The following is a 54,242-nucleotide window of genomic DNA, read 5'->3' on the forward strand; positions in this document are numbered from 1 at the left end:
CCCCGCCACGCCCGCGCATCCCCGCCGCCGGGCCCCGGGCACTCCCGCGCACCCCGCCGGACCCCGGGCACTCCCGCCGCGCACCCCGCCTCCGGACCTCGGGCACTCCCGCCGCGCGCCCCGGTTTGTCACGCCAGAGTGGCTCTCGCGCCCGAGCGTCACTCCAGCGTGACAGTCCGGGGCGGCCCGCCTTCCCGCTGTCACGCCAGAGTGGCCGTCGAAGCCGACAGCCACTCTGGGGTGACAAAGCCCGAAAATGTAGAGCCCGAGAAAGTGGAGCCGGAGAAGTCGAGACGGCGCACTCAGCCCGTCAACATCGCGTCGATCAGGCGGCGTAACACCTGCCTGACCTCGCGGCGGGCCTTCTTCGGATCCTCGGCGGTCGCGATGGCCATGGCCGCCTCGTCGAGCGCACCGATCAGCACGTGCGCCAGCGCCCGCACCGGCTGCTTGGCGAGCTGACCGGCCTTGATCGCCTCGGCCAGCAGCTGCTCGGTCATCCCCAGGCTGTAACGCTGGGCCACGTCGCGGAAGCCTGCCCAGCCCAGCACACTCGGCGCGTCGAGCAAGATCAACTGCCGCACCTCGGGATCACCGGACACCTCCAGCCACGCGTCGACCGCAGCCCGGATCGCATCGGCAGGCGTGGTCGCGCTCGATGCGGCCACCGCCTCGGCCAACCGCGCCATCACGTCCTGCTCCACCGCCTCGGCAACGGCCAGGAAAAGCGCTGCCTTGTCGGCGAATTGGTGATACATCGCGCCGCGGGTCACCCCGGCGGCAGTCGCGATCTCGGGGGTGCCGACGTCGGCGTAGCCGCGTTCGCCCCACAGCTGCCGGGCAGCCGAGATCAGCGCCTCACGGGTGGCCGCGGAGCGCTCCTCTTGAGTACGTCTCTTGTTTTCCATACACCCTGTTGGTAAGTTACCGGCAGACTGTTCGTAAATGTGTATCGAGCCGGGAGTCATCCATGTCGATCATTGAGATTAGCGCCGGAACCATCCATTACGAGGAATTCGGCCCAACCGACGGCAGGCCGGTGGTCTTCGTCCACGGCTACATGATGGGCGGTCAGTTGTGGCGGCAGGTCAGCTCCCGGCTCGCCGAGCGCGGCCTGCGGTGCATCGTTCCGACCTGGCCCCTGGGCGCGCATCCCGAACCGCTGCGCCCCGGTGCAGACCGCAGCATCCGCGGGATGGCCGGGATCGTCGCCGACACCCTGGCCGCACTCGATTTACAGGACGTCGTGCTCGTCGGCAACGACACCGGAGGGGTGGTCACCCAGCTCGTGGCGGTCCATCATCCGGACCGGATCGGCGCCCTGGTGCTGACGAGTTGTGATGCGTTCGAACACTTTCCGCCGCCGATCCTCAAGCCGGTGATCGTGGGCGCTCGGTCCAAGACCCTGTTCCGCGTCGGCGCCCAGGCCATGCGGATCCCCGTGGTGCGCCGGCGGGCGTTCGACGGGCTGGCGCACGCGAACATCGACGCGTTCACCCGCGAGTGGGTGCGCACCGCGCTGTCAAACCCGGCGATCGTCGAGGATCTCCGGCAGTTCTCCCTGTCCCTGCGCACCGAGGTCACCACCGCAGTGGCCGCACGGTTGCCGGAATTCGACAAGCCGACGCTCGTCGCATGGTCGGCCGACGACCTGCTCTTCGAACTCGGTGACGGCAAGCGGCTCGCCGACATCATTCCGAACGCGCGGTTCGAGGTCATCGACGGTGCGCGCACCTACTCGATGGTCGACCGGCCGGACCGCCTGGCTGATCTGCTCTCGTCGATCGCCGTGCGCGCCTAGCGTCAGCTGCCTCACCGCCGGCCACCGCATCGTCCGTTCCCGGCGACTGCATTGTCACGCTGGAGCGGCCCTCGGCATCGACAGCTGCTCTGGCGTGACAGTGCGTAGCCGGCCCACCACACTTCGTCACGCCAGAGTGGCGCTCGGGCGCGAGAGCCACTCCAGCGTGACAAACCCGCGAAGAGCCACCCCACGCGAAACTAGAGCGTGATCACCTCATAGGCACCGTCGGCGTGGCGGGCCCGGATGGTCTTTTTGTCGTACTTGCCCACACTGGTCCGCGGCACCTGCTCGATGAAGGCCCACCGCTCGGGCAGCCACCAGCGAACCACCTTGTCCGCCAAGAACTCACGAAGCTCTTCCGGGCTGGCCGAGGCATCCTCGTTGAGCACCACCACCGCCAGCGGGCGTTCCTGCCAACGCTCGTCGGGAACCCCGACGACGGCCGCCTCCAACACTGCCGGATGGGCGATCAGGTGGTTCTCCAGCTCGACCGAGGAGATCCACTCGCCGCCGGATTTGATCACGTCCTTGGCCCGGTCGGTCAGCGTCACGTAGCCCTGTTGATCGATCGAGCCGACGTCACCGGTGCGCAGCCAGCCGGAGTCGAACTTCTCGGCGTCGCGGTCCAGGTAGTACGAGCCGGTGATCCACGGCCCGCGCACCTCGACCTCGCCGACCGCCTTGCCGTCGTTGGGCAGGGGTTCACCCGCATCGTCGACGAGGCGCACCTCCACCCCGCACATCGGCCGGCCCTGGCTGACCCGCATCTCCCACTGCCGTTCCTCCGACGCCCCGGGCATCGGCTTGGCCACCGTGGCCAGCGGCGAGGTCTCGGTCATGCCCCAGGCCTGCTGGATGTACACGCCGTATCGCTCCTGGAAGGCCTGCATCAGCGAGCGCGGCACCGCCGAACCACCGCACGCCACCAACCGCAGCGACGAAACGTCGTGTCCCGGATTCTTTTCCAGGCAGTGCATGACGTCGTTCCAGATGGTCGGCACCGCACCGGCCAGGGTCGGGCGCTGGGATTCGATGAGGTCGATCAGCGAGGCACCGTCCATGAACCGGTCCGGCATCACCAGGTTGGCGCCGGCCATCAGCGCGGCATACGGCAGACCCCAGGCGTTGGCATGGAACATCGGCACGATCGGCAACACCGTGTCACTGCAGCTGACGTCGAGTGCGTTGCCCGTGCAGGTGTTCAGTGCATGCAGGTAACTCGACCGGTGGCTGTACACCACCCCCTTGGGGTTGCCGGTGGTACCACTCGTGTAACACATTGCCGCCGCAGAGTTTTCGTCGATCTCGGGCCAGTCGAACACTGTGGGTTGGGTGGCCAGCAGCTCGCCCCAGCGCAGCACGGTCTTTCCCGTCAGCGCGCCGGTATCGCCGTCGCCCACCACGATCACGGTGTCCACGGTCTCCAGCCGCGGCAGCACCGGGGCCAGCAGCGGCACCAGGGACGCATCGGCGATGACGACGCGATCAGCGGCCTCGTTGGCGATGTAGGCGATCTGTTCGGGCGCCAGCCGGATGTTGAGCGTATGCAGCACCGCGCCCATCGCCGGGGCGGCGAGGTAGGCGGCCAGATGTTCGGTGTTGTTCCACATGAAGGTGCCGACCCGATCACCACTGCCGACCCCGAGCCCGCGCAGGGCATGGGCGAGCTGAGCCACCCGCTCACCGAGCTCCCGGTAGCTGATCGTGCGGTAGCGGCCCTGGCCACTGGCGGTGGTCACGGTCCGGTCGCCGTTTACTCCGCAGGCGTGCCTCAGGATCGCGGTGATCGTCAACGGCCAGTTCTGCATGGTGCTGTTCACGGGCGCGATGCTATGCGCTCACCGGTCGGCGCCGGCGGGAACGAAACGAATTCCTCAAACGATGTATGTGGAGGAAGATGGTTCGTAACGACGAAAGGGTGCGGCCGATGCGCATGAAGTGGTCCCTGGCAGCAGTCGCGATGGCTGTATTCGGGATGATCGGTGCGTCGTCCGCAGTGGCCTCGGCCGAGGAAACCGCCCAGCAGGTGATCAGCCGGCTGGAGTCGGAGGGGTACACGGTGAAGATCGACCGGATCGGCACCGCACCGCTGGACCAGTGCACCGTCACCAGCGTGCGCAATCCGCAGAAAGTCACCCAGTGGGTGCCGTATGTCGGCCCCGGCCTCGGCGGTGACCGGATCCTGATCCCCTCGGTCACCAGCCAGACGGTGTCGGTGTCCCTGAACTGCCAGCGCTGAGGCTTACCGCGTACAGTCCAGCGACACCGTGATGGTGCGTCGCACCACGACCGGAACCAGATCGAAATCCCGCTTACCGTTCTTGCCGAACCGCTCGACCCGGATGAGCTTGGTCTGGGTCTGAGGGTTGCGGACGCTGGTGACGATGCACTGATCGAGCGGCGCATTGCCCACCCGGTCGATGTTGACCTGGAACCCTTCTGCTTCCAGCTGCCCGATGGTCACAATCGGTGACTCCGCGGCTGCCGGTGCTGCCGGCGCCAGAATGGTGCCTACTGCCGCCCCCGACGCGGCCAGCATGACGATTGTTGCTCGCATGACCGTGTCTTCTTTCTTGTCGCACTCACCTTTTCGGTGATCTCTTCACCGTTGTTACGGGCGAGGGCGGCCACGGGTTCAATGCACAGAAGGGCCCGGCCGGATACACCGACCGGGCCGCTCTCGAACGACTACACGCGTGCGGGTTCGGCGGTGACCGACGGGTGGTCGTCGACCATCGTCAGTTCGTCGAACGGATCCTCGCCGCGCAACACCGAGTTCACCTTGGCGCGGTCGACGGTGTGGGTCCACGAGCCGACGAGCAGGGTGGCCACCGCATTGCCCGAGAAGTTGGTGACCGCCCGTGCCTCGGACATGAACCGGTCGATCCCGACGATCAGGCCGACGCCGTCGAGCAGGTCGGGACGGTGGCTCTGCAGGCCGCCGGCCAGCGTGGCCAGCCCGGCCCCGGTCACCCCGGCGGCGCCCTTGGAGGCGACGATCATGAACACCAGCAGGCCGACTTGCTGCCCGACCGACATCGGGGCGCCCAGGGCGTCGGCGATGAACAGCGACGCCATGGTCAGGTAGATCGCGGTGCCGTCGAGGTTGAACGAATACCCCGTCGGCACAACGACTCCCACCGTGCTGCGGTCGACACCGAGATGCTCCATCTTGGCGATGAGACGCGGCAGCGCGGATTCCGACGACGAGGTCGAGAAGATCAACAGGTACTCGCGGGCCAGGTAGCGCACCAGCTTGAAGATCGAGACGCCGGCCACCACCCGCAGCAGCACCCCGAGCACACCGAACACGAACAGCACGCAGGTGACATAGAAGCCGAGCATCAGGGTCAGCAGCTGAGTCACGGCGGTCCAGCCGGTCTGGCCGACGACGTTGGCGATCGCGCCGAACGCACCGATCGGGGCCAACCACAGGATCATGATCAGCACCTTGAACACCAGCTTCTGCAGATGCTCGATGCCACGCAGGATCGGCTCGCCCGCGCTGCCCATCGCCTGCAGGGCGAAGCCCACCAGGAGTGCGACGAACAGCGCCTGCAGCACGCTTCCCGCCGTCAGCGACGAGAACAGCGTCTCGGGGATGATGCCCTGGACGAAGTCCATCAGCCCGCCCGCTTCGTGGGCCTTCTCCGCGAGCTCGGCGCCCTTGCCCGCCGTGGACTCGGACAGGTGCATGCCACTGCCGGGGTGGATCAGGTTGCCGACCACCAGACCGATCGCCAGCGCGAAGGTGGACATCACCAGGAAATAGACGAAGGCCAGGCCGCCGACCTTGCCGACGGTAGCCGCCTTGCGGACCGAGCCGATGCCCAGCACGATCGTGCAGAAGATCACCGGCGCGATCATCATCTTGATCAGGCTGACGAACATCGTGCCGAGCACGCCGACGCTCTTGCCGACCTCAGGCGCCACCAGGCCGACCGCCACCCCGGCGAACACCGCGACGATGACGGCGATGTAGAGCCAATGGGTACGGTCGCGGCGCTGTGGCGGCGCGGGTTGGGGTTGCCGGTCCATGGTGGTGGTCATGGCGTGTCCTCCGTATGACGAAATCGGGTCTGCAACGATGTTCGGGGTCGAGGGTGAGCCAGGTCACGTTTAAGTTCATTACGTTCAGCGACGACAACGAAACGACCGGTGGTGAGTGCGATGAACGGGTGGCGGCCGGCCAGGTGGTCCCTGGCCGGGCAGGCGATCGCGCTGCAGGTCATCGTGGTGGCGGTAGTGGTCCTGGCCGCTTCGGGGTTGGCCCTGTTCGACGCCCGCCGGGACGGCGAAGCCGCCGCCCGTCAGCAGGTGATCGGGATTGCCACCGCGCTGGCCGATTCCCCGTCGACCGCGGCGGCCATCCGGTCCGGACGCGCGACGGAGACGCTGCAGCCGGTCACCGAGGCGGTGCGCAAGGACACCGACATCGCGTTCATCACGATCATGGCGCCCGACCGGACCCGCTTCACCCACACCGATCCGGGCCAGATCGGTGGACGGTACCTCGGGACGGTCGAGCCGGCGCTGCGCGGTGAGACGTTCAGCGAGGTCTACACCGGGACGCTGGGACCGTCGGTGCGCGCGGTCGCCCCGGTCCGGGATCGCGACGGGACGATCGTGGGGCTGGTGTCGGCGGGGATCACCCAGCAGACCCTGGCCCAGCGCTGGTCGGCGCAGATTCCGACGATCGCCGCGGTAACCGCTGCGGCCCTTGCGGTTTCACTCATCGGGGTGTGGGCGATCCGGCGCAGGTTACTCCGCCAGACCCATGGCCTGCGGCCGGACGAGCTCCGCGTGATGTACGACCACCACGACGCGATCCTGCATTCGGTGTCGGAGGGCCTGATCGTGCTGGACCGCGACGGCGTGGCGCTGGCCAATGACGAAGCACGACGCCTGCTGTCCCTGCCGTCGGGGCCGGTGCGCCAGAGTGAGCTTCCGGAGTTCCTGCGCAGCCACGATCCGGGCGTCCGCGACGAGGTCCATGTCACCGACAACCGGGTGCTGGTGGTGAACCGGGCCCGAGTTGCCGGCTCCGGGGCAGAAGTCGTCACGATTCGCGACCGGACCGAATTGCAGGGCGCACTGGGCGAACTCAGCTCGCTGCAGGTGCTGGCCGACTCGCTGCGGGCGCAGGCGCACGAATCGGCGAACAAACTGCACACGGTGATCACCATGGTGGAGATGGGCCGGCCCGAGGACGCGGTGCGGTTCGCCACCAGCGAGCTCGAGCTGTCGCAGCGGCTGGTGGACCGGCTGTCGCAGGCCGTCGGCGAACCGGCGCTGGTGGCCTTGCTGCTCGGCAAGACGGCTCAGGCCGACGAACGCGGGATAACGCTGACCGTCACCGAGGACACCCAGTTGTCCACGGACGCCGTGCTGTCCGGGCAGGAGATGGTGACGGTGCTGGGCAATCTCATCGACAATGCGATGGATGCCTGTGACCGGGACGATCCATGGATCGAGGTCACGGTGAACCAGGACGAACATGAGTTGTTGATCCGGGTGGCAGACAGTGGCCCAGGTATGGATCCCGCCACGTTCGACAAAGCCATGCAGCGGGGGTATTCGACCAAGTCGGATGCTCCCGGCCACGGCCTGGGGCTGGCCCTGGTCGCCCAGACGGTGCGGCGGCACGGCGGAACGCTGCGTGCCGACGTCACGTACGGTTCGGTGGTGACCGCGACGGTGCCCACATGACCGGACCTGCCATCCGAGTGCTGATCGTTGAGGACGATCCGCTGATCGCCGAGGCTCACCAGACCTATCTTGGCCGCCTGGAAGGGTTTTCGCTGGCGGCGGTGGCACATACCGCACGTGATGCGATGCGGGCGGCAGCCGCGGCCGCGGCGTCGGAGCACCCCATCGATCTGGTGCTCCTGGATATCGGCTTGCCGGACGCCAGTGGGATCTCGTTGGCATCCGGTCTCTCCGGGCTGAGCCCCGCGCCCGACATCATCGCCATCACGTCCGAGCGGGATCTGGAGATGGTGCGCGCGGCGGTGGCCCACGGCGCCCTCGCCTATCTGCTGAAACCGTTTGCATTCGCGGCTTTTCGCGATCGGCTGGAGCGCTACCGCCGTTATCGCTCGGCGCTGCCGTCGGGAACCGACGCCGCGAGCCAGGCCGAGGTGGACCGGGCCCTGGCCGAGCTACGGGTGACGACCGACAAATCCACCGCACCGAAAGGGGCGGCACCGCAGACCACCGAGGGCATCGCGGCCGCGGTGCGGGACGAGCCCGACGGACTGACCGCCGACGAGGCGGCCAAACGCGTGGGAGTGTCGCGGGTGACGGCGTGGCGCTATCTCGAGCGCCTGGCCGATGACGGCACCGTCAACCGTACGACGGAGTACGGCAAGGCTGGGCGGCCGCGCACTCGCTACCGATGGCGCTGAATCAGGCGCCGGCCGGCTCCAGGGCGGGCATCACGTGCATCTCGACGGCGTCCACGGCGGCCAGCTGCGAGTACAGCGACTCGGCGACGTCGAAGACGTTGACCTGGCCGGCATAGTCGGCGATGTACAGCCGGGTGCCGTCGTGGCGCACGGCGACCGCCGACGGTTGCGCGTGCACGTCCATGCTGCCCTGGATCTGGCTGGTCAGCGCGCACCAGACGGTGACGCGGTCGTAGTCCACCAGGTACGCGCGGGTGGCGTCGGGGCTCAGCACCAGCTGGGTGGGCGCCCCGCCGACCTCGACCGCATCCACGACGGTGGCCCCGGACAGGTCGACGGTGTGCACCGCGCCGCGGTGCTCCAGGTCGGAGGTCAGCACGTAGGCGGCGCCGTCGCCGATCGCGATGTCGCGGATGGGGGCACCGATCCACACCGTGGCCTGCACCTGGGCGGTCTCGGTGTTGACGATGACCAGCCGGCTGCCGCGGACATCGGAGGTGGCGACGTACAACCGCTTGCCCGTCGCGTCGATCCGCAGGGCATCGAGGTTCATGCCGGAACCGGTGGCGATGTCGATCGTGCCGACCCGCTCGGCGGTGGTGTCGATGACGGCGATGTCGATGCGCTCGTGGCCGGCGCGACCGGCGAACACCCGCTTGCCGTCCGGGCTGATGGCCAGGGCGGTGACGGCGAAGGCCAGGGGGTATTCGGTCAACGTGGCGCCGGTGATGGTGTCGACGGTGACGATCGAGTCGTGCGCGGCGGTGGAGACGCTCACATAAGCGCGGTCGTCGGCGACCACGACGGCGAACGGGTCTCCGGGCAGACGGACCGACCCGACCACACCCATGGTGTGCGGGTTGATGACCGTCAGGCTCCGGGTGGCGGCGTTGGTGACCACCACGGTGTCGCGGTCGGGATCGACGGCGATGTCGCCGATGGGCCCGAGACCGATCTCGGCCAGACCGGCCACGTCGATGTCGTCGAGCGCACCGTCGAACGCGACGCTGCGGGCTGACATGTCGTCGATGGCGCGGTCATTGCGGCCAGGGCGCACCGCATCGGTCAGCGCGCGCAGGAAGTTCTTTGCCATCGTTATCGGCACCTCCGCCGGCAAGGCTTTCACCGGCTCTAGATTCCAGGTCTATCTGCGCCGGGAGTGGCGCGGTTGCATTGAGTCTAGCGACGAAACCGACAGCTTCCGGACCACTTCGCAGCGAATACGCGACAGCTGTCAACAGTCTCTCAGAATGCGCTTAAGAAATTCTTCGTTATCGACCCGTTACCTTTTGGCCGCGTCCGATTAAATGCTTGCTACCAGGGACTTCGCAGCGGGGGATAAGCGCCACACATTCCGCGGCGGACTGGTCCGTCAATAACAATTCTTACCCACTCCGGCAAAAGTGAGCGGTAAATCACACTACGACACGCCAGCAAACTTTCTTTGACGTCAACGCCCTGCGACCGGCGACGATGTGAGCCGGGTGTTACCCCTGTGAAAGATGTGCCGTGCCGACCGGGCAGTTCGCTGCACGTGGCAACCCACCAGAGACGGCGTCAGAGCCGCAACGCGGCGGCAGTGGCCGGCCCGACGATGCCGTCGACCCTCAAGCCGGGAGTGCGGCGCTGGAACTCCCTGACCGCGGCCTCGGTTTTCGGGCCGAAGACGCCGTCGACCACAAGATCACCCGCATAGGCCGCGTAGGCGGTCTTGAGCCGGCGCTGCAAGACCGCGACCAGCGGGTCCTCCATCGGCCGGAACAGCAGGATGTCGGCGTACTCCCCCACCGGAACGGGCGGTCGCGGCGTCGGCGCCGGCTTCCCGATATCGCCGATCCGCTCTTGAACGTCGGCGCGCAGGACGTTCATGTCGATGGCACCCGGATCCCACTTGCCTTGCGCTCGGCCCGCGTACTCCTTGTGTCCGATGGTGCGCGCTGAGCTCTGCGCCAACCGGCGATTGATCGCCGCACAGCATCGCACCATCGCGGAATACTGTGCGTCAGGCCAGTTCTGGCGATGCTGCGCAGTCGGACTGGTGCCGCTGTTGGCGCATTCGATGCCGATCAGATGCCAGTTGCCCATGTTCGCCGGCAGCCACGGGTACATGCCGACGCCGGCATGCCAGGCCACCCCCAGTGCCACCACCGTCACAGTGCCGTCGCGCGCGATGTGCAGCTGCGACAACGGACCCGGCAAGTCCGGGCGTCCGTCGGCGATCGACGCCGCACTGGCACGGTCAGATCCGGTGTGGTGCACCATCACCCCGCGGATATCCTTGAAATCGCCTTGCCCTCGCGTGCGCCAGCCCGGATGCTCGACGAGGTCGACGCCTTCGTCCCGGAGTACGTCGGCCAGCCAGACCGGATCACCGGTCCATCGTCCTGTCTGTGGCACTGAGATCCCTTCTCCACGTAGCAAACACTCTGGCACCACAAGGCTACGCGCGGGCCCCGACATCGGCCCGGGCTTACCGGTTCCGCCAGACTGGTTATCACCCAAGATCTTTGCTCACCGGCGACACACCAGCACGGGCCGCGGCGCGAGTATTCGCGGGGAACCACACCAGCTAACGCGATCGTCAACCGATACCGCACTTCCCGTACACAGGTCGGGGCGATGTGCGAGCATCTGCGCATGGACCCGAAGGATGACCCCGAGGCCCGCATCCGGGAGCTGGAACGCCCACTCGCCGAGGTGGCCCGCGCCTCCGAGCTCGGAACCGGTGAGCCGGCGAGTCCTGCGGATCCGCCGCCGACCCAGCCGTGGCCCCACGGAAACCCGTTCCCGCCGCCGCCTCCGGGCCCGCCGGCTCCCTGGCCGGGATACGAGCCGTACCCCGGGGCGACCCCACCGCGGCCGAGTTCGGGCGGCGCGCCGCTGATGATCCTCATCGGCGCGGTGACCATGATGCTGGTGGCCGGCGGCGTCGCGGCCTATCTGATGTTCGGCGATTCAGGTGGGGCCGGTACCGACACCCAGTCCGACAGCGAGTCGACGACCATCCGGCAAACGGCGGTCAGCCGCTTCCCGGAACCCGAAGCGGTTGCGCCGACGCAGGTCTCGCCGGGCGAGACAGTCATCGTCTCGGGCATCGGCGAGAACCGGGCCATTGATTGCCGGGACAACACCGTGATCGTCAGCGGTATCGAGAATCAGCTGGAGATCACCGGCCACTGCGTCGCCGTCACCGTCTCCGGTGTCGACAATGTCATCACCGTCGAGTCCGCGGACACCATCGGGGTCTCGGGGTTCGAGAACCGGGTCACCTTCCATACCGGGCAACCCGACGTGTCGAAATCCGGTCAGTCCAACGTGGTCGAACAGGGCTGATCGGCGTTCTCCAGCCGCCCCAGGAACTCGCTCAGCAGACCCACCAGCGGCTCCGGATTGTCTTCGGGCACCCAGGCATACGAGTCCTCGATGAACTCCAGCACGCCCTGCGGCAGCGTCCGCGCCAGCCGCGGTGCGCCCTCGGCCGGAAAGTAACGCTCATCGCGCGGCCAGACCACGAGTGCGGGCCGGTCGTAATCGGCCAGCCGTGGTGAGTACCTCGCCAGGTATGCCGGCGACAGGCCGTCGAGGAACCGTCGGAAATCCTTGCGCACCAGAGGGTCACTGCGCAGCGGCCGTAGGTAATCGGCCATGACGTCGGCCGGGATCGGGCGCTTGGTCGCACCACCATAGGTGACCGGGAGCCGCTGGAACGGTTTCAGTCCGATCGCCAGCGATTGCAGCAGCGCGGCGCCGGGAAGCGCGGTGAGCCGTGACAGAACTTTGACGGGCCACGGGTCGGAGTCGAACGCGTTCGTGGCCACGAGCACCAGGCCCTCGACCCGCTTTGGGTACTCGGCGGCGACCACCTGGGCGATGTCACCGCCGTAACCGTTACCGACCAGCACGGCCTGTTCGATGCCGAGCGCGTCGAACAGGTCGACGACCGTGCGGGCCAGGCCGGGCAGGGTGAGGTCGGCCGCCGGCAGCGCGGGTGTATGCGATCCCAACGCCAGATCAGGTGCGATGCAACGGATCTGCTCTCCGAGGCCATGCACGACATGGCGCCAGACGAGGCCGTTGGCCACCAGACCGTGCAGCAGCACCACGGGCCTGCCGCTGCCGTGTTCGCGCACCCCGACGGGGCCGCAGGGCAGCGGCACCAGCCGTCGGGAGGTGAGTGTGTTCATCATCGTGTCCTCTCGCCAGAGCATTCGGACAAATCAATACAGGCTGTATGCAAACACATGAACGCCCGAACATCAATACATACGGCTTGTTAAAATTCCCCGATGAGCGAAGACCCGCGCGACGGCCGCGAACAGCGCAGCGAAGCCACCCGAGCCGCCCTCGTCGCCGCGGCCCGCTCGCTGTTCGTCGAACGTGGCTATGCGGCGGTCTCCACCGGAGATATCGCCCGCGTCGCCGCCGTCACCCGCAACGCGCTGTACTACCACTTCCCCACCAAGGAGGCGGTGTTCCGCGCGGTCTACGAGGATGTCGAAGGCCAACTGGCCCAGCGGGTGCTCCCGGCAGCGGCGGCCCACGACACCATCCGCGGCCAGCTCGAGGCCGGCATCGAGGAATTCCTCGACGGCTGCCTGGACCCCACGGTGGCCCGGATCAGCGTGCTGCAGGCGCCGGCCGCACTGGGGTTCGCCCAGATGCGCGAGATCGACAATCGCAACTACCTGGGCACCCTGCGGGACGGCATCCGCACCGCCATCGACACGGGCGAACTCGCCGGCCTTCCGGTCGACACTCTCGCGTCCATGCTCATCGGGGCGCTGGACGAGGCCGCCCTGCTGATCGCGACCGCCGACGATCCCGCCGGGGCGCGACGCGATGCCGGAGCCGTGGCCCAGGCCCTGGTCGCCGGACTGTTCGCGAAGTAGACCACTACAGCACCTTCGACAGAAACTCCTGCAGCCGAGGGTGTTTGGGGCTGTCGAATACCGCGGCCGGAGTGTCGTCCTCGACGATGTTGCCGTCGGCCATGAAGATCACCCGGGAGGCCACCTCACGGGCAAACCCCATCTCGTGGGTGACCACCACCATCGTCATGCCGCCTTCGGCCAGATCGCGCAGCACCTGCAGCACGTCGCCCACCATCTCCGGATCGAGCGCGCTGGTGGCCTCGTCGAACAGCATGATCGACGGGTTCATCGCCAGGGCCCGGGCGATCGCGACGCGCTGCTTCTGACCACCGGACAACGTGGCCGGCTTGACGTGGGCCTTCTCCGCCAGGCCCACCTGGGTCAGCAACTCCATCGCGCGCTTCTCCGCGGCGGCCTTGTCCATCTTCTTGGTCAACAACGGCGCCAGCGTCACGTTGTCGATCACGGTCATGTGCGGGAACAGGTTGAAGTGCTGGAACACCATCCCGATGTGCTGACGAACCTTGTCCAGGTTCACCTTTCGGTCAGTGAGGTCGAAACCGTCGACGGTGACCTTGCCCGCGGTGATGTCCTCGAGCTTGTTGAGGCAGCGCAGGAAGGTGGACTTGCCCGACCCCGACGGGCCGATGACGCAGACCACCTCACCCTTGCTGATCGTGGTGTCGATGCCGTCGAGCACCACCAGATCTCCGAATGATTTCTTCAGGCCCTCGATGCGGATCTTGACGGTGCCCTCGGGTTCGGCCGCCGCGGCTTCCGGTACCAGCTGGGTCATTTCACGAGCCTCTTCTCTAGCCGGTCGGAGAGTTTGGTCAGCGCCATGATGACGATGAAGTAGATGATGCCGATGATCAGCCACATGGTGAACGACTGGTAGTTGCGAGCGATGATCAGCCGTCCGGTCTGGGTCAGCTCGGCGATGCCGATGACCGACAGGATCGAGGTGTCCTTGAGGGTGATCACGAACTGGTTCACGTAGGACGGGATCATCGTGCGGACCGCCTGCGGCAGAATCACTTTCCGCATCGTCGGCAGGTATCCGATGCCCAGGCTGCGGGACGCCTCCATCTGCCCTTTGTCCACCGACTGGATTCCGCCGCGGACGATCTCGGTCATGTACGCCCCCGCGTTGAGCGAAAGCGTGATGATGCCCGCGGTCAGCGCGGTCATCTGGAAACCCAGCGCGGTCGGGATGCCGAAGTAGATGAAGAACGCCTGCACCAGCAGGGGCGTTCCTCGGAAGATGTCGACGTAGGTGGTGCCGATCCCGCGCAGCACGATCGATCGCGAAACCCGGAAGAGGCCGAAGACGATGCCTAGCACCAGCGCGATGGCGATCGACACCACCGTGAGGATCAGCGTCATCTTCAGGCCGGCCATCAGGAACGGGAACGTGCTCTTGAGCAGGCCGATGAAGGAGTTGTCGGCCTCATTGGCGCCCTCGCCGAGGTAGTTCTCGAGGATCTCGTCGTACCGTCCGGAGTCCTTGAGCTCCTTCAGACCGGCGTTGAACTTGCTCAACAATTCGGCGTTGCGGCCCTTGTTGACCGCGAATCCGTAGCTGGAACCCTTCTCCTTCGGGGTGACGGTCTTGAACCCGTTGCCCTGCTGGATGCCGTAGTTCAGCACCGGATAGTCCTCGAAAATCGCCTGGGAGTTACCCGTCTTGACTTCCTCGAACATCGACGCCGAATCCGCGAACGAGACGATCTGGAAGCCGTACTTGTCCTTGATCGACTCGGCGAACTCCGCACCTTCGGTGCCGTTCTTGACCGCGACGCGCTTGCCCTTCAGGTCCGCGTAGGACTTGATGTCCTCGTTGGTCGCCAGCACCGCCATCTGCACGCCCGACTCGAAGTACGGGTCGGAGAAGTCGAAGACCTTCTTGCGCTCGTCGGTGATCGACATGCCGGCGATCACGCCGTCGGCCTGATTGGCCTGGACCGCCTGCAGCGCGGCATCGAAGCCCAGCGGTTTGATGGTGACGTTGAACTTCTGATTCGCCGCGATCTCGTTGATGAGGTCGATGTCGATTCCGACGAACTTCCCTGCGGCATCCTGGAATTCGAACGGCGCGAAGGTGATGTCGGTGGCGACGACGTAGGTCTCCCCCTCGGCCGCGGCGCGCGCCGGGGCCAGCATGGCCGCGCCGAACAGCCCGACCAGGGTTGCCAGTAGCGCGGCCAGCAGCCGGTGCGGGGACCGGGTCACTCCGGCGATGCCCTCGCCCGACGCGGATTCGGCTCTCATCGTCCAGTCTCCTATCCAGGTGTGAAACGACGAGTCCCCACGCTATCGCCGCGACACCGATTAGGGCGGGATTTCGGGCCACGGCGGACATCACCGGCTCGGCATCGGTGATATGACCGAGTCTCTGAGAATGCCCTGGGAACTGTTCGGGTACACCAGACGGATCAAGTCTCAACCGATGACGCCACAGAGGTTTTCGGCCCAACGCTCGATCCGAACGACGACAAACCGCGAGGCATCGCACTGATGAGGGGCCGGTGTGCGTCAGCTAGTCGTGTCCCCGTCGCGAAGCCCGGAATGTGTCTTCGTAAATGTGGAGGTCGAGCCGCGATCCGTCGATGACAACGCGGAAGCCGGGGTGAGTCGGGACGATGAAGGCCCCATCGCCAACGTGAATGAGTTCCAGGCGTTCATCTTCATCGGACCAACTCAGCATTCCGTCACGAAAAGCGATTTCGCATCCGGGAATTCCGAGATCGCTGTCGGATGAAAACTCGTAGCGTCCGCAGAATTCGTCTGTATCCGGGGCTTCCAAACGGTGGGGTACCGCGGGGACCGGCAGAATCTCATTCCACCCCGCCATGTGGGCCAAGCCGTGAAGAATCTCCCGGTTGAGCAGCGTACCGCCGTCACCATTGCTCATGACGACGAAGGCCTGATGTCCGCACAGCCACATCTGCACCCGAAAGCCCGCATTCGCCCCGCCATGCTCGATCCATCCGTCAGGACCGTTGAAAAACCCGAAATTCATGATGTCGAGGCCATCCTGGGGCTGGATGAACAAGCTCGCGAGCTCCCCTGAGAGAATTCCTGCTCCAGCAATTGACGCGCGGACACCCCCGCAGAACTTCACCAGATCACCAGGTGTCGTCCACAGACCCGCCGCTGCTCGCTGCGGGTAAATCAGGTGTCCGCCCGGCACTCGCTTCCCGTCCGCGTCGAAGCCGGCAGCAATGTCGTGCGGTGGCACCGGCCGGAAACCTGAGGCTTCCATCGACAACGGCCCGAAGACGTAGTCCGCGACCAGCGATTCGAATGATCGGCCAGAGACATCTTCGACAAGCAACTCGAGGACGGTATATCCGCCGCCTGAATAGCTGAATCGCGACCCAGGGCTTCCGATTTGTTCGATTGCCGCGTTCTTGGCGGGCGCTTCGCCGCCAAGGATTTGCGCCAATGTCGGCAGTACTTCTCCATGCGCATAGCCGTCAAATCCGTGAACATTGAAGCCGGCCGTGTGGCTGGCCAGCTGGCGCAGCGTGAATGCATCAGAGTTTTCCGGCCTCCATCGCTTGAGGAGCGGACGAACATCGGAATCGAGCGGCAGTAGGCCTTCCTCCACCATCATCAGCGACAGAAAAGCAGCTATCGCCTTGCCGGCCGAAGCCGCCTGCAACCTTGTTGTTTCCGCCATCGGGCGCTGATGATCGGAACTTCCGAGTGCGAACGTCGCCATACCCGAGCTATCTCCGAGCGCAAGCGAAACACCGGGCACACGATGGTGTTCCATACGCTCGTGAATGTTCATCGGCTGCATACGGCCCTCGATCGGGACCGCAGGCAGAAGCCCGTTGACGAGATCGACGAGGAGATCGTCCCTGTTCACTCCTGGGCTCACCTTCTTCGCCGACGCGCGGCCGCCGGGGCCCGGGACAGTTCGCAGGTGTCACGAGGGCGCATTGGTGATTTCCAGCTGGTAGATCTTCTCGCTTCCGATGAACTGCCCGGTAGGCCGGAACCCGGACGATTCGTAGAGGGAGATCGCGGCGCCATTCTTCGGCGCGACCCCGAGGCGCAAAATCTGCGCTCCGAACTCATGCGAGACTGCCCTGACCACTTCTCGAAGCGCCAAACGCCCAAATCCTCGGCGCTGAAAGCGGTGGTCGATCATCAGCCGATAGAGCCAGATATGCCCGTCATCGGGATCCGGACCGTACATGGCGAAACCAACGGTGTCCGTCTCAGAGATCACGGCCTTGGTCAGAAAGCCCGGAAGGAAGCGACTCTCCGCGATCGAGTAGAGGTTCGAGGCCACTGTGCCCTGCTGTTCCTCCGCAACGCTGAGCTCCGCCACCTCCTCCCAGTTGTCGACAGTCAGATGTTCAAGTCGCACCGTGGCAGTCACAGCGTGTGTTCTACCGAGGGCTTCTACGCGGTGCAAGCGAATTTCGCCACCGCAAGCGAGGGCGCCGGTGCGCACCACAACCCAGTCCGCTTGCGCCATAGTGTTTCTGACGGTGTGTGTGCGCGTCGCCGAGGTGCCGGTTCATCCAATTGCGCTGTGCGGGAGAGGATTAGTTGCACAGGAAAGCTCCGAGCCGCGGCGCCACCAGCCAATGGCAAACTGCGTGCCGGGCACCGAACCTCGGGAAAAGAGGTAGTGCACTACGCGTGAGGAGGAGCGGCCGCGGATCGTACGTTTTCTGCATCAGAGCGCTGGAGAGTTCGGCGCTTGGGGCAGAGGAAGTGCGACATGAGCGTTTTCCATCCGGTTTCCGTCGTCAGGCGCGAAGCCGCACAACCAACCACAGCACACCCGCGTTCTTCGGAGCCGGTGCTGATCACCGAACAACAGGTGCTGTTCGGCACCGCCGCGGCGGTGCGGTCTCCCGCCCGGCGCAACGTCGTCGCGATGATGTCGCACGCGGTGGCCTCAGTGGCCGAACGCTGGCATGCGCGCGCCGAGCGGCGGCACGCGCACTACTACCCGCCGCCGTGCAGCTATCTCGAGCACAGCATGATGGCGCGAGAGATGGACCGGCTCTGATCGGCGGGCCCGATCACCCGGCCAGGGCGACGGGGACCACCACCTCGGAGTAGCGCGATGCGTCACCGGCGATGACCCGGCTGTGCCGGCCGTGGACATCGATCGGGACATCGCCGGCCAACGTGATCCGGCTCAGCCGGCGGTACTGGTCGTCGTAGTCGGACACCGCGTAGTGCTGGGTGGCCCGGTTGTCCCAGATGGCCAGGTCGCCCAACTCCCAGTTCCATCGAATCGTGTTCTCCAGCTTGATCACCCGATTCTGCAGCAGCTGGAACAGGGTGGCCGATTCGGCCGCACTCAATCCCACGAACTGCTTGACGAAGTGCCCCAGCAACAGCACGCGCTTCCCGGTCTCCGGATGGACGCGCACCACCGGATGCTCGGTCTCGTAATACTCGGACTCGAACTCGGCGCGGTACTGCCGTTCGGTTTCGGCGAGCTGGTCGTGGCGCCCGTCGTAGTCGGCCGCGTAGTCGTACTGGTTGGTGTGCACCGCCCACAGCTTCTCGACCAGCGCGCGCAACGCCTCGGGCAGCCGGTCGTAGGCCGCCTCGGTGGACGCCCACGTCGTGGTCCCGCCGTAGTTGGGCAGTGTCACCGCCCGCAGCAGGGAGGCCTTGGGGATGCGGTCGACGAACGTCACATCGGTGTGCCAGCTGTTGGCCCGGTCATACCGAGAGTCGATGGGCAGGATCCGGTCTCCGCGCGAGGTGACGGTCGGATGAGCCCCCGTCGGGGTGCCGAGCAGCCTGGCGAAGGCCAACTGTCCTTCATCGTCGAGCTGGTGTTGCCCACGGAAGAAGATGACCTTGTGCTCGAGCAGGGCTGCGTTGATCGCGGACACCGTCCGCACGTCGAGGTTGCCGCTGACGTCGATTCCATCGATGCGGGCCCCGATGTGGGCGCCGAGCTTCACTACGCGGAGAGAGGACACCCCGTCACCATCGGCGACGGGGCGGCCGAGCACCATCTTTGCGCTCAGCGCGAGCGCAAAGATCAGTCGATACGGATGACGTACGTGCCGTCGTCGTCGCGCTCGATCTGGCCGTCGAGGGTGTTGATCCACACCGGGGTGTCGCGGCGCGACCCGAGGAACGCACTCTGCACGGCCCCGCCCGGCTGCAGATCGACATTCCACTCGTCGTCCTGGGCGACGATGGTGAGGATCTCCTCGCCGTTGGCGCGACGGATCGAGATCACCTGGCCGTTGGAGTCCAGGTCCTCCAGCTCGGCATCGTGGTCGTCGAGGTACTCGTCGAGCTCGGCATCATCGAAGATCTCGCCGTCCGGGCCCCTGACATCGTCATGCACGCCGAAGACTGTACCCAGCATCACGTCCTCCCATGAAGACCCAGGGGGGCTCCGGGCGCTAACGTGCATCCGACGTTTACAGGCTGTTCGCCCGGGGAACAACGAGTCCCGCTGCGGCGTTGGCCAAACATTGGTCTGGCAATTAGGAGGATCATCTATGGCAACCGATTACGACGCGCCCCGCGTCAAGGAGACGGACGAGGCGAGCGACGAGTCGCTCGAGGAGCTGGCAGCCCAGCGGCGCAGCTCGGCCAACACCGCGGTCATCGATGAGGACGAGGTGGTTGATTCGTTCGACCTGCCCGACGCCGACCTCTCCGGCGAAGAGCTGACCGTGCGGGTCATCCCCAAGCAGGACGACGAGTTCACCTGTTCGAGTTGTTTCCTGGTGCAGCACCGCAATCGGCTGGCGCTCCAGAAGGGTGACCAGCAGCTCTGCGTCGAGTGCGTCTGACGTAATCGACCAGCACTCCCAACCGCGGCCGTCTACTAACGGCAGCAGTTCGGGTCGAGCACAGTGCACAACGCGACGAGCGAGTCCCGGCGCGGACGGTGATAGACGTTCATGCCGCGCCGTTCGGACTCCACCATTCCGGCTCGTCGCAATTGCGACAGGTGGTGGCTGACCGTTGATTCGGCCAAGCCGACCGCAGCCGCCAGATCGCAGCCGCATACTTCCCCCGCCTCCGCGCTGAACAGCAGCGAGATCAGTTTGACCCGCACCGGGTCGGCGAGCGCCTTGAGCCGCAGCGCGATCTCAAGCGCGTCGTCATCATCGATCGGGCCGGCGGCAACAGGTGAGCAGCAGACCGGTTCGGAGGTGTCGACCACCGGTAACGCCTTGGGCATGAAACTATTCTGCCAGAGGATATTGACTTATGTCGAAGAGGTGGCATCATCGATGTTGTCCGATAGTTCGACATAAGTCATAGAGGTTGAGAAGGCTGCCATGTCCCGCACACAACTCGCCTTGAACGTCGACGACCTTGACGAGGCCATCACGTTCTACTCCAAGCTGTTCAACACCGCCCCCGCGAAGGTCAAGCCCGGTTACGCCAACTTCGCGATCGCCACTCCCCCGTTGAAGTTGGTCCTCATCGAAAACCCTGGGCACGGTGGGACTCTCAACCACCTGGGCATCGAAGTGGAGTCCAGCCAGCAGGTACACACCGAGATCGCCCGGCTTACCGATGAGGGCCTGTTCACCGAAGAAGAGATCGGGACCACCTGCTGTTTCGCCACTCAGGACAAGGTCTGGGTGACCGGTCCGGCCGGCGAGAAATGGGAGGTTTACACGGTTCTGGCCGACTCGGAAACCTTCGGCACCCAGTCGTCGGCCCTGGATTCCCCCGAGTCGGGCGGCGTGTGTTGCGGCGCGAGCGCGGCTGAGACATCGGCGTGAGCCAGACCGTCGTAGCCAAGCTCTCCACGCTGGACCGGTTCCTGCCGGTGTGGATCGGGGTGGCGATGGCCGCCGGATTGCTGCTCGGACGGTTCGTTCCGGGCATCGCCGATGCCTTGAATCAAGTTCAGGTCGACGGCATTTCACTGCCGATCGCCCTGGGCCTGCTCATCATGATGTACCCGGTGCTGGCAAAGGTCCGCTACGACCGCCTCGACACCGTCACCGGTGACCGCCGGCTGCTGATCAGCTCGCTGATCCTCAACTGGGTATTGGGCCCCGCCCTGATGTTCGCACTGGCCTGGCTGTTCCTGCCGGACCTGCCCGAGTACCGAACGGGCCTCATCATCGTCGGACTGGCCCGCTGCATCGCGATGGTCATCATCTGGAATGACCTGGCGTGCGGCGACCGGGAGGCGGCCGCCGTCCTGGTGGCGCTCAATTCGATGTTCCAGGTCGCAATGTTCGCCGTGCTCGGTTGGTTCTATCTCTCTGTGCTCCCCGGCTGGCTCGGCCTGGAGCAGACCACCATCGACACGTCGCCATGGCAGATCGCCAAGTCGGTGCTCATCTTCCTCGGCATTCCGCTGTTGGCCGGCTATCTGTCACGCCGTATCGGTGAATCGGCGAAAGGCAGGGACTGGTACGAATCGACATTCCTGCCCCGGATCGGCCCGTGGGCCCTGTACGGACTGCTGTTCACCATCGTGGTGCTGTTCGCGTTGCAGGGCGATCAGATCACCGGCCGGCCGTGGGACGTCGCGCGCATCGCGGTGCCGCTGCTGATCTACTTCGCGATCATGTGGGGCGGCGGATACGCGTTGGGCGCGATCCTGAAACTGAGCTACCAGCGCGCCACCACCCTCGCGTTCACCGCCGCGGGCAACAACTTCGAACTCGCCATCGCGGTGGCCATCGCCACCTACGGCGCCACGTCGGGTCAAGCCCTGGCCGGCGTCGTCGGCCCACTCATCGAGGTGCCCGTCCTGGTCGCGCTCGTCTACGTGTCACTGGGACTGCGAAAACGGTTCAGCCCCATAGGAGATGACCAACCGGTGAGGAGCAGTTGATGCCAGAGCGCCCGCGGCCCAGCGTGCTCTTCCTGTGCACACACAACGCCGGTCGATCACAGATGGCGATGGGCTTTTTCGCTCACCTCGCAGGTGATCGGGCTATCGTGTTCTCGGCCGGCTCGCAGCCCGCCGCCCAGGTGAATCCCGCCGCTGTCGCGGCAATGGCCGAGGTCGGCATCGACATCGCCCATGCACAGCCCCGGCGGTGGACCGACGACATCGTCGAGACAGCGGATGTCGTCGTGTCCATGGGGTGCGGAGACACCTGCCCCTACTTTCCCGGCAAGCGCTATGAGAACTGGGACCTGGCCGACCCGGCCGGCCTCGGGGTCGAAGCGGTGCGCCCGATCCGCGATGACATCGAACGGCGGGTTCGCATACTGCTCACCGATCTGGGGCTTTGATCCGGCAGATGATCCTCGGGTGAGTGGATCAGGCGTCGCTGCGCTTCGGCCCCCCGGCGGACGGTTTCGCGGCAGCGGGAGTGTTGTTGTCCTCGGACTTGGTGTGGGCCTTCGTGCCCTCGGGCTTGACCCCGATCCGCTTCTTGACGTCCGCGGTCACCCGATCGGCAAAGCTCTTGACTTCCGCCCCGACCTGTTCGGCCACATCCCTGGCCGGTTGACCGATTCGCTTCTTCGGCATCGGCGCGACCGCACGCGCCACCACGGGCGAAACCTGTTCTTCAGCAAGCATTTTCGTCGGCGGAGGCTCAGGCACGGCTGTGGCGGCGGGAACGTCAAGGGTGACGGTCTTGAACGTCGCGTCGACGCCGAGGGGCCGCTCCACCGACGGGGTGCGCAGTTCTGACGTTCCGAAGTCCGGCGGCGGTGGCGGTGCGGTCGCCAGCGCGGTGGCGATCCCCAGCTGTGCGGCCTCGATGCCTTCCACGACGGACCTCGCGCCGTCTCCGAGTGAGATCAGGAAGTTCCTCGTTCCTTCGACCGTGGCATCGACGATATTGCTGAGGTTGAAGGTCAGTACCGCGGCGATCAGATTCTGCGTGCCCTGGATAAAGGCGGTCGCAACGCCACTGCCGGCATCGAGAAATCCGTTCGCCACGTCGATGACCGCTTGCGGCCACGCGGCCTGCAGCGCCGCCTCCACCACCAGATACTTCTGGTTGCGCCAGATCGCCGAATCCAGCAGCGGTTGCCCGACGGCCACCACAGCGTCGCGCGCCGCGGAGGTGAAGGTATCGAATGCGCCGACGAAATCGCGGGCGAAGATCTCCTGGATGATCTCCACCGTGACACCGGGAATGGCGAGCACGGACTGGCCCAGACCGATGCCGGCCTGCGCCAGTCCCGCCAGATATACCGCCCAGTTCTCGGCCCAGTTGCGGATCGACTGCCGCACGATGGGCAGGGTCAGGATGTAGGGCAACTCGAAATCGGTGAGCTGAAATTCGGGCACGACCTTGGGTGGCGCCACTTGCACATCTGGCGCCGGCCACGACGGCGCGATCGGTGCCATCGCCACCGCCGCCGCGCCGACCATCGCGACTCCGGTGGCAAACCACGGGCGCACCGCTCCGTCCATGCACGAACCCCAATCCTGAGAGTCACTTGAATTGACGGAACTGTAACCCCTGACACGTGGAGCGGCACGCCAAGCACGGAAACGGAGTCGCCGAGATCGGCCCCACGGCCCCGGCATGTTGGCCTACCGTGGCGTTCGTGACCGAGGACGCCGTGCGACAGCGCATCGCCGAGGGTGTGAACGCGATCCGTGCGCGCGATCTCGATGCACTGACCGCCCGATACGCCCGTGACGTCGTCTCGTTCGACCTCGGTGCGCCATTGCGGTACGCCGGCGACGACAACAAGCGAAGGGCGTGACGTAATGCCACCTCGACAACACAAGGTTCGCCGACTCGTCGTCATTGCCGGATTGGCCATGGCCGCCGCAGCACCCATCGCAGCCCTCGCGGCCCCGTCGACCGCGGCGGCATCGTGCCCGGCAGGCGAGGACAACGACACCTACACCGGTACGTGCATCCCGTACCTGGTGCCGAATTCACCGGGCGCCGCCACGTTGTGCCCGCCCGGGGTGGGCGGCACCGAATGCGGGTCGGCGCAAGTTCCGCCCGCGGCGCCCCCACCTGTGGCTCCACAGCAGCCCGAGGAGGAACTCGAAGACGTCAGCACGCCGGACTTCTGATGGCCGATTCGACGGGTTCCCGGGGTGAGATCCAGCTGGAGAACGATTTGTTCCGGGTGACGAAGTGGACGATCGAACCCGGTGGGGCGATCCCGATGCACCGGCATGAACACGAGTACGTGGTGGTCCCGCTGGTCACCGACACCATGCACGTCGTGACGGCCGACGGCGTCGAGATCGTCGCCAATCTGGTCGCAGGACAGAGCTATTCACGCCCTGCTGGCTCCGAGCACACGGTCGAGAATCGCGGTAACCGCGACTCGATCGTGTTCGTCGAGGTCGAGCGGCTGACCTGACGTCGGCCTCGATGTCGCCCCCGGGGCGGTCGAACCCCTCAGGGCAGGTTGATTCGCCAGTACAGTCCGATGAGAAAATCGGACAGGTCGGCCGGCGTGATCTCAAGGAGGCCTTCGGCCCACGAGATCAACAGTTCCGAGGCGGCCCCCGAGACGGCGAAGGCCTTCATACGGGCGTCGACCGGGCTGCTGGCGAAGTCACCCACTGCGCTACCCGACCATCGGAAGAAGTTCGCGGCAGCGCGGGTCAGGATCTCGTTCCGGCGGGTACCGGCACGGCCCCCTTTGCCGAGCGCCTCGACGAAAATGATGCGGATCATGCGCGGGTCGGCGGCGAGGGCGTCGACCGCGGTTCGCAATGCGGCCGAGATCCGGGCGAAGGCATCACCAGAGGCATCGGCGACGGCGGCGTCCACTTCGCGCTCGACCGTATCCATGGTGTTCTCGAGCACCGCATCGAACAGCGTGTCCAGATCGGCGAAGTTCTCGTAGAAATACCGCTCGGTCAGCCCCGCCTCGGTGATCACGTCCTTGACCCGGACAATCCCGGAATCGGCAGAACCGAACAGGCTCATGCCCGCCTCGACCAGCTTCCGCCGCCGTTCAGCGATCCGCTCTTCTCCGGTGACTCCGCCGTACACCCGGCTTGCGCCCGAAGCCGACACCTTCACTCCCCGTTGGGCGCAGCGAGTCCGGCGGCAACGGCATTGGCCGCCGCCTTTCCGGCCGTGTGCATCGGCGCGGACGACCGCGTGGTGCGCGACAACAGAACCGCACCCTCGATAAGACAGAAGATCTCCACTGACACATCACGAGCACGCTCGCCGGTCATGCCTGCCGCAGTGAAACGCTGCTGCAGGACGCTCAGCCACGATTCGAATGCCTCAGCGGCGGCGGCCCGCATCAACTCGTCATTGTTGGCCACTTCCAACGCGATCGTGGCAACCGGGCACGCGTAGCCGTAATCAGATTCTTCGAGATGGTGCGCGGCTTGCCGGAACGCAGCCGCCGTCGCCTCGACAACGTCGACTTCCTGCGGGTACACGGACTCGAGTAGTTCGCGATAACGGTCACCGCCGTAGGTGAGCGCGGCGGCACCCAACTCCTGCTTACCGCCGGGGAAGAAGTGGTATAGGGAACCGTACGGCGCTGCGGCCGCCGACAGAACGGCCTTGATACCAGTCGCCCCAAAGCCCTGCCGACTGAATAGATCTGCTGCGGACTCCAAGAGGCGCACTCGTGTTTCAACCGGCTTGCGCGTCGCTGGGGAACTGGCAGTCACACGCACAGACTACTCTACTAGATCAATCTGTTAACGGTGGCACCGAAAACCTGCAGCGTTGAGATCGGCGAGTGCGACGTTCGCACTCCGGCACCAACGCCCGCACCACCCCGCCCATCCTCCAGCGGTGAATATCGCTTGCCTTGAGGATATTTCGTAGGAGTGGCATCGACACCACTCCCACCTGACATGCCGCTGGGTGAGAAATGGAGCAAAAGCTCCCGCGCATCCGAGCTCAGGACCGGTATGACGTCGACCACCTCGACGACATTGCCGCGGCTCCCAATGGCAGATTTCCCCCGAACTGGGGGACGACGTGAGAACGGCGCATCCATAACGTCGTTGCCATGGCGCACAACGGAAACAACGATTGGTCCCAGCCCGCAGCCCTTGCCCTTCCCAAGGAGGGGTACTTCGAGCTGACCCGGGGGCGGTACGGCCCGGTCTACCCCCGCACCCCGGCGTGCTACGGCTTCAACATCATCGCCAAGGTGCTCGATGGACACGAACAGGCGATCCGCGACTACGGCAAGCAGCTCGAGGCGGCTGTCGCCGCGCAGCCCGATGTGCTCGCCCCGCTGAAGCTGCATTACCTGCGCTGGCAGTTGTTCGACGTCGGCTCCGGTCTGCACTTCCAGTACCAGGGCATCTTCGACACCGACTTCGACAAGTACACCGAGGACGCCGTCAAACTGTTCAGCTCGACCGGCATCACCACGGCGTTCACCCACCTGGAGGGCTTTCCCGAGGACTGGAAGACCAACCCGGAAGCCTTCATCATGTTCGTTCGCGACCACCACGTACCCAGCTTCCTGGAGTATGGCGAGTACCCGTATGTGACGTCCGAGGAGGTCAAGAAAGCACTGCGGCTCAAGGCCGCCTTCTCCGACATGCTGGATCAGATGCAATGACCGAGCTCGAATTCGACGATATCCAGCACATCATGCTGACCGGCACGCCTCACCTGACCGGCCGGTACGAGTTCCTGTCCTTCGACACCCCCGAGGCCGGTCAAGCCTGGCTGGCCGAGATGGTCCCCCTCGTGCAGTCGGCCACCGATGTCCGCCAGACGGTCAACGTCTTCAAGCGCTGGGTGAACCTGGCCTTCACCTGGAACGGATTGCGGGCGCTGGGCCTGGACGAGCAGTCGCTCACCTCCTTCCCCGACGAGTTCCGGGAGGGTATGGCGGCGCGAGCCGACATCCTCGGCGATACCGGCGCGGCCGCGCCCGAGCACTGGGTGGGCGGGTTGGCGGGCGACGATCTGCACGCGATCGTCATCCTGTTCGCGCGTGACGAGGAGGAACGCGTGCGATGCGTCGGCGAACACGACGCACTCCTGGCCCGCTGCCCCGGGGTTCGGTCACTGTCGCACCTGGACCTGGCCGCCACCGCGCCGTTCGAGTATGACCACGATCATTTCGGCTACCGCGACCCGATCTCGCAGCCACAGATAAAGGGTTCCGGAGAGGCGTTGATCCCCGGCTCCGGCGGCTCACTGGCACCAGGCGAGTTCCTCCTCGGGTATCCCGACGAGGAGGGGCTGGTATCGAACCAGCCCATGCCCGAGGCACTTTCGCGCAACGGCAGTTATATGGCATACCGCCGGCTGGAGGAACATGTCGGGGTCTTCCGTGACTACTTGAGACAGAACGCCGAGAACGCCGAGGGCGAGGAGCTGCTGGCCGCCAAGTTCATGGGCCGCTGGCGCAGCGGTGCACCGTTGGTGCTGGCACCCGAGCACGATGATCCGGAGCTGGGTGCGGATCCGATGCGTAACAACGATTTCGACTACGCCACGATGGATCCGTACGGCTACGCCTGTCCGATCGGGGCCCATGCACGTCGCCTCAACCCGCGCGATACCGAACCGAACCCGAATCGGCGCAGGCTGATCCGGCGCAGCGGCACCTATGGTCCGGCGCTGCCGGAAGGCGTCCCCGATGACGGTGTAGAACGCGGTGTCGGGATGTTCCTGATCTGCGCCAGCCTGGTGCGGCAATTCGAGTTCGCCCAGAACGTCTGGATCAACGACGCGGCGTTCAAAGATCTCGGCAACGAACACGACCCTATCTGCGGTACCCAGGACGGCACCCTGGACTTCAGAATTCCGAAGCGCCCGATCCGGAAGGTCCACAAGGGGTTACCGGCGTTCACCACGCTGCGCGGCGGGGCGTACTTCTTCCTGCCCGGCCTGAGCGCGATGCGCTACCTCACCACACTCGCACATTAGGAGAGACCATGGCGACACAGTCATATGCCCGTACTTACAACCAGGCCCACATCGCCCGCCCGCGCAATGGCAAGCGGCGCGTGTCCATCTACTGGTCGTGGAGCTACCCGTGGGAGGTTCAGCGCGACCCTGCCGAACTGTACAACCGGTTCTCCACGGTCACCGAGGTTCGCCTGGCCACCTGGCCGGCGTACGAGACGCCCGAGTACAGCCCCAAGGAGTTCCTGCAGGGTATCGACGGCACCCTGGAACTGTTCCACCGCTCGTCCCTGTCATTCCAGGACGTCGCAGGTGAGGCGACCGGACATCCGGTGGCGGTGTTCCAGCGCGTCGATCAGGCCGGGTACCGGCTGCCGATCGACGAACGCATCTTGGACGACACCGACACCCTGATGATCTTCGGTCTGGACCACCTGCTCGGCGACGAGGCCGCCACGGAAGAAGAGATCGCCGCGATCCAGCAGTGGTTGAAGCGCGAGGGCACCTGCCTGATGCTGGCACCGCACCATGACGTCGGGTTCACCGACGACAAAGAGCAGCAGCAGATGGAGTTCCTGCACCACGGCGATCCGCTGACCCCGCGAATCCAGCGCTTCAGCGGATACGCCCGGTCACTGTTGACCGGGCTGAACATCCCGGTGCACAACACCTGGGGCCTGCGGCCGGCCACGGCCGAGGGCACCAAACAGATTGTGCCGCTGACCACTTTCCGCGACCTGGATTCCGCCGGCCTGCTGCGGGACGTCACGACACTGGCTCTGCATCCGCACCTGCCGCACTACGAGCTGACCGCGCCAGAGGGCCCTGAGCTGCGAGTGTTGGGCCGGCAACCGATCGACATGACCCGGCCGCATCCGTTCACGATGGCGGGCAACACCGAGTTCAACGCACTGATCCACATGCCGCCATCCGGAGAGCGCGCCGGTGACATCGTGCTGGTCGACTCGACACACTTCACTACCCTGTTCGGGGCCAGTGACAGCCTGAAGTCCTTCTGGCGCAATCTTGTGACGATGGCTTGACGGGGCCGGCATGAACGATCTCCTCTTGCGAGGTTCGAACATCGCCGTCGTCTTCTTCGTGGTGTCCAGCACGCTGGCCGTCGGTCTGAGCCTGACCGTCGGCCAGATCCTGGGGCCGTTGAGGAACGTTCGTCTGGTCGCGTTGTCCCTCGCGGCGAACTTCGTACTCGCACCACTTGTTGCGTTCGGGTTGTGGCGGGTGTTCGATCTCGATGAACCGCTCGGCATCGGATTACTGCTGTGCGGGCTCGCGGCGGGGGCGCCGTTCCTGATCAAGCTGGCCGAGTTCGCGAAGGCCGACCTGGCCTTCGCGGTGGGCCTGATGGTGCTGTTGATGGTCGTCACCGTGGGCTACGTGCCGCTGGTGCTACCGATCTTCGTCGCCGGCACGGCGGTAAACCCCGCACAGATCGCGCTGTCTCTCGTGGTGCTGATGCTGATCCCGTTGGCCGCGGGCCTGCTGCTGCGGGCCCGCGGTCCCGCTGTCGCCGAGCGCATCCGCCCCATCGTCGGGAAGGTCTCGACGATCAGCATGATCCTCGTGATCGTATTCACGATCGCGGCCCATTTCAGCAGCGTCCTATCGGTTTTCGGGACATTCGGCATCCTGGCGGCCATCGTGTACACCGTCCTCTGCGCCGGGATCGGCTGGCTGGTGGGAGGTGCTGGGGCACGGGACGTCCTGGCGCTGGGGACGGCTCAGCGCAACGCCGCGGCGGCGTTCGTGGTCGCGGGCCAGAATTTCGACGACCCGAAGGTGGTCGTGATGATCACCGTGGTGTTGATCGTCGAATTTCTGATGCTGCTGCCGTTCGCGCGGCGGCTCGCCCGGCGTCACTGAGTAGTCCGAGCCGGTCGGCCTCGGTCACCGCGGCTGTGCGGGAGGAGACTCCGAGCTTGCGGTAGATCGACTTCGCCTGGCTTTTCACCGTTTCCCGGCTGACGGTCAGCTGGTCCGCAATCCGCTGCAAAGACAGGTGAGACGCCAGATGAGGCATCAGGCGCAGCTCGGCCGTCGTCAGCGACGGCCGAGCTCCCCGCGCTGCCCGCATTGTGGACAGGGCACGGATCTCGTCCAGCCGGCGCCCGATGCCGACGGCATCGGGCTCACGTCCATGGGCACGCTGCGCCGCGTCCAGGTGCCGGTCAGACAGTGGGGTGTCATCGATCTCGACTGCGGTGACCGCGACAAGCACATGCGCCATCAGGGCGGTGCGGGCGGACAGGTCGCCCAGCCGATCGAGCAGCCGCTCGGTGGCGCGGATGGCCGAGCGCGCGCCGGCGATATCGCCGCGTCGGGCCCGAACCAGCCCGTCGACTGCGTAGACCACGACCATCGGAACCATGTCGGACAGATCGCGTGAATCGACGATCGCCCGTGCGGCCGTGGTGTGTTCGATCGCACCCGGCAAATCGTCGGCGTCGAGGTCCAGCAAGGCCAGATGCGCGAACGCGGCAGCCTGGAAGCCGGGAAGGTCCTCCAGCACCGGGAGCGCCGATTCCAATGTGGCTCGGGCGCGATCGGACTCACCGAGCATCGCGAGCGCGGCGCCTTTCATCGTGGTGGCCGCACCCCACCACGGGTTGACCAGGTGATCGCCTGCGTCACAGACTGTTTCGGCGTGACGGATGACCTCCCTCACCCCACCGACCCCGAGCAGGGAGCCGATCAACGCCGCGGCCACCTCCACCGACGGGGTACCGTCGGCAAGCGGTTCTCCGTTGTCGGCCGCGCTCGCGGTCAGCAACGAACGTTGGATCAACTCGGCGTCGCCGGTCATCACCCCCAGCCAGGCTCGCGCGATCGCGGCGTCAGGGTGATCAGTGAACGTCTGCTCGTCGATCAGACCGAGACGCCGGGCCAGAATCCCGACGCGACCGTCGAACCCCAGTCGCACGGCCTCGATCCCTACCAGCGCGGCTGCGTGGGCGCGGTCATCGGCAGCCAGGGCCTGGATCAGTGCACCGTCGACGTCGCCGGTCCGGGCCAGCCGATCCGCCGCCTTGGCCGCCAACGCGCGGAACCGGTCAGGATCACGGTCGTGCAGTCGCGCCCGCAGCAGATCGCCGAACAGCTGGTGATAGCGGTACCAGATCCCCTGGGCGTCAAGGGAAACCAGGAACATACTGCCGGAGTGGATGATGGCGTCGAGCATCGCAGCTGAATCGGTCCGCCCCAGCAGCGCATCCAGCTCGTCGGCGTTGAAGCGATCGAGCACCGCCGATTCCATGAGAAATGTGGCGGTGTCCGGGTCGAGCTGATTGAGCACCTCCTCGACGAGGTAGTCGGCCAGCAGCCGGTGCCGACCCGTGACCGCAGCGGCGGGAGCGCCGTCCCGCAGCGCCCACGCCGCCATGACCACACCGGCCGCCCAGCCTTCACACTTGTCGAGCACCCGCGTGATCGTGGCCTGGTCCGTGCCACCGCCGATGGCCGCGAATGCTGCCGCGCCTTCGGAACTCGACAACTTCAGTTCCGGAATGCCGATCTCGGTGACGTAGCCTTGCAGCCGGCGCCGCGCCAGATCGAGCGCGGGTAGCTGTCGGCCGATCAGCGCCAGCGTCGTCGAGCTCGGCGCCAGGTCCACCACGGCGCGCAGGGCGTCGACAGCGGCGCTCGCCGACAGCTCGTGGACGTCGTCGAGCACCAGCACGATCGGCCCGCAGCTTTCCAGCGCCTGGACGAATGCGCGTACCAGTTGGGCCTCCGCCCGGCCCGCGCCCTGCAGGTATTGCAACAACGCCGGGTCGAGGGGCGTGATCTGGTTCAACGCCGTCGCCAGGTGCAACAGCAGGTGGGCGGGATCGTTGTCGAGGTTGTCGAGCCGAGCCCACGCGAAGGGGCGTGCGTCGGCGTCATCCCATTGCGCCACCACCGTGGTCTTGCCGTAACCCGCCGGGGCGGCCACCACGACCAGCCCGGCACGGTCCTGCAACGAGCGGATCACCGCCGGCCGGGGCACCCCGGTGCGGGCGGCCGCCGGCCGTCCGACAGTCGCCACCGGAACGTGTGCCGGCCAGGATCCCGCTACCACTTCCGCATCGTAGGCCAGAAGCGTCAGGCCGGGGCCGCACCTTCTTTCCCTCGTTTTTCCAGATAGGGCAGGCCGAACGCCTCGACAAGGGTCAGCCAGTCCGCTCCGGACACCACATACTCGGCACGATCATGGCGGGTCGGCACGTGGTCGGGCCAGGAGTATCGAAAATCCAGTCCTGAGCACGAGTCTCGGGTTCCGATGGTCAGCGGCGGCATACCGGGAACAGAGACGACGACACACAGCAGCGGATTGGTGAACGGGTACTGACGGTCAGTCCGTCACGCGTCGCGCAGATGACGATCTTTCGGCGTCGCGACCACCAGTACCAGCCGACGCCGTGCCACGAACTGGCGCGTCATGGTTGTCCCCTTCGTGAGGCGTTGCTCTCGTGGGGACATCCTGTGATCCGGCCGCAACCAGGTACGGGGTAACGGACTACCCCATTTCGGCGCCCGGTCCACGGGCGCTGCTGAAACTCCTCTAGGACAGCTTGGTCAACGTGAACGGGAACCGATCGCTGCGTTCGGCCGGACCACAGTCGCTCGCCTCCCAGGTGGCGAAGCCCGAGCCGACCAGTGTCGCGGCGTCCCAGGACAGAGTGCGTGAGGCGACCAGCGGGGTGCCGTCACAGTCCCCCGCATCGGGCCACGGGCTCACCATCGTCCAACGCCCGCCCTCCAGTCGAGCCTGGCCGCCGTAGGGCGCCCACCCCGCGCCACCGGTGGCCGCCACGTCGGCACATCCGGGACCACACGGCGTCACGCTCCAGGTGCTCCAGGTCGACGGGCCGTTGTGGTCATAGCGATAGGTGCCACTGAAATCGTCGGCGGCGGCAGGACTTGCGAGACCGACCGCTGTTCCGGCGAGCACCATCGCCGGAAAAATGCCCATGACAAACCTCATCGCGCTCCTCGAATCAACCCCGACCCACAGATGACCGGGCGAAGCATCTCACACGAAGAGGGCGCGGGCACACGGCCTTTGGCCGGCGGTCGGCTCAGGGGGCTGTCACCCGCGGTCAGAAATGCCATCTGGTTGTCTTGACGCGCCGCTGCAGCGCACTGACCGCGGCAAGGTCCTTCTTGAGCAGCGGCTTGTTGACCTTCTCCGTGAAGAAGTCGATGAGTGGGCCGGCGAAGAACGCCGTCATCACGGTTCCGATGCCGACCTGTCCATGGAACGCCAGGGCCAAACCCACAAAGGTGAGGTCCTGGATCACCCGCACCACCCGGTATGGCACCCGTGTCCGGTCGACGATGAGCGGAGCGATCGCGTCGTAGGGGGCATTGCCCAGCGCGACGGTCATGTACATCGAGGCGCCCGCGGCGAACAGCGTAATGCCGAACAGGAACATCGCCGTCTGCTCCAGCCGAGTCGGCTCGCTGGGCACCAACGGGGTCAGCAAGGCCGAGAACCACTGGATGAAGTAGCCGGTCATCACCATGTTGATGACCGTGCCGATCCCGGTGTACTCGCGGCCGAGAAAGAAGATCGGGATCAGCAGTACGGCGTTGCTGATCAGCTGATAGGTACCAAGGTCGAGTCCGATCGCGGTGCTGATACCGATGTTGGCCGCGGTGTACGGATCGACACCCACCTGCGCGACGCGCAGCACCGCTGCCCCCAGGCCCAGAACCGCCACACCCACCAGCGCCCAGAACGACCGGCGCCAATAGTGCTTGTCCTCGGTGTCCACTTCCACCTCCGATGCGGCTGCCAATGTTGCTGACTATCGCATCAAGGTCAGGCGGAAATCGGGAAGTTGCCGAGGAACACAAAGGCGTCGGGCGTCGCCCGGGCCGTCAGCGCGATTCGACCTCGGTTTCGACCAATCCGTGGCTGCGGGCGTTGACCACGGTGCGCTCCCAGCTGATCACCACAGCAGCGATCACCGTGATGGCCGTCGCGAATCCGGCAAGGGAGGCGAGCACGGCGGCCCACTCCCCGCTGGTGGCGACGCCGAGCAGGATGGCGACCACCGCTCCGGCGAGTACCAGTCCGGCGGTCAGCGGGCTGCGCCGCCATTCCCGGCGCCGCAGCCCGGACACGAAGTGGGTAATCGCCCGGCGCGACGAGTCGATCGGTGTGGTCATGCAACCCACTGTCCCCGCGTTGACTGAGGAGCAGTGAAGCGTTCGTTATGGAAACGCTCTGAACCGAACTGCCGCGGCCAACCTACTTGGGTGTCACCGTCTCGGCGAACGTGCCGTCACCCTTGTTCAACCAGGTGATGGTCCCGTGTTGGAACTCGGAGATCCAGCCGCCGTTGGCCGCATCCGGGCCACCGGCCGTCTCGTCCTCGTCCTCGGTGGGGAATCCCAGCTTGCCCGCGGGACCGCCGTTGGCGGTGTAGACGCGCAAGATCTCGCCCTGCACCACGTGCGCGCCGGTCGACGGCGAAGAGAAGATCGTGCCGTTGGCGAAGGCCTGCACCGTGCCATCGCCGACCTTCTCCGGTTGCGCCGTCGGAGGCCCCAGCTTGGCTTCGCCGCCGGCATCGGAGTACGCCTCTGCGATGGGGGCATCCAGGACCACCTCGCCGACACCCGGGGCGTTCATCGTGCTGGGAGCGCCTTCGATGGCAGACGAGACCGCACTCGATGCGGAACTTGCCCCGGATTTGGCCTCACTGGTGCCGGCGTCGATGGCAGACGACGCGGCACTCGTGGCACTGGACAGCGCGTCCTTGGTTTGGTCTTTTGTCTCCTGCGAGCACGCAACGGCCGCCGCCCCGGTGATGGCGAAAGTTGCAGCCAGCACACCTGCGCTTTTCATCAACTTTGGGTTCATTTTCCGAACGTAACACCGGAACAAGGTCTCGTCAGCAACATACGAAAATCCTGGGACGGAATGCCCAAATGAGGGACGGGGATCCCGCGTGCCGTCATCTTGCCGTTTCAATTCGGGGGCGACTCAGGCATCTTCCTACGTTTACCTGCTCGTTTGGCGCTCGGTCGCGGTGGCCAGAAATCATATGCCGAGGCGTCGCACCGAATACGCTTCGAATCAACGCGAGCGCCAGCAAAGGCGCTGGCAAATACCGGTCCGACCGCGATTATCGTGGTGGAACGGCGAATGGAGAGGCTTATGAGTTCCGAGATCCAACTCGACCGCACCGGCGCTGCGACCACGGTCACCGAACAACCTGACACGTTCACCATCGACGTCGACGGCCACACAGTGGGTTTTGCCGACTTCCACGATCACGACGGTCGCCGCATCTTTCCGCACACCGAGGTTCAGCCCCAGTATCGTGGCCGCGGACTGGCCACCATCCTCATCGCCGAGGCCCTGCGCTCCACGCGCGCTGCCGGGCTGCGCATCGTGCCGACGTGCTGGATGGTCGCCGAGTACATCGACAAGCATCCGGAGTACGCCGACATCACCGACCGGTGAGGGTGCGGTATCAGCGCTTGGGTGAATCGGCGGCGACGAGCGTGATGATGGCGTCGGTCAGCCGGTCCAGGTAGTCGTCGTCGGCGTCGATCTGCATGACCGACTGGCGCCAGTACAGCGCTCCCCCGATCACGTCGAGCGCGACGTCGATGTCGGCGTCCTCAGCGATCTCGCCGCGGCGGCGGGCCCGATCGAAAAGCTGAGTAACCTTGAGCCGGCGAGGTTCTCGGATCTGACCGGCGACGGTGGCGGCGTAGTCGGGATCCCGCGCGGCCTCGGCGAGCAGGTCCGGGATGATGGTGCGGGCCAGCCGGTGAGCGAGCGCCTCACGACCGTTGTGCAGGTACGCCCGGATGTCTCCTCGGAGGGTGCCGGTGTCGGGGACGTCGATCGCCGCGACGGCCACCTTGGTCACCAGGTCGACGGCCAAGTCCTGCTTCGATCTCCAGCGGCGGTAGATCGCCGCCTTGCCGACGCCGGCGCGTTTGGCCACGGCGTCGACCGAGAGCCTGCCGTAACCGACAGCAGCCAACTCCTCGAAGAACGCGGACTCGATCGCGGCGGTCACGTCATCGAGAAGGACGGGACCGCCGGAAGTCCGGCGCGGGGAGGAAGGCACGGGCCGATTGTACGAGACGGAACGGTTGCGTTCCGTTTGTTCTCGATCTACGGTAAACGAGACGATGCAGTTCCGTTTCGTTAAGGAGGAACCATGAAATTCCTGTTCGACGACGAGTCGTTCTCGTTCGAGACGCTGCGCGCAGCCGGTTACGCCAATGCCGGCGGCGCCGATCTGGGCGAGATCTTGGTGACCGCCCGGGCCATCCCCGAGGGCGATGAGGCGGCCTGGCATCGCGAATGGAAGGCGACCGCGCAGCGGGTCGAGACCCTCGGCCGCCAATCGCTGGCCGCCGGCCACACCGTCAGCGCGCGTGAGGCACTGCTGCGGGCGTCCAATTACTACCGGACCGCCGAGTTCTACCTCCGCGAGAACCCCGCCCACGACCCCGAGGCCGAGGAGCTCTTCAACCGCTCGCGTGAGACATTCCTGGAATCAATGGCGTTGTTCGACTTCGGTTTCGAGCGCATCGCCATCCCGTACCAGGACACCACGCTGCCCGGGTACCTCTATCTCGTCGACGACTCCGGACTCCCCCGCCCCACCGTCATCTTCAACGGTGGATACGACTCGACGCTCGAAGAGTCCTACGTCGCCCTCGCCGCCGTAGCATTGGTGCGCGGCTACAACGTGCTGGCGTTCGACGGACCCGGCCAAGGTGCCACGCTCCGTGAGCAGGGCCTGACGTTCCGATCTGACTGGGAGGCCGTGCTGACGCCGGTGGTGGATTTCGCCCTCACCCGTGCCGAGATCGCGCCTGACGCCATCGCCGTCTTCGGCTACAGCCTGGGTGGTTATCTGGTGGGTCGCGCCGCCGCCTTCGAGAATCGCCCTGCCGCGGTGATCCTCAACGACGGTGTCCATGACTTCTACGCGGCGCTGGCCAACATGATGCCGCCGTTCCTGACCAAATGGGTCGACGAAGGCAATGACGAGGCCGCCGAGGCCGTGCTCGGACTATTGATGGCGGTGAACACCCAGACCCGCTGGGCAGTACGAAACGGACTGTGGGCGTTGGGATTCGACTCGCCCGCCGAGCTGGCCCGAGCGTTCAAGGCGTACACGATCGCCGACGTCGCCGATCGGATCACCACGCCGGTGCTGGTGCTCGACGCCGAGAACGACCAGTTCTTCAAGGGCGAGCCGGTGCGGGCAGCCCAGGCGATGGTCAACGCGAAGACCACGCTGGTGACGCTCCATGAGGCCGACGGTGCGGGCGAGCACTGCCACATGGGTGCCGCCTCACGGGCGAACCAGGTGATGTTCGACTGGCTCGACGAGCAGGTGGGGGTTTAAGGCACCTGGGGCGTCACCAGGTACTTCTCGCCCGTCGCCTTCTGCAGGTAGCTGTTGAACACCTCGGGCATGAGCATGCCGGCCAGTGAGACCTCTTGCGTGTAGGTGCTCGCGAACGTCGTGGTGAGCTCCGCGGCGACGCGGGCGCGCAGCCTCGCGATCGTCTCCGGGCCGGCGCCGGCGAGAAACGGGGTGAGCAGCCAACCGCCGACACCCCAGGCCATTCCGAAATTTCGGGTCAGGACGGTGGGGCCGGTGTCGAGGCTGCCGTAGATGTACACCTGCTTGTGGACGCTCGACCCGTATCGGGAGTACTGCGCGGCAGTGGCGTTGGCGGCCCGCTCCATGCCGTTGAGGATCTGGCTCGCCAACGTGCCCCCGCCGGTGGCGTCGAAGGCCAGCGTGGCCGACGTCGCCTTGAGCGCCTCGACAAGATCCGTCTCGAACGCCGGCGCCGACGAATTGCAGACATGGACCGCGCCCAGACCGCGCAGAATCTCTTCCTGCTCAGCCTTGCGGACGATGTTGACCAGCGGCACCCCGTCGGCCAGACAGGCCTTGACGAGCATCTGGCCGACATTCGACGCCGCGGCGGTGTGCACCAGAGCCGAATGTCCTTCGCGGCGCATGGTTTCCAGCATGCCCAGTGCCGTCAGCGGGTTGACGAAGGACGAGGCGCCGTCCTTGGCCGTCGCCCCCTCGGGCAGCACCAGACACGCCTCGGCCTTGACCACCCGGTACTGCGCATACATCGCACCGCCGGCGATCCCGACGGTCTTGCCGATCAGCGCTTGCGCCTGCGCCGACTCCCCCGCCGCCACCACAGTGCCCGCGCCTTCATTGCCCACCGGAAGTGAGATGCCGACGCGTGCGGCCAGACCGGCCAGCGCCCCGTCCCGCAGCGGTGCGGTCACGACGGGACGGTCCGGCGTGCCCGCGACCGTGGCCGCCGACATGTCGGCGGAGCTGGGCATCAGCAGGCCCAGGTCCGATGGGTTGATCGGCGATGCCTCGACCCGGACCACCACTTCGTCCTGCGCCGGCGTGGGCACCGCAACCTCGTGCAGCGACAACTCGAGCATGCCGTTCTCGGTCACCAGCGACCGCAGTTCCAGGGCGGTCTTGGGCAGTGCTTCGGTCATGTCTGAACACTACGTCCGGCCCTGCTGTCAGGACGGTATCCGCGTTGGCTTCGTCGAGATTGGTGCAGCTGAGCTTCGGTGACCCGGGTGAGAATGGAGTCAGCAGATTGGGGGCGGCGTGGCGTATACGGTGTCGAAGATTCGCAATTCAAAGCCCGACGCTGCCGATCCCAATCCCTTCGAGACCAATGCCGGCGGCCGCGACGGGGGGCACCACTGATGCGCCGCCTGTTCTGTGTCCTGGCGATCATGGCTGTCGCTCTGCCACTCAGCGCATGCTGGGCCTTCCGTGGGGATCCGTTCGAGACGTCGCTTCCGTCGTCGAATTTGGGATTGCGCGTCACGGACGGGAAACTGCGCATCTGGACCGGAACGCCGTGCGAAGGGACCACTCGGGTCGTCGTCAGGTTCACCGCTGCGGAAAGAGATGCGCCCGAGCTGGTTTTATTCACGCCCAGTGTTCCAGAGGCAGCTGGGCTCGTACCCGGTGTCAGCTTCGAATACCTCACCCTCGGCGGACCTTACCCCGGCTTCAGCATCAAAGACGCCCTGCCATCCGGATTCGACTGGCGCACAGCACAGCGATTCTCTTTCCAGGTCGATGGCCCGCCAGTTGCCCGAGGGCTCGGCACGGTGGATTTCGCTCCGATCGCGACTGAGATCAGCGAACACTCGGCCGAGCACCCCCAGGACACCTTCTACTTCCCCAGGATCGGCTGGCTCACCCCAACCGAGGTAGCCGCCAAAGACGGCAACGAGTTTCTGACCGTCTGCACCCCTGACCCCGCCAAGCGGGAATCCGAGGAGTCGGTCGTCGGAGTCCGCGTCACCGACGGCGGTCTCCGATTCTGGACGGGCGCGCCCTGCCCCGTCGAGGACGGGGTGGTCCTAACCTTCCAACCGGGACAAGCTGAAACCATCCTCCGGAAGAACAGCTCTCCAGGCACCGACATCGAGCGCATCTCCCTCGACAAGCCCGAGCCCAACTTCACCGTCATCCGCGCACTCCCCCACGATTTCGACTGGCGCACAGCCCAATCAGCGCTCGTGCGACTGTTCGACGCCGAGCAGCTGCGTGTCCATGACCGCAACCTCGTGTGGAGCAAAACCACCCAACTCGCCATTCCGATCGCCGAGTCCGCGCAACATCCTCCGGACACCTACTACTTCGAAGGCCAGGGCTGGCTCAACCCAGCCGATGTCGCCGCCCGCGACGGCACCTCGATGCAGACGATCTGCGGCAAGTAGCGCCGGATTACACCGAGCAAGTGCCCCCGGTGAACAGCTCACACGTAGTCCGCAGCCCGTTGAGCACGCCGGCCGGGATGGCGGTGACGAAGTCGGTTCCGCTGATGGCGTGCAGTGAGGTCAGGTCGGTGGCCTTCTGCGTGCCGATCAACACCGCCACGGCATCGCCGCGGTCCGTGGTGATCGTGAACGAGTCGTCGCCATCGCCGTACTGCCCGGCGCAATCGGTGAGGCACGTCCCGGTCGTGGGATCGATCTTCTCGTCGAACATGTCGTTGATCCACCCGGCCGACAGCTCGCGGACGGCCAGCGGATTCTGCGGTTGCGGGAATCCGGCGATCACATACGCGGCGACCTGGATCAGCGGATTGCCGCCCTGCATGGGATCCATGTGCACACCGTCTTCGAGCACCACACCAGTGAACTGGCCCGGTCGCGCGTCCAACAGCTGGTCGTTGACGTCACTGAACACGTTCAGGAAGTTCAGCGGGGCGCCGATCTCGTAGATCGGGATGTAGTCGTTCGGGTCGTCGTCGCTGGGATCGGCGGTGCCGTTGGTCTCCAGCTCATCCAGCCGGTCCATGGCGTCGGGGATGATCGAGCCCATCGGCACCGCGTCGTAAATCACCACGCCGGCAAGTTCATTGGGTGCCTCCAGGCCCTGTTCGCGGCGGCGGGTCAGCCCCTCGGCGTAGTACCCGGCAACCCCCGGAGCGAAGCCACCGCCCAGCGAGTGCCCGACGAGCACGAACTGTGTCGGCACATCGATGTCGGTGCGGCCGGCCTTCAGCTCGGCGGTGTCCATGCTGGCGTTGAGTGCGGTGCGGTCCGGATCGAGGAACAACTGGGCGACGGCCTCATGCAGTTTGTCGCCGCCGAGCCACATGCCGTCGGCCTCGAACGGGTTGGACGTGAACGTGGTGGTGACGACGACGCTGTTGGTCGTATGCGCCAGATAGGACGCGGTGTAGCTGTACAGCGGCCCGTTCGCCAGGAAGCCGTGCTGCAGATAGATCAGTCGGGTCGGGGGCTCACCGTTGTCGGTAGTCGGGAAATACCAATTGGATTCGACTTCGTGGCCTTCGGAGATGACCAAGGTGGAGCTGCTGACCTCGACCTCGTTGCGCAGCTCCGGCGGGATGACCGGATCGCCGCCGACGGCCCGCTCCAGGGTCGCCAGCGTGTCGAAGATGACGTCGCCGAGCACCGACAGCGGCTTGGGGTATTCCTGCGGCTCGGGGTTGAGCGCCAGCGCCCCGAGGCTGCGCAGGACGTCGTGGATCGTCTCGACCGGATCGGGCTGGTCTGCAGTGCCGGCCGCCGAAGCGAGGCTTTCGATGCGGTGGTCGGACTGGTCGGGTTCGGCCGGCTTGAGCGCGTCGCGCAGCGGCGATGTGACCTGGATGTCGCGTGGTTCAGTTACGGGCCCCGGTTTCCACGTCGGCACCTGCACGCGTTCACGTTGCGCGGCGAGGGCCGACCGGATGCTGATCGGCGGTCGGACCCTGACCTCGACGGGCTCCGGTGCCTTTTCAGTGACCTCGGTGTCCACGCGTGCCGTGTCGCTGTCGCGCAATGGGTTTCGTAGCTGGCGGGTGGCCTCCCGCACCTCGGTGCGTACCTTTGCCCGGACAGACTCGGCGAGTTGGCGCACCGGCCGATCGGGTGCCTCGGACCGGTCTTTCGTTGTCTTCGTGGTCTTCGTGGTGGTGTCTGGGGCTGCAGGCTTGGGACGCTGTTTCGTGGGGCGGGGGCTCGCGTCGTTCTGCGTCGACGATGGCTTCGCGTCTTGCTTTGACGGGCCGTCCTCGTCGGCATTGGCGGTTCCCGCCCCCGCCAACACGGCCGCCGAAAGTCCGGCCGTGAAAACTCCGGCACCCACCCACGCTGCTACTCGCGCCATTCCCCGCCCCCGTTACATAGGAACCAACCTTTGTCACGCTAGCCGGGAAGCTGTGCCGTCCGGGTCGGATTCGGCGAGAAGACAGAAGTTCGAAGCAGCCTAGAGCCGGGACGCGGCGAAATCGGCTGCCTGCGCGACCTTTCCGGACTGCACGTAGGAGACGTGGGCGCCCATGTCCCAGCCGCCTTCCCAGCAGATCGGGTCGCCCTCGTTGCACTGAGCGATGGAGTTGGCCGCGTACTGCGGCGCCAGCGTCGGCAACGCCTGCCCGGCTGCCAGAAGACCTGAGAAGCTGGTGAGCGGTGTACCGAACAGTGCGGTGGCCGCGACATGCTCAGAGACCTGAGGAGCCGCCTCGTTGGTGGCCTTTTCGATGACCGCCGCGCCCTGCGAGTAGCCGCCGAGCACCATTTTCGTGTTCGGACAGCTGGCGGCGATGGACTCGATAAGGGATCGCGCGGCGTCAGTGCCGGCCGGGGTACTGACGTTGAAGTCGTTGGTCGCGGGGTAATCGACCGGCGTTGCGGCGACGGTGCGCGGGGCCACCCGGGCCCGGAGGTCCTCGACGAAGGGACCGCCGACACTGCCCAGGCCGGGCGGCTCGTTCGTGCCGCGAGCGAATACCACCTCGACGTCGGAGCACGGTGCCGCTGCAGCCTGCGGGGGCGTCATCGTCGGGACCGCTGCGGCCACTGCCGCGAATGCCAGGATCAATGCGGGCTTGCTGGTCATACCGATCGATCGTAGGACCGCTTGAGAGGCGGCCTGCAGTCGTCCCGTCGACAACGGATCTGCCTGCGAGAACCTCGGGACTCGAACCGACACTTGGCGGAGTTGAGCCGCTTCCCCGGTTCTCAGTCCGATGCGGCACAGGGGTCAACCCGCAGAGCGCGCATTCGTCAGCAGCACGGCGGCCTCGTTATAGGGAAACGCTCGGTAGAACAGTCGAGAACTGGGTATGACGAGCGCCGCGGCCTCGGCCTTGCTCACCACCCGTGGGTTGACGAGCGCGACAGTCCGTCCGCGCTTGTGCAGCACCGTCGGTCCGCCGGCCAGCACGTTCTTCAACCAGTCCGTCTGCAGGCCGTAGCCGATGAGGATGGCGTAGCCATCATGGGTCTTGAATACCAGAAGGGGCGTTCGATATCGCTTACCCGACCTCCGCCCCACGTGCTCGAGCGTCCCGAGGCTCGGGAGCCACGGCGTAATCGTGCGGGCCGCCGGATTGGTGACTCGCCTGTTGAACTCTGCGACTCGGCGAGGAACGCGCATTCTCGGAGTCTAGGTATTGGTCGAAGTTGCTCGCTGTCGCGGTGCTGACACGAACCTTTCAAGGCCCAACAACCGAGTCGCGTATTCAGCGTAGACACTGCCTCTAGCGACAAGGCCACTTACGTGCCCCCAGTCGGACTCGAACCGACACTTGGCGGATTTTAAGTCCGCTGCCTCTGCCAATTGGGCTATGGGGGCTTTCCCAGCTCAGAGCCTATTTCTAGGCCCCGAACAGGCCGCTGGATGCCTGCGTCAGCCAGCTACGTCCACACCGCGTCCACATGTGGACGCAACCTGTCCGTGAGCTGAGCACGCGCCAACCCTAGCCCGTGCACAACACACGGCGCTGGCAGGGAGCTAGACGCGAGCACCGGGTGACATCATCAGTACATGGTGAGTCTGAACTCGGACCTCTTCATAACCTCCGCGCGTTACGGCGCTCTGGAGGACAAAGATCCACGTTCGTGGGAGCGACTCGACTGCCCATTTTGCGGTGGGACACAAATGTTTGTCGTCGCCTTCAACACCGTGGATCCAGGAAGCGAAGATTATGTACAGTGGCTTCGCTGCACCAACTGCTTGCGTGGAATCGTTAGAAACGGCAATGGGGTCAGCCCCGCTACGCTGCCACTCGACACACCACGAGCGCTCACCGGCGAAGCTCTGACGGCCTGGCAGGAGGTACGGCGTTGCTTGTCCGTCGGCGCGACTACTGCAGCAGTAATGATGTGTCGCAAGCTGCTATTCCACGTCGCGGTTGAACACGGACTGCCCGATAAGGATTCGAGGGGCCGTGCGCCAACCTTCGTCGAAGCGTTGAATCACCTTGAAGTATCCGGTGTCATTACAACCCGTATGCGGCCCTGGGTTGAACGGATCAAAGACGTAGGAAACGAGGCGAACCATGACCTCGCCGCAGTATCGGCTACGGAGGCAAACGATGTGGCCACGTTTACACGCCAACTGATCAATCTGGCATACGAACTGGACGCAATGATTGCAGGGCCGACAGATGCGGATAGCGACGGCAGCGGCTGACTAAAGCCAGAACGTGGCTGCACTTTTGAGCCGAAAAGTGTCTCCTAGGCTCCCTCTGTCGTTCACGCTTTAGTCATGACTCACGTATGGCTTGCTGCGGATACGTGTCCTGCCGCTGTGGATGCTGGCGGACTCAGTCAACCGTGGGCGACCGTGATAGCGGCAGCTATTGCAGTCACCGGCGCTGTCGCAGCCGTGGTTGGCGTGACGATCACGACCCGTACAACGCGCAAAGAGAACCGTAGAGCGGAAAAAGTTGCCGTGCTCACAGACGCTTGGGCGGCAGTCTTCAAGCTGACGAGAGCGCTTGAGCGACTAAACAAGATTGCGGACCCAGCACAGCGGGCAGAGAAGATCGCAGCGGCGGCGGAGACAATGTCAGCGCTGTCTGACAAACACGCACTAACAGCCAGCAAGTTGCCGCTCTACAACTTTGGCACTGCCGAACACGCTGTCCGCAAGCTCAATTCCGAACTACATGTGATGTGGGCAGATATGCGTAGACACCCTGCTGCGGCTATCGACGACACCAAGGCGGCAAACGCATACAAGACGGCCGAGCGGGCAATCAAGCAAGCGATTGAGGACCTGGGTTAATTCGCCTTCCGACGTAGGGGCACTACGTTGCTCGGCAGAGCGCCAGCTGCACTGCCAGAGCTGCCACGCCCCACCTTGGGGACTACCACCTGCTCCTCAGTGATGTAGTCCGCATACACGCTTAGCGTCAGTACGTAAGTGCTGTGTCCCAGCCACTTGCTCACCTGCATGTAGTGCTCCCCCGCGCTCAGGTTCATCGTGGCGAACGTGTGCCGCAGATCGTGGAAGCGCACCGTACCGCCTACTGCCTTATCGATTCCCAGCGCTTGGCAGGCCGGAGCTAGGTAGTTCTCGTACAGGTTTCCGGCGTGAACAGGGTGCGCCCAATCAAACGTGTAGCGGTTGCCTCTGCCTGGGAAAAGTGGCGCGTGGGCAATGTAGTGCGTCTTGCCTTTACCGTCGCGCACTTGGCCGGCAAACGGGTGGACGATGTCCAGGTACTGGCGCAGCTCCTCAGCCAACCACGGCGCTAGCGGCACTACTCGATCCGTTGACGCCTCACTCTTGGGCGTGCCGTAGATCCACTCCCGTCCCTTGCGCTTGGCTGTGCGTGAAATGCGAACAGTAGCTACTTGACCCTTATCAACCGCGGCGGGGAGGGTGATGTCTTGGACCTGTAGACCCTGTAGCTCGCTGGCCCGAACTCCGGTATGCGCCGCAAACAGCACAGCTAAAGCGTAGATACCGTTGCCTTCCCTGGTGTAAGTGCTGCCCTTGGGTCCACTGCTGTTCTCCGCAGTGCGGGTCACAATGTGGTCAGAGGCAATCCAGTCATGTACCGCCGCTACCTGGTTAGCTGTCAACGGGTGGTGCTTAAACGGTGCCTTGCCGTCACTGCTGACACGGCGCTTCGTGGTGCGCTGACGACGGCCGCTGATCACAGGGTTAGCGGGAATGGCCTGATCGTCCTGCGCAGTGTCTAGGATCCTCTTGAGCGTTCCGATGATGTGCTTCACCGTGCCAGCGCTGCGCACAACGGTGCGAGGGGATTGTTCACCGACACGTCGGCTCACATGTTGGTGATACTCGTGCGGTGCCAGCAGGTTGGCTCTAAAGCTCGCTACGTCTGCCGACGTAATCGAAGCCACTGGCTTGCTACCGAATACGGGCGCAAGGTGGGTGCGGTAGATCTTCTCGTAGCCTTCGATCGTGGAGTCATCCAAGCTGCCCACCAGCGAGTCCAGGTATTGCTTGGCGTAATGCCCTAGCGGCAGATTGGCCTTGGCCTTAGCGGTGCTCGGGTCGATATGGCTGGACTCCAGCGCGTTGTCCACCTTGCGAGCGTGTGCCTTGGCCTTGCGCTCGGTGTCGAACGTCTCGCTTGTTTGCCGAAACTTCTGCCGCCCCTGATCGTCAATGCTCGGGACTCCAAAACTGTCCCTCACAGGCTCACGCCACCGAACCTGATAGCTGACTAAGGGATTGCCACGCTTGTCCAGCTTGCCTGTGGTGCGCTTGCGGATAGTTGCAGCCACGGCTACACCTCTTCCTGATCGTCTCTGGGTATGTCTGCCATGCCCTTGCAGGTAGGCTCTGGCGCTTGGGCGATCACCTCGTACGGGTCAACGTCGAGCAGCAGGAACAGCCTGCGGCCGTTGTCCCACTTGACGTCGGCTTGCTGCGCCCAGAGGTTGACTCCCACTACGGTTCCCTGGGTGCCGACCGGCACAGGGTTAGGTTCGTCAGGCATTACGCCCGTGATCTGGACACGATCACCAGCTCGCAACATCACGCCACTCCCTCTCGCGCCAGCACGTCACGAACGGTGCTGTAGGACCAGGCGCCACCTCTTGGAGCAGCAACACCAGACTCAGTGAGAGCGTTAGCGATTGCCTTGGTGCCCTTGCCGGCAAGACGCAGTTCGATGATGTGTTGCACCACCTTTCGGTCGATGGTGCTTGGCTTCCCGAGCTGCTTGCCGGCTTGCCTGGCCTTGATCAATCCCTGTTTGGTGCGCTTGCTGATCAGCTCCCGTTCTTCCTCTGCGACTAGGAGTCTGGCGTGCGCGGTCAGTTGCGACACTGTGTTGCTATCGGTTCCGTCCAGCCCAACGATGCGCCAACCTTCGGCCTTCGCGTCTGCGACCAGCTTGGCGCCATCTGCCATGCTGCGCGATGATCGGTCAAGAGTATTGACTACCAACACATTCGCCATGCCAGTGCGAATAGCTGTGATTGCGGCTATGCGTCCGTACAACTTATCGCTGCGCTTGCCGCTCATGACGTCAGGAATCAGCGCGACCAGCTGCAGCCCGTTGTCTGCGCAGTACCGCTCGATCTGATCAGTCTGTGCTTCTAGGCCGTAGCCGTTGTCGGCCTGCCTGTTGGTCGAAACCCGTATGTAGCCTATGGCTTTCGTATTGTCCATCCTGCTCTCCTGGTGGTGGTTATGGCGGCTGTCGGGCGACATCCACCTCAGCCACTACTTATAGCCGACTTGGTACAACGGCTGGCACAAACCGTCAGAGCGTCCTGACCTGCACTTCTGACCTCTAGGGACGCGGATAGCGCTTGTGTGGACTCTCGATGGCCTTCTGACGCGCCAGCTGCCCGGCGATGCGAAGCGCGTCGGCACCTGTCACAGGTGGCTGAGCATCGCGCTCGCGGTCGAACTGGCGGGGCCCAGTCCGTCGTGGCGGTGCGGACTGTGCGTAGGACTGAGCAGCCATGGCGGGAGGGGTATCGGGCTGCTGCTCGTCAGCTTCAGGCCGGCTGACATTGAGTGCGTATCCACTAGAGCTACTACGTTCTTCGGTCAGTTTCGACGCCGGCGGATAACTCTCAGGATCGGAAACGTCTCGAGCTCTACGAGACTCAGTGCGACTGACGGTAGAGATGCCCTCGAACAGTTCCTCGTAAGGCTTCTGCTCACCCTGGCTCAGTACAACTTCCGCAGGAGGACGCAGGCCAGCGCGGTCGAGAGAATCTCGGATCGCTCGCAGCTGTGTATCAGGTGGCTTCGTGTCGTCGAACGCGAACTCAATGAGCTTGCCCATCAATCGGTTACTAGCATTCTGGACACGAACGCGTGCCTTTTCTGCTACTTGCTTCGCAGCGCCGCCGTGGGTCTTGCACACCGTGCTGCCGAGTATCGCGAATTTGCGACACTGCCCTTTGGAAGTCGTAGCGACGCACCGTCTCTCGGGATTCGCCGCAAGCGCCGCGTCGTGCCTGGCAACTGTCTCCGGATTTAGAGAGACGCCGTCAGCACTCCTGCCCGGTTTCGCCGTGTACGTCACTCCGTTACTACGTGTGACGCTATCCCCTTCCAAGGCTTCGGCGTTCCATTGATCGTCCACCAAAGCTGGGAGATTGTCGCTCTCAACGATTTCCGCGTCGATGATCTCGGGTTCGTCGTTGCTCATCGTCTATCGGCCCTTCCGTATCGATCTGTGCTGTGTTCGCCTGCAGCCATAGTCGAAACTGGCTGCCTGCCTCGGGACGGATGGACGCCCCTTTAGAGAGTGGGGCGCGTCCATTCCCACCGTCCATGACCGTCCACTGCCCGCGTCCATTGCCTGACATGCGATTTCGTGTCGGCGTCCACTGGACGTCCATGCCCGTCCATTCGAGGCGTCCATTGGACGCGTCCAAGCCTGTGACCTGCGACGATGCGCGCGGGCATCGCGGGCGTCCATTGCCGGGCCACATACAAACGCCGTGTCCCGCCTTGGTTTCAGCTGTTCTTGATCCGCCATACCTTGTACTCCTTGCCGTTCCTAAGGGTTTCTGTCCGCTCATATGCGGTGCCGGGTTCCTCGGTCCAGTGCCGAAGCAATCGGGTGATCCGCTTTCGACACGCATGAAAGGCATCATCTTTCGGGGCCACGTTGAACGCCTCCGCCACGGCTTCGGCGTCTGTGAGACCGCTGCTGCCAGCGGTCACTAACGCGGACACCAGCGCATCGGTCCAGTTGGTTGTGGTGCTGGATACGCCGCGTGTGTAATCGTCGGTGTACTCAACGGGGTCGACTGGGCTGCCGTAGGGAGTCTTGAGCTGTGTAAGCTCTCGGCGTTGATCGTCCAGCTTCCAGATATTGAGCACCGACCCCAAACCGGCAGTAAGCCACCGAGATCCGTACACGTCAGCCAGCTGGCGCGGCCGCATGTTGGCGGCGTTGGGCTTTCGGTTGTGGTGACAGCACGCAAACTCGACACCACGGGTAGTGATGTGTTGCACCGTGTCGTTGAACCCCATACCGGCAGAATCCTCGGTGCAGCTGGAAACCATGTCCTTGACGCTGTCTGCGACGACCAGGCCCAGATCATCGCCACCGATCTGCATCACCCAATCTGCGAATGCCTTCGGGTCCAGGTCACAGTGAAACGGAAGGGCGCCCCGCCAGACGATCACCTTGCGTTTGAGGCGGTCACGCACAGCAGGGTCGGTTAGGTCCACCATGCGGGCGATGCTGCGGCGTATCTGCTCTGGCCGGTCAAGTGCAAGGTAGAGGATCGGTTGGTCGCTTTGGTCAACTGGAAACCCTAGGACGTCATCGTCACCCAGGCCGGTTCGAGCCAACATGAACTGCTGCATGATCGTGCTCTTGCCCGCACCATCGGTACCGAACACCATCGAGCCTTGACCGGGCGCCATGAGTGCCTGTTGTCCGACTCCCCACAACGGCTCTGCGTCGATACCTGACTCAAGGAAGGCCACGCCGTCAAACGCCTGATCGCTGCAGCTGTCCAGTAGAGCCTGTGCTGTGCGCGCAGCGACACGACGCTGGACTTCCTGCTTCTCTAGTTCCTTGGCGACCAGCTGCTCGATGCGCCGTTCCGGGTCTACGTCAGAGGCAAACAGATCGTCAACTGCCGTGAAGTCGGGATCCTGCCACGCGTCGTACAGCTGGCGCTCGTCGGAATCTCGTACCTCACCTACGGCATACGCCACCAGGCGGTCGAACTCGTCAGCATCCAGCCGGCCGCTGCGAGACTCGTAGGCTTGCATCGCCGCAAGGCGGATCTGCTCGACCGCGTTGTCCCAGCCGTACCGCCTTCCCTTAGCCTCGCGGGCCGCTTTGCACAGCGCGTCCCGCATCGGGTTACGCGTTCCGTCGGCATCGGCCGCGTTGATCGTGAAGTCAATGACCCACTGCACAGCGTCAGGTTGCGGACCGTGGCTGTACTTGGCAGCGAATTCGGCCACTTCAGTAGGTGTTGCATGCTCCCCCGCCGCCCCGGTTGCGAGTGCCGGCAAGCCGGACACGTAGCTGTCGGGCAGAAGCGGGATTCTCTCGACAGGTGGCAGAACACCAGACCTACTACGTTTCCCGCCGGGAAGGTACAGCGCGTAGCGCTTGCCGGTGTGGTGCCAGCTGGGCGGCGCGACGATGTAGCGGTGATGCCTGTCTAGGAACTCCACGCCGCTGTTCGGGATCTCTTTGGGGTAGTAGTCCTCCGGCACTCGATACAGGCGGATGCCCGATACTCCGTCACGCCGGGCGGTGATGATGTACGTAGGTGGCAGCGGACCCCACTGGCGTTCCCAGTCTTCTAGCGTTGTCTTGCCGTTCTTGCCGTCGTAGGCGTCCACGTCGATACCGAGCACACCAGCGGGCAGCCGCTCGCCCAGTGCCAAGATTCCCGCCGTGCCGTTGTTCCGTTGCGCTGCCTGCGCGGCCAATTGCTCCCAAGTGTCCGGGTCGGCGTCTGAGGCGGAGAAACCGTGGTGCGCCGATACCCAGGGAAGTTTGTATCTACCCTTGTGTTCCTTGCCGATAGGGATCGCACCGAGCCACCCGTTGAGACCGTTGTTGTCCGCCTGTTGTAGCCACTCGTCCTGCGTGAGACTCTGCGGCGCAACGCCGTTGGCGGGGCCGACAACTGCGCCGGTGGCCGGTATGATGTCTGTCATCACTTGTCATCTCCGGTGGCGTCACCCGTTGTCTGCCAAACACATTCGGGTGGCGCCACTTCCTTTCTCCTAGGCTTCACCGCCTTTTGGTTGCTGAAATGTGGGTCGCCGCTAGTCCGTATCTGCCAGGGCGGCTTTGGCTTTCTCAAACTCTCGCTGGGCCTTGTCGACCTTGGCTTCGAGTGCTCGGCGCTTGTGCCGCTCTTTCGTGTACGACGGCTTGGCCGCTTCGGCGATCTCCAGGTGTGTCCGGACCACTTGCCTCACATATGAACTCTCGACTCGCAGCTTGATCGCAATGGCACCTGTGACAAGGCCTTGCCTGTGGAGGTCAAGGATCTGGCTGTCTACCCCTGCCATCAGATGCTCCACGGGTCGACGTTTGCCGACGCCCAGGGGTTGGGCGGCAGATCCTTGGGTGGCTCAACCTTGAGGTCGTCAAACCACTCGGGTGGGCCGGTGTACTCCGCGCTGTCTGGGCTTAATGTGCCTAGGGCGTTCAGGCACTGCACGCAGACCTTGAACAGACAGAGGTGCTCACCGCGCTTGATTGCGACTAGCTCGGTTGGCTTCAAATCGGCCTCGTGGCAGTGCTTGGTGATACCAGCCTGGCAGCTGTCGATGAGCTCCAACAGGTCTTCGGCCGCCTGCCTGTATTGGGCTGGGTTGGCTAAGGGGTACGCGCATAGGTTGTTGTGGACCAATGCGTACAGCCGCGTCAGTTCAATCTGTCGACCGTCGTCATAACTCGGGCAGAAACGGTCGTCAATCCAGCGCTCGCCAGTCAAACGCCAGTGCGCAACGCGCTTCGACACAAGATTGGCTGCTAACCGTTGCGCTAAGGGGTTGTCGTCCAACATCGAAAACTGATCCGCGACTACTGCGTTGAGCTGCTCAGCGTCTTGGCTCGCAGCTTTCCAGTCGTCCGGCGATATGGGTCTGCCGTATTCCGACTGCGACAGTAGCTGGTTCATCTCCTGCAATCGCGACGTGCCGGTGAGGTCGTCATCGAAACCCATCTATTCCTCCCAATTCGGTACTGGCAAATCAATTGCGTTGTCGTTGAGGTCTTCGCCGGACTCGTACACAGGGCGAGGCTGGGAAGCCTCACGTCTATGCACACCAAGGTCAACCCGGTAGCTCCGCACGTCGTGCTCTGTCGAACACGGTGCCGTGCGTGTGAACTGGACAGGATCGTTCGTGAATACGCGGTGGGCGTGCAGTTGAGTGCAGAACGGGCAGAGCACAGTGACCCGTCCTACGCACTGGGGCGGGTCACTGCCACGCAGCTTCACTGCGCGTATTTGTGCCGAGGGAAGCTGCTGAGTCACAACGCCTCGATGAGCGCGTCGAGCTGTTGGCGGTGCCAGTACACCTTTCTGCCCGCCCGTTTGGGTGGCGTGAGCTTTCCGGTGCGCCGGTAGTGATGATCAATTGTGTGCTTACTGGCGTTGTCCAATCCCTTGCTCCGCAGATATGCCGCCGCATCGTCAAAACTGAAGTACACGCGGTCGGACAGATGTGGATACGTTCGGGACATGGGGATCTTCTTTCGTTGCCTGTCAACATGATACGCCGCGCCACGCCGGTCGACGCCGTTCGATGAAGCCAAAAGCGCTGGCGCGCAGCGGATCCCGACGATCCCGACGCAGGTATAATCGGCACCTAGAAATGCATGTGCGAGAGGTCCTTCCAGCTCTCAAGTAAGGCATTACCAACAACGCCACATGTTGTTGGGGCCGGCGTTGATTCCCCAGGGACTCAACGAGACCCGGTTCCCTTAACAACGAAGGGCGTTGAAGTGACCACACTCACTACCCCGCGATCACTCGCGGATCTTCTTAGATTTCCTCCCTACGGCGCTGAGGGTGGTATTGCCACTCAGGGTGACGTTCTGGTCAACGTCACGGCTGACGGTGTAGATCTGAATGCCATCTGGGCCGAGGTGGCGCAGGTAATCGCAGCCTGGAACAACGAGCGCTCGGCTCTGACTAGCCTTCTGACGTTTGCTACGACCAACACGGCTGACGCAATCCCGCAGAGCAAGTCGGAGGACAGCTTCGAGGAAGCCAGCGAGTACGGTCAGCCTGAGAGCCTCAGGCCGCCTAGCGAATACGCGCTCATGGGTTACACCTTCAAGGATTACGACAAGGCGCTGCGCTACACGAGGTTCTTCCTTAGAGACGCTACGGCCGAACAGGTCCGTGCTCAGCTCAACTACGCACTCGAGGCCGACAACCGCCTGACTACCGGCACCATCCTGCAACGTCTGTTTGATCCCACTCAGGGTGAAAACGAATGGGGGCACTCGGTTTACGGTCTATACAACGGTGACGCTATGGCGCCTCCCGCATATCTGGGCAAGAGCTTTCCCACCGCACACCAGCACTATCTTGTATCGGGTGGCGCGGTTATCGACTCCGGCGACTTGGAGCAGGCTACGAAGCTGGTGACCGAGCATGGATTTGGTACCACACCTAACAGCCGACTACTGGCTCTAATGAATCCGGCGCAGGCCGAGGTTGTGTCTACATTCAAGGCTGGCGAAGAGAACGCCACCGGGATCGTTGCCAAGCATGACTACATCCCGAGCGCCGGAGCTCCGGCCTACCTGCAGCCCGACAACATTGTCGGCCAGGTGGCGCCAGAGAAGTACAACGGCTTAGCAGTGCAAGGTAGTTACGGGCCGGTCTGGATCATCCAGAGCGACTTCATCCCTGAGGACTACTTCAGCGTGGTGGCAACGTACGGGCCGAATTCACCCGACAACGCTATTGGTTTCCGGCAGCACACGAGCCCGGTCTACCAGGGGCTACGGGTCATTCCGGGAGCCACCGACTACCCGCTCCAAGACAGCTTCCTGTCTAGGGCTTTCGGTGTTGGTACCCGTCGGCGCGGCCAGGCCGCCGTTGTCCAGATCAAGGCCAGCGGCAGTTATGACGTTCCGGTGATCCCGAAGTAAGTAGGCAATCAGATGGATACAGCAGCCTCTCAGTGGCTCCGTGCGCATCTGGCCGACGTGCTCGTGGCGGTAGCGCGCGCCAATGCAGCTCTTGAGCAAGCAACCGTGGCCGGGGAGGAAGGTGGGCACAGTGGGTGACATACAGCGCCCGCTGAACATGACCGAACTGGATAGCAGCGCATCAGAATTCTGTTGGGGCGAAGGTATCGAGCCGGCCAGTCTCCGAGGCAGGCCACCGTCGGAAGGTGGAAGGTATAGGGGTACTACACCAGCGTCCGATCCGATCGTCCGGGTGAGCCGAACGTAGGCCGCTAGAATCCCAGTTCCAACTGCTCAACTACCTCTTCGACTGGACGGGCCTCTGTGTAAGGAGGAATAACCGTTGGGGTGCTTGCGCGAGCACCGTTCAGCAATTCTTCGACCGTCAAAATCTGCAGCTTCGGATAGGAGTTCTTGACAATATCTTCGTAGGTGCCTGCGGTGTCCGCTGCCTGAAGCATGCCGCGCGTGGGTTTCCAAAGGGTGATCAGGACGCCGCCATCTATCGAATCATCTTGCGCAACAACTCCACCAAGGTCGCGGACCATCTGCGGATTGAGCTGCTTCCCGCCTTTCACGCTGACAGCGATTCGTCCCGGCTTCTCCTTTTTGCCTCGGTAGTAGCGAATGTTGCCGTCGATGCCTCTGTCCGCGATCTGCTTTCTGTTGGGTGTTCCGCGTACAAGCGACACAGCCCACCTCTCGAAGTCCAGTGGATCGCGCTCAAACAGGGCGTGCGCTGCAGCCAGATCCTCCGGAACGCCTAGTACGTCATAGGTGTCCTCGATGGCGGAGCCGTGAGTCGTCTCCAGCCTGTTGCGGATCAGATCAACTGCGATGTAGGTGATATCGATTCCGATCCAACGCCGGCCAGTTCTGATCGCAGCGTCCAACGTGGTACCGCAACCACAGAACGGATCCAGAACGACGTCAC

Annotated in this window: 61 protein-coding genes and 1 tRNA gene (1 of these 62 running past the window's edge); 24 read left to right on the forward strand and 38 right to left on the reverse strand. The window is 64.6% G+C overall.

The window, feature by feature from the left end:
• Positions 1 to 302: 302 nt before the first annotated feature.
• The gene (locus BN4332_RS13855; protein ID WP_066898968.1) at positions 303 to 908 is read right to left on the reverse strand and encodes a TetR/AcrR family transcriptional regulator; all 606 of its coding nucleotides are present in this window, start codon (positions 906 to 908) and stop codon (positions 303 to 305) included.
• A 62-nt stretch (positions 909 to 970) separates the two neighbouring features.
• Here BN4332_RS13855 and BN4332_RS13860 point away from each other — a divergent pair, with 62 nt between their 5' ends.
• Complete coding sequence (locus BN4332_RS13860; protein ID WP_066898969.1) at positions 971 to 1,801, forward strand: alpha/beta fold hydrolase; 831 nt, start codon at positions 971 to 973, stop codon at positions 1,799 to 1,801.
• A 200-nt stretch (positions 1,802 to 2,001) separates the two neighbouring features.
• Here BN4332_RS13860 and BN4332_RS13865 read toward each other — a convergent pair whose 3' ends face one another.
• On the reverse strand, positions 2,002 to 3,624 hold the full coding sequence (locus BN4332_RS13865) for a fatty acid--CoA ligase (protein ID WP_066898970.1): 1,623 nt from the start codon (positions 3,622 to 3,624) through the stop codon (positions 2,002 to 2,004).
• Between the two features lie 107 nt (positions 3,625 to 3,731).
• Here BN4332_RS13865 and BN4332_RS13870 point away from each other — a divergent pair, with 107 nt between their 5' ends.
• Positions 3,732 to 4,043 carry a hypothetical protein gene (locus BN4332_RS13870; protein ID WP_066898971.1) on the forward strand — a complete coding sequence of 104 codons (312 nt, stop codon included), beginning with the start codon at positions 3,732 to 3,734 and terminating at the stop codon, positions 4,041 to 4,043.
• 3 nt (positions 4,044 to 4,046) lie between these two features.
• On the opposite strand, the gene BN4332_RS13875 is transcribed toward BN4332_RS13870, so the two are convergent.
• Both BN4332_RS13875 and BN4332_RS13880 read right to left on the reverse strand, forming a co-directional pair.
• Positions 4,047 to 4,361: a hypothetical protein gene (locus BN4332_RS13875; protein ID WP_066898972.1), complete on the reverse strand. Its 315-nt coding sequence runs from the start codon at positions 4,359 to 4,361 to the stop codon at positions 4,047 to 4,049.
• A gap of 131 nt (positions 4,362 to 4,492) precedes the next feature.
• Positions 4,493 to 5,854 carry a cation:dicarboxylate symporter family transporter gene (locus tag BN4332_RS13880; RefSeq protein ID WP_066898973.1) on the reverse strand — a complete coding sequence of 454 codons (1,362 nt, stop codon included), beginning with the start codon at positions 5,852 to 5,854 and terminating at the stop codon, positions 4,493 to 4,495.
• Positions 5,855 to 5,974: 120 nt separating this feature from the next.
• Between BN4332_RS13880 and BN4332_RS13885 the strand changes: the two genes are divergently transcribed.
• Entirely contained in the window at positions 5,975 to 7,513 is a 1,539-nt protein-coding gene (locus BN4332_RS13885) for a sensor histidine kinase (RefSeq protein WP_066898974.1), read from the forward strand.
• Positions 7,510 to 8,211 carry a response regulator gene (locus BN4332_RS13890; protein WP_066898975.1) on the forward strand — a complete coding sequence of 234 codons (702 nt, stop codon included), beginning with the start codon at positions 7,510 to 7,512 and terminating at the stop codon, positions 8,209 to 8,211. The genes BN4332_RS13885 and BN4332_RS13890 overlap by 4 nt, the downstream gene beginning before the upstream one ends.
• Before the next feature lies 1 nt (position 8,212).
• Here the strand turns inward: BN4332_RS13890 and BN4332_RS13895 are convergent, their stop codons facing one another.
• Together BN4332_RS13895 and BN4332_RS13900 are read right to left on the reverse strand one after the other, a co-directional pair.
• Positions 8,213 to 9,304 (reverse strand): MmpL3/TtfA transport complex stabilizer, encoded by a 1,092-nt coding sequence (locus tag BN4332_RS13895; protein ID WP_066898976.1) that lies wholly within the window; start codon positions 9,302 to 9,304, stop codon positions 8,213 to 8,215.
• A 464-nt stretch (positions 9,305 to 9,768) separates the two neighbouring features.
• Entirely contained in the window at positions 9,769 to 10,608 is an 840-nt protein-coding gene (locus BN4332_RS13900; RefSeq protein ID WP_066898977.1) for a peptidoglycan recognition protein family protein, read from the reverse strand.
• Positions 10,609 to 10,848: 240 nt separating this feature from the next.
• Here BN4332_RS13900 and BN4332_RS13905 point away from each other — a divergent pair, with 240 nt between their 5' ends.
• Positions 10,849 to 11,544, forward strand: coding sequence for a DUF3060 domain-containing protein (locus BN4332_RS13905; protein WP_200820299.1), 696 nt, complete (start codon positions 10,849 to 10,851; stop codon positions 11,542 to 11,544).
• Here BN4332_RS13905 and BN4332_RS13910 read toward each other — a convergent pair.
• Positions 11,517 to 12,395: an alpha/beta fold hydrolase gene (locus BN4332_RS13910; RefSeq protein WP_074133064.1), complete on the reverse strand. Its 879-nt coding sequence runs from the start codon at positions 12,393 to 12,395 to the stop codon at positions 11,517 to 11,519. The two genes, BN4332_RS13905 and BN4332_RS13910, sit on opposite strands and share 28 nt — an antisense overlap.
• Positions 12,396 to 12,497: 102 nt before the next feature.
• Here BN4332_RS13910 and BN4332_RS13915 point away from each other — a divergent pair, with 102 nt between their 5' ends.
• The gene (locus BN4332_RS13915; protein WP_066898980.1) at positions 12,498 to 13,100 is read left to right on the forward strand and encodes a TetR/AcrR family transcriptional regulator; all 603 of its coding nucleotides are present in this window, start codon (positions 12,498 to 12,500) and stop codon (positions 13,098 to 13,100) included.
• Positions 13,101 to 13,104: 4 nt separating this feature from the next.
• Here BN4332_RS13915 and BN4332_RS13920 read toward each other — a convergent pair whose 3' ends face one another.
• The 4 genes from BN4332_RS13920 to BN4332_RS13935 form a co-directional block, all read right to left on the reverse strand.
• Positions 13,105 to 13,878 (reverse strand): amino acid ABC transporter ATP-binding protein, encoded by a 774-nt coding sequence (locus tag BN4332_RS13920; RefSeq protein WP_066898981.1) that lies wholly within the window; start codon positions 13,876 to 13,878, stop codon positions 13,105 to 13,107.
• Positions 13,875 to 15,353 carry an amino acid ABC transporter substrate-binding protein/permease gene (locus BN4332_RS13925; protein ID WP_235654087.1) on the reverse strand — a complete coding sequence of 493 codons (1,479 nt, stop codon included), beginning with the start codon at positions 15,351 to 15,353 and terminating at the stop codon, positions 13,875 to 13,877. Before BN4332_RS13925 ends, BN4332_RS13920 begins: the two co-directional genes overlap by 4 nt.
• A gap of 268 nt (positions 15,354 to 15,621) precedes the next feature.
• Complete coding sequence (locus tag BN4332_RS13930) at positions 15,622 to 16,959, reverse strand: serine hydrolase domain-containing protein (RefSeq protein WP_066898982.1); 1,338 nt, start codon at positions 16,957 to 16,959, stop codon at positions 15,622 to 15,624.
• Between the two features lie 60 nt (positions 16,960 to 17,019).
• Complete coding sequence (locus BN4332_RS13935; protein ID WP_074133065.1) at positions 17,020 to 17,478, reverse strand: GNAT family N-acetyltransferase; 459 nt, start codon at positions 17,476 to 17,478, stop codon at positions 17,020 to 17,022.
• 348 nt (positions 17,479 to 17,826) lie between these two features.
• Between BN4332_RS13935 and BN4332_RS13940 the strand changes: the two genes are divergently transcribed.
• A complete protein-coding gene (locus BN4332_RS13940; RefSeq protein ID WP_160110850.1) occupies positions 17,827 to 18,120 on the forward strand; it encodes a hypothetical protein in 294 nt (97 codons plus the stop codon).
• A 13-nt stretch (positions 18,121 to 18,133) separates the two neighbouring features.
• On the opposite strand, the gene BN4332_RS13945 is transcribed toward BN4332_RS13940, so the two are convergent.
• On the reverse strand, positions 18,134 to 19,090 hold the full coding sequence (locus tag BN4332_RS13945) for a TauD/TfdA dioxygenase family protein (RefSeq protein WP_084459272.1): 957 nt from the start codon (positions 19,088 to 19,090) through the stop codon (positions 18,134 to 18,136).
• A 26-nt stretch (positions 19,091 to 19,116) separates the two neighbouring features.
• Entirely contained in the window at positions 19,117 to 19,431 is a 315-nt protein-coding gene (locus BN4332_RS13950; protein ID WP_235654088.1) for a hypothetical protein, read from the reverse strand.
• Between the two features lie 157 nt (positions 19,432 to 19,588).
• Here BN4332_RS13950 and BN4332_RS13955 point away from each other — a divergent pair, with 157 nt between their 5' ends.
• Positions 19,589 to 19,885: a DUF4193 domain-containing protein gene (locus BN4332_RS13955; RefSeq protein ID WP_066898984.1), complete on the forward strand. Its 297-nt coding sequence runs from the start codon at positions 19,589 to 19,591 to the stop codon at positions 19,883 to 19,885.
• A 35-nt stretch (positions 19,886 to 19,920) separates the two neighbouring features.
• Here the strand turns inward: BN4332_RS13955 and BN4332_RS13960 are convergent, their stop codons facing one another.
• On the reverse strand, positions 19,921 to 20,280 hold the full coding sequence (locus BN4332_RS13960; protein WP_066898985.1) for an Rv2640c family ArsR-like transcriptional regulator: 360 nt from the start codon (positions 20,278 to 20,280) through the stop codon (positions 19,921 to 19,923).
• Positions 20,281 to 20,380: 100 nt separating this feature from the next.
• On the opposite strand from BN4332_RS13960, the gene BN4332_RS13965 reads away from it, so the two are divergent.
• The 3 genes from BN4332_RS13965 to BN4332_RS13975 are packed head-to-tail and all read left to right on the forward strand — an operon-like array spanning position 20,381 to position 22,310.
• Positions 20,381 to 20,833 (forward strand): ArsI/CadI family heavy metal resistance metalloenzyme, encoded by a 453-nt coding sequence (locus BN4332_RS13965; RefSeq protein WP_066898986.1) that lies wholly within the window; start codon positions 20,381 to 20,383, stop codon positions 20,831 to 20,833.
• Positions 20,830 to 21,903: an ACR3 family arsenite efflux transporter gene (gene arsB, locus BN4332_RS13970; protein WP_264077216.1), complete on the forward strand. Its 1,074-nt coding sequence runs from the start codon at positions 20,830 to 20,832 to the stop codon at positions 21,901 to 21,903. The genes BN4332_RS13965 and arsB overlap by 4 nt, the downstream gene beginning before the upstream one ends.
• The gene (locus BN4332_RS13975) at positions 21,903 to 22,310 is read left to right on the forward strand and encodes an arsenate reductase ArsC (protein ID WP_066898988.1); all 408 of its coding nucleotides are present in this window, start codon (positions 21,903 to 21,905) and stop codon (positions 22,308 to 22,310) included. The genes arsB and BN4332_RS13975 overlap by 1 nt, the downstream gene beginning before the upstream one ends.
• 28 nt (positions 22,311 to 22,338) lie before the next feature.
• On the opposite strand, the gene BN4332_RS13980 is transcribed toward BN4332_RS13975, so the two are convergent.
• The gene (locus tag BN4332_RS13980) at positions 22,339 to 23,448 is read right to left on the reverse strand and encodes a hypothetical protein (RefSeq protein ID WP_066898989.1); all 1,110 of its coding nucleotides are present in this window, start codon (positions 23,446 to 23,448) and stop codon (positions 22,339 to 22,341) included.
• A 137-nt stretch (positions 23,449 to 23,585) separates the two neighbouring features.
• On the opposite strand from BN4332_RS13980, the gene BN4332_RS13985 reads away from it, so the two are divergent.
• From BN4332_RS13985 to BN4332_RS13995, 3 genes are read left to right on the forward strand one after another with little or no spacing between them, the layout of a single operon-like run.
• Positions 23,586 to 23,747 carry a Cif family virulence factor gene (locus BN4332_RS13985; protein WP_200820300.1) on the forward strand — a complete coding sequence of 54 codons (162 nt, stop codon included), beginning with the start codon at positions 23,586 to 23,588 and terminating at the stop codon, positions 23,745 to 23,747.
• Positions 23,748 to 23,805: 58 nt separating this feature from the next.
• Positions 23,806 to 24,069 carry a hypothetical protein gene (locus tag BN4332_RS13990; protein ID WP_066898990.1) on the forward strand — a complete coding sequence of 88 codons (264 nt, stop codon included), beginning with the start codon at positions 23,806 to 23,808 and terminating at the stop codon, positions 24,067 to 24,069.
• Positions 24,069 to 24,365, forward strand: coding sequence for a cupin domain-containing protein (locus BN4332_RS13995; protein WP_066898991.1), 297 nt, complete (start codon positions 24,069 to 24,071; stop codon positions 24,363 to 24,365). The genes BN4332_RS13990 and BN4332_RS13995 overlap by 1 nt, the downstream gene beginning before the upstream one ends.
• Before the next feature lie 38 nt (positions 24,366 to 24,403).
• Here the strand turns inward: BN4332_RS13995 and BN4332_RS14000 are convergent, their stop codons facing one another.
• Both BN4332_RS14000 and BN4332_RS14005 read right to left on the reverse strand, forming a co-directional pair.
• Entirely contained in the window at positions 24,404 to 25,030 is a 627-nt protein-coding gene (locus BN4332_RS14000) for a TetR/AcrR family transcriptional regulator (protein ID WP_074133066.1), read from the reverse strand.
• 2 nt (positions 25,031 to 25,032) lie between these two features.
• On the reverse strand, positions 25,033 to 25,647 hold the full coding sequence (locus BN4332_RS14005; RefSeq protein ID WP_066898993.1) for a TetR/AcrR family transcriptional regulator: 615 nt from the start codon (positions 25,645 to 25,647) through the stop codon (positions 25,033 to 25,035).
• 347 nt (positions 25,648 to 25,994) lie between these two features.
• Here BN4332_RS14005 and BN4332_RS14010 point away from each other — a divergent pair, with 347 nt between their 5' ends.
• Genes BN4332_RS14010 through BN4332_RS14025 form a run of 4 tightly spaced genes read left to right on the forward strand, consistent with a single transcriptional unit; the run spans position 25,995 to position 29,743 of the window.
• Positions 25,995 to 26,558: a hypothetical protein gene (locus BN4332_RS14010; protein WP_066898994.1), complete on the forward strand. Its 564-nt coding sequence runs from the start codon at positions 25,995 to 25,997 to the stop codon at positions 26,556 to 26,558.
• Positions 26,555 to 27,880, forward strand: a complete 1,326-nt coding sequence (locus tag BN4332_RS14015) for a Dyp-type peroxidase (protein ID WP_066898995.1) — start codon at positions 26,555 to 26,557, stop codon at positions 27,878 to 27,880. Before BN4332_RS14010 ends, BN4332_RS14015 begins: the two co-directional genes overlap by 4 nt.
• Before the next feature lie 8 nt (positions 27,881 to 27,888).
• Complete coding sequence (locus BN4332_RS14020) at positions 27,889 to 28,902, forward strand: hypothetical protein (protein WP_066898996.1); 1,014 nt, start codon at positions 27,889 to 27,891, stop codon at positions 28,900 to 28,902.
• Positions 28,903 to 28,912: 10 nt separating this feature from the next.
• Positions 28,913 to 29,743: a bile acid:sodium symporter family protein gene (locus tag BN4332_RS14025; RefSeq protein ID WP_066898997.1), complete on the forward strand. Its 831-nt coding sequence runs from the start codon at positions 28,913 to 28,915 to the stop codon at positions 29,741 to 29,743.
• Here BN4332_RS14025 and BN4332_RS14030 read toward each other — a convergent pair.
• From BN4332_RS14030 to BN4332_RS33700, 6 genes are all read right to left on the reverse strand, one after another.
• The gene (locus BN4332_RS14030; protein WP_084459273.1) at positions 29,673 to 31,937 is read right to left on the reverse strand and encodes a winged helix-turn-helix domain-containing protein; all 2,265 of its coding nucleotides are present in this window, start codon (positions 31,935 to 31,937) and stop codon (positions 29,673 to 29,675) included. The two genes, BN4332_RS14025 and BN4332_RS14030, sit on opposite strands and share 71 nt — an antisense overlap.
• Before the next feature lie 23 nt (positions 31,938 to 31,960).
• A complete protein-coding gene (locus BN4332_RS14035) occupies positions 31,961 to 32,155 on the reverse strand; it encodes a hypothetical protein (protein WP_066898998.1) in 195 nt (64 codons plus the stop codon).
• A 265-nt stretch (positions 32,156 to 32,420) separates the two neighbouring features.
• The gene (locus BN4332_RS14040) at positions 32,421 to 32,843 is read right to left on the reverse strand and encodes a hypothetical protein (RefSeq protein WP_160110851.1); all 423 of its coding nucleotides are present in this window, start codon (positions 32,841 to 32,843) and stop codon (positions 32,421 to 32,423) included.
• A 115-nt stretch (positions 32,844 to 32,958) separates the two neighbouring features.
• Positions 32,959 to 33,660 (reverse strand): YczE/YyaS/YitT family protein, encoded by a 702-nt coding sequence (locus BN4332_RS14045; RefSeq protein ID WP_235654089.1) that lies wholly within the window; start codon positions 33,658 to 33,660, stop codon positions 32,959 to 32,961.
• A gap of 82 nt (positions 33,661 to 33,742) precedes the next feature.
• Positions 33,743 to 34,033: a hypothetical protein gene (locus BN4332_RS14050; RefSeq protein ID WP_235654090.1), complete on the reverse strand. Its 291-nt coding sequence runs from the start codon at positions 34,031 to 34,033 to the stop codon at positions 33,743 to 33,745.
• Between the two features lie 82 nt (positions 34,034 to 34,115).
• Positions 34,116 to 34,730, reverse strand: a complete 615-nt coding sequence (locus BN4332_RS33700; RefSeq protein ID WP_074133062.1) for an LGFP repeat-containing protein — start codon at positions 34,728 to 34,730, stop codon at positions 34,116 to 34,118.
• 297 nt (positions 34,731 to 35,027) lie between these two features.
• Here BN4332_RS33700 and BN4332_RS14065 point away from each other — a divergent pair, with 297 nt between their 5' ends.
• Positions 35,028 to 35,336, forward strand: coding sequence for a GNAT family N-acetyltransferase (locus BN4332_RS14065; RefSeq protein ID WP_066899000.1), 309 nt, complete (start codon positions 35,028 to 35,030; stop codon positions 35,334 to 35,336).
• Between the two features lie 10 nt (positions 35,337 to 35,346).
• Here the strand turns inward: BN4332_RS14065 and BN4332_RS14070 are convergent, their stop codons facing one another.
• Entirely contained in the window at positions 35,347 to 35,955 is a 609-nt protein-coding gene (locus BN4332_RS14070; protein WP_066899001.1) for a TetR/AcrR family transcriptional regulator, read from the reverse strand.
• Positions 35,956 to 36,048: 93 nt separating this feature from the next.
• Here BN4332_RS14070 and BN4332_RS14075 point away from each other — a divergent pair, with 93 nt between their 5' ends.
• Positions 36,049 to 37,251: an alpha/beta hydrolase family protein gene (locus BN4332_RS14075; RefSeq protein ID WP_066899002.1), complete on the forward strand. Its 1,203-nt coding sequence runs from the start codon at positions 36,049 to 36,051 to the stop codon at positions 37,249 to 37,251.
• Here the strand turns inward: BN4332_RS14075 and BN4332_RS14080 are convergent.
• Positions 37,248 to 38,393, reverse strand: coding sequence for a zinc-binding dehydrogenase (locus BN4332_RS14080; RefSeq protein WP_066899003.1), 1,146 nt, complete (start codon positions 38,391 to 38,393; stop codon positions 37,248 to 37,250). The genes BN4332_RS14075 and BN4332_RS14080 overlap by 4 nt on opposite strands.
• A gap of 249 nt (positions 38,394 to 38,642) precedes the next feature.
• Here BN4332_RS14080 and BN4332_RS14085 point away from each other — a divergent pair, with 249 nt between their 5' ends.
• Positions 38,643 to 39,641 carry a hypothetical protein gene (locus BN4332_RS14085; RefSeq protein ID WP_160110852.1) on the forward strand — a complete coding sequence of 333 codons (999 nt, stop codon included), beginning with the start codon at positions 38,643 to 38,645 and terminating at the stop codon, positions 39,639 to 39,641.
• A 7-nt stretch (positions 39,642 to 39,648) separates the two neighbouring features.
• Here BN4332_RS14085 and BN4332_RS14090 read toward each other — a convergent pair whose 3' ends face one another.
• The 4 genes from BN4332_RS14090 to BN4332_RS14105 all read right to left on the reverse strand — a co-directional run bounded on the left by BN4332_RS14090 (position 39,649) and on the right by BN4332_RS14105 (position 43,014).
• Positions 39,649 to 41,523 (reverse strand): hypothetical protein, encoded by a 1,875-nt coding sequence (locus tag BN4332_RS14090; RefSeq protein ID WP_160110853.1) that lies wholly within the window; start codon positions 41,521 to 41,523, stop codon positions 39,649 to 39,651.
• Between the two features lie 120 nt (positions 41,524 to 41,643).
• A complete protein-coding gene (locus BN4332_RS14095) occupies positions 41,644 to 42,276 on the reverse strand; it encodes a cutinase family protein (RefSeq protein WP_066899006.1) in 633 nt (210 codons plus the stop codon).
• A 144-nt stretch (positions 42,277 to 42,420) separates the two neighbouring features.
• Positions 42,421 to 42,816: a nitroreductase family deazaflavin-dependent oxidoreductase gene (locus tag BN4332_RS14100; protein ID WP_066899007.1), complete on the reverse strand. Its 396-nt coding sequence runs from the start codon at positions 42,814 to 42,816 to the stop codon at positions 42,421 to 42,423.
• 124 nt (positions 42,817 to 42,940) lie between these two features.
• A tRNA-Leu gene (locus BN4332_RS14105) sits at positions 42,941 to 43,014 on the reverse strand.
• Between the two features lie 192 nt (positions 43,015 to 43,206).
• Here BN4332_RS14105 and BN4332_RS14110 point away from each other — a divergent pair.
• Together BN4332_RS14110 and BN4332_RS33225 are read left to right on the forward strand one after the other, a co-directional pair.
• Positions 43,207 to 43,854, forward strand: a complete 648-nt coding sequence (locus tag BN4332_RS14110; protein WP_084459274.1) for a DUF4145 domain-containing protein — start codon at positions 43,207 to 43,209, stop codon at positions 43,852 to 43,854.
• Positions 43,855 to 43,929: 75 nt separating this feature from the next.
• The gene (locus BN4332_RS33225) at positions 43,930 to 44,451 is read left to right on the forward strand and encodes a hypothetical protein (RefSeq protein ID WP_160110854.1); all 522 of its coding nucleotides are present in this window, start codon (positions 43,930 to 43,932) and stop codon (positions 44,449 to 44,451) included.
• Here BN4332_RS33225 and BN4332_RS14120 read toward each other — a convergent pair.
• The 8 genes from BN4332_RS14120 to BN4332_RS14155 form a co-directional block, all read right to left on the reverse strand.
• Positions 44,448 to 45,926 carry a tyrosine-type recombinase/integrase gene (locus BN4332_RS14120; protein WP_066899009.1) on the reverse strand — a complete coding sequence of 493 codons (1,479 nt, stop codon included), beginning with the start codon at positions 45,924 to 45,926 and terminating at the stop codon, positions 44,448 to 44,450. The two genes, BN4332_RS33225 and BN4332_RS14120, sit on opposite strands and share 4 nt — an antisense overlap.
• A gap of 2 nt (positions 45,927 to 45,928) precedes the next feature.
• Positions 45,929 to 46,180, reverse strand: coding sequence for a DUF4314 domain-containing protein (locus tag BN4332_RS14125; protein ID WP_066899010.1), 252 nt, complete (start codon positions 46,178 to 46,180; stop codon positions 45,929 to 45,931).
• The gene (locus BN4332_RS14130; protein WP_074133068.1) at positions 46,180 to 46,818 is read right to left on the reverse strand and encodes a recombinase family protein; all 639 of its coding nucleotides are present in this window, start codon (positions 46,816 to 46,818) and stop codon (positions 46,180 to 46,182) included. Before BN4332_RS14130 ends, BN4332_RS14125 begins: the two co-directional genes overlap by 1 nt.
• A 124-nt stretch (positions 46,819 to 46,942) precedes the next feature.
• A complete protein-coding gene (locus BN4332_RS14135) occupies positions 46,943 to 47,815 on the reverse strand; it encodes a hypothetical protein (protein ID WP_084459275.1) in 873 nt (290 codons plus the stop codon).
• A 311-nt stretch (positions 47,816 to 48,126) separates the two neighbouring features.
• Complete coding sequence (locus tag BN4332_RS14140; protein WP_160110856.1) at positions 48,127 to 50,307, reverse strand: bifunctional DNA primase/polymerase; 2,181 nt, start codon at positions 50,305 to 50,307, stop codon at positions 48,127 to 48,129.
• A 111-nt stretch (positions 50,308 to 50,418) separates the two neighbouring features.
• Entirely contained in the window at positions 50,419 to 50,679 is a 261-nt protein-coding gene (locus BN4332_RS14145) for a hypothetical protein (protein ID WP_066899013.1), read from the reverse strand.
• Positions 50,667 to 51,326, reverse strand: coding sequence for a hypothetical protein (locus tag BN4332_RS14150; protein ID WP_066899014.1), 660 nt, complete (start codon positions 51,324 to 51,326; stop codon positions 50,667 to 50,669). Before BN4332_RS14150 ends, BN4332_RS14145 begins: the two co-directional genes overlap by 13 nt.
• Before the next feature lie 308 nt (positions 51,327 to 51,634).
• Positions 51,635 to 51,847, reverse strand: a complete 213-nt coding sequence (locus tag BN4332_RS14155; protein ID WP_066899015.1) for a DNA-binding protein — start codon at positions 51,845 to 51,847, stop codon at positions 51,635 to 51,637.
• Positions 51,848 to 52,108: 261 nt separating this feature from the next.
• Here BN4332_RS14155 and BN4332_RS14160 point away from each other — a divergent pair, with 261 nt between their 5' ends.
• Positions 52,109 to 53,269: a hypothetical protein gene (locus BN4332_RS14160; RefSeq protein ID WP_066899016.1), complete on the forward strand. Its 1,161-nt coding sequence runs from the start codon at positions 52,109 to 52,111 to the stop codon at positions 53,267 to 53,269.
• A 311-nt stretch (positions 53,270 to 53,580) separates the two neighbouring features.
• On the opposite strand, the gene BN4332_RS14165 is transcribed toward BN4332_RS14160, so the two are convergent.
• Positions 53,581 to 54,242: the 3' end of a DNA methyltransferase gene (locus tag BN4332_RS14165; protein WP_066899017.1), read on the reverse strand. The gene runs 1,105 nt beyond the window's last position; the window shows 662 of its 1,767 coding nt (coding positions 1,106–1,767); its start codon lies beyond the right edge, outside the window; the stop codon is at positions 53,581 to 53,583.

This window comes from Mycolicibacterium houstonense (genome assembly GCF_900078665.2).
In the GTDB taxonomy this organism is placed as follows: domain Bacteria; phylum Actinomycetota; class Actinomycetes; order Mycobacteriales; family Mycobacteriaceae; genus Mycobacterium; species Mycobacterium houstonense.

Excerpts from the sequence above, each read along its gene's own strand:
- BN4332_RS13875 (WP_066898972.1), bottom strand. The coding sequence starts at position 4,361 with ATGCGAGCAACAATCGTCATGCTGGCCGCGTCGGGGGCGGCAGTAGGC.
- BN4332_RS13855 (WP_066898968.1), bottom strand. The coding sequence starts at position 908 with ATGGAAAACAAGAGACGTACTCAAGAGGAGCGCTCCGCGGCCACCCGT.
- BN4332_RS14085 (WP_160110852.1), top strand. The coding sequence starts at position 38,643 with ATGGCTGTCGCTCTGCCACTCAGCGCATGCTGGGCCTTCCGTGGGGAT.
- BN4332_RS13945 (WP_084459272.1), bottom strand. The coding sequence starts at position 19,090 with ATGGTGCTCGGCCGCCCCGTCGCCGATGGTGACGGGGTGTCCTCTCTC.
- BN4332_RS13965 (WP_066898986.1), top strand. The coding sequence starts at position 20,381 with ATGTCCCGCACACAACTCGCCTTGAACGTCGACGACCTTGACGAGGCC.
- BN4332_RS13990 (WP_066898990.1), top strand. The coding sequence starts at position 23,806 with ATGGCCGCCGCAGCACCCATCGCAGCCCTCGCGGCCCCGTCGACCGCG.
- BN4332_RS14130 (WP_074133068.1), bottom strand. The coding sequence starts at position 46,818 with ATGGACAATACGAAAGCCATAGGCTACATACGGGTTTCGACCAACAGG.
- BN4332_RS14020 (WP_066898996.1), top strand. The coding sequence starts at position 27,889 with ATGGCGACACAGTCATATGCCCGTACTTACAACCAGGCCCACATCGCC.
- BN4332_RS13960 (WP_066898985.1), bottom strand. The coding sequence starts at position 20,280 with ATGCCCAAGGCGTTACCGGTGGTCGACACCTCCGAACCGGTCTGCTGC.
- BN4332_RS13890 (WP_066898975.1), top strand. The coding sequence starts at position 7,510 with ATGACCGGACCTGCCATCCGAGTGCTGATCGTTGAGGACGATCCGCTG.
- BN4332_RS14080 (WP_066899003.1), bottom strand. The coding sequence starts at position 38,393 with ATGACCGAAGCACTGCCCAAGACCGCCCTGGAACTGCGGTCGCTGGTG.
- BN4332_RS14050 (WP_235654090.1), bottom strand. The coding sequence starts at position 34,033 with ATGACCACACCGATCGACTCGTCGCGCCGGGCGATTACCCACTTCGTG.
- BN4332_RS14140 (WP_160110856.1), bottom strand. The coding sequence starts at position 50,307 with ATGACAGACATCATACCGGCCACCGGCGCAGTTGTCGGCCCCGCCAAC.
- BN4332_RS14110 (WP_084459274.1), top strand. The coding sequence starts at position 43,207 with ATGGTGAGTCTGAACTCGGACCTCTTCATAACCTCCGCGCGTTACGGC.
- BN4332_RS13920 (WP_066898981.1), bottom strand. The coding sequence starts at position 13,878 with ATGACCCAGCTGGTACCGGAAGCCGCGGCGGCCGAACCCGAGGGCACC.
- BN4332_RS13895 (WP_066898976.1), bottom strand. The coding sequence starts at position 9,304 with ATGGCAAAGAACTTCCTGCGCGCGCTGACCGATGCGGTGCGCCCTGGC.
- BN4332_RS14010 (WP_066898994.1), top strand. The coding sequence starts at position 25,995 with ATGGCGCACAACGGAAACAACGATTGGTCCCAGCCCGCAGCCCTTGCC.
- BN4332_RS13905 (WP_200820299.1), top strand. The coding sequence starts at position 10,849 with ATGGACCCGAAGGATGACCCCGAGGCCCGCATCCGGGAGCTGGAACGC.
- BN4332_RS14075 (WP_066899002.1), top strand. The coding sequence starts at position 36,049 with ATGAAATTCCTGTTCGACGACGAGTCGTTCTCGTTCGAGACGCTGCGC.
- BN4332_RS13925 (WP_235654087.1), bottom strand. The coding sequence starts at position 15,353 with ATGAGAGCCGAATCCGCGTCGGGCGAGGGCATCGCCGGAGTGACCCGG.
- BN4332_RS14135 (WP_084459275.1), bottom strand. The coding sequence starts at position 47,815 with ATGAGCAACGACGAACCCGAGATCATCGACGCGGAAATCGTTGAGAGC.
- BN4332_RS13910 (WP_074133064.1), bottom strand. The coding sequence starts at position 12,395 with ATGAACACACTCACCTCCCGACGGCTGGTGCCGCTGCCCTGCGGCCCC.
- BN4332_RS13975 (WP_066898988.1), top strand. The coding sequence starts at position 21,903 with ATGCCAGAGCGCCCGCGGCCCAGCGTGCTCTTCCTGTGCACACACAAC.
- BN4332_RS33700 (WP_074133062.1), bottom strand. The coding sequence starts at position 34,730 with ATGAACCCAAAGTTGATGAAAAGCGCAGGTGTGCTGGCTGCAACTTTC.
- BN4332_RS14015 (WP_066898995.1), top strand. The coding sequence starts at position 26,555 with ATGACCGAGCTCGAATTCGACGATATCCAGCACATCATGCTGACCGGC.
- BN4332_RS13980 (WP_066898989.1), bottom strand. The coding sequence starts at position 23,448 with ATGGACGGAGCGGTGCGCCCGTGGTTTGCCACCGGAGTCGCGATGGTC.
- BN4332_RS13955 (WP_066898984.1), top strand. The coding sequence starts at position 19,589 with ATGGCAACCGATTACGACGCGCCCCGCGTCAAGGAGACGGACGAGGCG.
- BN4332_RS14100 (WP_066899007.1), bottom strand. The coding sequence starts at position 42,816 with ATGCGCGTTCCTCGCCGAGTCGCAGAGTTCAACAGGCGAGTCACCAAT.
- BN4332_RS14125 (WP_066899010.1), bottom strand. The coding sequence starts at position 46,180 with ATGTTGCGAGCTGGTGATCGTGTCCAGATCACGGGCGTAATGCCTGAC.
- BN4332_RS14155 (WP_066899015.1), bottom strand. The coding sequence starts at position 51,847 with ATGTCCCGAACGTATCCACATCTGTCCGACCGCGTGTACTTCAGTTTT.
- BN4332_RS13870 (WP_066898971.1), top strand. The coding sequence starts at position 3,732 with ATGCGCATGAAGTGGTCCCTGGCAGCAGTCGCGATGGCTGTATTCGGG.
- BN4332_RS13885 (WP_066898974.1), top strand. The coding sequence starts at position 5,975 with ATGAACGGGTGGCGGCCGGCCAGGTGGTCCCTGGCCGGGCAGGCGATC.
- BN4332_RS13860 (WP_066898969.1), top strand. The coding sequence starts at position 971 with ATGTCGATCATTGAGATTAGCGCCGGAACCATCCATTACGAGGAATTC.
- BN4332_RS14040 (WP_160110851.1), bottom strand. The coding sequence starts at position 32,843 with ATGAGGTTTGTCATGGGCATTTTTCCGGCGATGGTGCTCGCCGGAACA.
- BN4332_RS33225 (WP_160110854.1), top strand. The coding sequence starts at position 43,930 with ATGACTCACGTATGGCTTGCTGCGGATACGTGTCCTGCCGCTGTGGAT.
- BN4332_RS14065 (WP_066899000.1), top strand. The coding sequence starts at position 35,028 with ATGAGTTCCGAGATCCAACTCGACCGCACCGGCGCTGCGACCACGGTC.
- BN4332_RS14150 (WP_066899014.1), bottom strand. The coding sequence starts at position 51,326 with ATGGGTTTCGATGACGACCTCACCGGCACGTCGCGATTGCAGGAGATG.
- BN4332_RS14025 (WP_066898997.1), top strand. The coding sequence starts at position 28,913 with ATGAACGATCTCCTCTTGCGAGGTTCGAACATCGCCGTCGTCTTCTTC.
- BN4332_RS14035 (WP_066898998.1), bottom strand. The coding sequence starts at position 32,155 with ATGCCGCCGCTGACCATCGGAACCCGAGACTCGTGCTCAGGACTGGAT.
- BN4332_RS13915 (WP_066898980.1), top strand. The coding sequence starts at position 12,498 with ATGAGCGAAGACCCGCGCGACGGCCGCGAACAGCGCAGCGAAGCCACC.
- BN4332_RS13880 (WP_066898973.1), bottom strand. The coding sequence starts at position 5,854 with ATGACCACCACCATGGACCGGCAACCCCAACCCGCGCCGCCACAGCGC.
- BN4332_RS14095 (WP_066899006.1), bottom strand. The coding sequence starts at position 42,276 with ATGACCAGCAAGCCCGCATTGATCCTGGCATTCGCGGCAGTGGCCGCA.
- BN4332_RS13995 (WP_066898991.1), top strand. The coding sequence starts at position 24,069 with ATGGCCGATTCGACGGGTTCCCGGGGTGAGATCCAGCTGGAGAACGAT.
- BN4332_RS13940 (WP_160110850.1), top strand. The coding sequence starts at position 17,827 with ATGAGCGTTTTCCATCCGGTTTCCGTCGTCAGGCGCGAAGCCGCACAA.